Source organism: Stappia stellulata (assembly GCF_020176715.1).
Lineage (GTDB): Bacteria > Pseudomonadota > Alphaproteobacteria > Rhizobiales > Stappiaceae > Stappia.
Window position 1 is genome coordinate 397153 of record NZ_JAIVMF010000001.1, and the last position, 57671, is coordinate 454823.

The following is a 57671-nucleotide window of genomic DNA, read 5'->3' on the forward strand; positions in this document are numbered from 1 at the left end:
TCCATCCGGATGCGGAGACCGTCACGCCGGACGCCACCTACTGGTGGGACAACGTGCGCCAGCCCGTCCGCTTCTCGCAGGCGGTTGAAAACATGGCCGGCGCCGGGGCCGGCGTTGTCGTCGAAATCGGCCCGCGCCCGCTGCTCGCCACCTATCTGCGCGACACGTTCTCAGCCGCCGGCGCCTCCGCCGCGGTGGTGACCTCTTTCGACAAGCCCTCCGAAAAGCTCCCGACGGCCGAGGCGCTCGATCCCGTCGCCGCGCGGATCGTCGTCGCGGGAGCGCTGCCGGATGCCGACCTTTATGTCGGCCCGCAAGGCGCGGGCCTCCCGGCCCTGCCGCATTACCCCTGGCAGAACACGCCTTTCAGCTTTGCCGAGACCGACGAACGCATCCTGGGGTCGTGCAACTGGCCGCTTGCCGGTCAGCGCCTGAAGCCGGACGGATGCGAATGGTTCAATCTCATCGATGCCGAGCTGCACCCGTTCCTTGCGGGTCACAAGGTCGAGGAGGCCGTGGTCTTTCCGGCCGCAGGCTTTGTGGAAATCGGCCTGCGCGCCGCGCTGGAATGGACCGGCCAAGCTGCGGCGGAACTGCATGACATGGACATCCTGCGTCCGCTCGTGCTCGACCCCGGCAAGCCGCAGGAAACCAGGGTTCGTCTGTCAGCAGACGACCGGATGATCGAGATTTGCGCCCGCCCGCGCTTGTCGGGAGCCGAATGGTCGCTGCATGCCCGCGCCGGGTTCCGCACGCCCGCCGCCCCGCCCGAGGCGCCAGATCCCGCCTCCGCCGCCCCCGATGGCTTGCGCATTTCCCATGACACCATCTACGAGATGACGCGCGCCCACGGTCTCGGGTACGGCGAGGCCTTCCGCCTCGCCGATCATGCCGACATCGTGAATGAGCGAACCGCCGTCCTTGCCCTGCGGCCGGCATCGAACGAGGACGCAAGCCGTCCGTTCTCCTTGCATCCGGCCCTTGCCGATGCCGGGTTCCACGGCCTGTTCGCGCTGCTCTCGACCCACGAAAAAAACCAGACCGGCGGCGGCTTTTTGCCAGTGCGTACCGGGACGGCGGAGCTCTTCGCCCCGTCGGCGCACCCTGCTTCGGTGGTGATCACTATCGAGCGTGCCAGCCCCCGCTCCATCCTTGCAAGCTTCCTCTATCTGGACGCGGACGGGGCGCCGGTTGCCCGGCTTTCCGGCGTTCGCTTCAAGGCCGTGCACTTCCATCTCGATCAGGCCGGTCCGGTGTCCGCCTATCGCGTCGAGGCGCGGCTTCTGGCCGGCTCCGACACCCCGCTTGGCCTTGCCTGCGAAACCATTGCGGCGCGCGCCCGCGCGGCGGGGCTTGTCGCCGAGGCGGACGCAGGTTTCTCCCCGTCGGACGACCGGCTTCTGCTCGACGCACTGGCACGGTCGGTGGTTCACGCCTGCCTGTTTGAGGTTCTCGGCCGCGACCCGGTCTCGCCCGCATTGGCGGTCGAGACCGGCAGGATCCATGACGCGGCGCGACCGTTCGTCGCCCATTTCCTGCAGGAACTCGCGCTTCACGACCTCACGCAGGAGGCCGACGGCCAGTGGCAGGTGACGCCTCCGGACCCCGCGCTGTCCGCCACGACGCTCCTCAACATGCTGTTCGAGATGTCCAACCCGCATGGGGTCGAGGCGGCATTGCTGGCCCGGCTTGCGCGCGACCTGCCGGCGCTGCTGCGCGCGGGCCTGCCGGACACCGCGAGCACCTTTGCAACGGCCGCTCTTCTGGAGGCCTATCGCCACGAAAGCCCGGCAAATGCCGCGCTAGAGGCGCCACTGCTCGCGCTTGCCGACGACGTTCTCGCGTCCTTGCCCGACGACCGTCCGGTCGCCGTGCTCTTCGTCGGATCGCGCCGGGCGAGGCTGGCGGCAGCGATCAGCGAACGACTGGACGCGCATACCGCGCAGTTGACGGTGACCGATACCGCAAGCGCACAGCTCGACCGGCTGCAGCGCCAGTGGCGCGGACGGCCGGACACGCGCTTTGTGGCTGCCGACGACGCCGATCTGCCCCAGGCCGGCGGCTATGACATCGTCTTCGCCTGCGATTCCCTGGGTCATGCCGGTTCCGTGAGGCTCACGGACCTCAAGCGGCTGATGGCATCGGGCGGGCAGTTGATTGCGGTTGAACGGGCGCCGAGCCTTGCCTTCGACCTGATCCTCGGCTGTGGCCGGGACTGGTGGAGCGCGGATGCGGATGAGGCGGCCGCGCCGGCCTCGTTGCGGAGCGCGGAGGAATGGGAGCCCGCACTTCGCGCCGCCGGCTATGTCTCCGCGATCGCACGGCCGCTGGAAACCGGCTTGGCCGATGCAATGCTTGTTCTGGCGACCGCGCCGGCTGCGGGTCTTGCGGACATCCCCGAGGAGACCGAGGCGCAGGACCGGCGCCGCATGCTGATCCTGTGCGACGCCGACGGACCGGGGCGCGCCGTCGCCGGCGCCTTGCAGGCTACGCTTGGCGCCAGCGGCATCGATGCCAGCCTTGCCGTTCCCGGCTCTGCAACGCGGCGGGTGTCGGACCGCGACTGGTCGCTCGATCTCGACGACGCGGCCGCCTGGACGGAGAATGCCGATCTTGCCGAGGCCGCCGGACATGGCGTGATCGATCTTTTTGGTGCGTTCGCCCCGGCGGGAAATGCCTATGAAGCCGGCGCGCGGCGGCTGTGGGGGCTCACGCGCCTTCTCCAGGGTCGCGCCCGGATCGGTCAACCGCTGCTGATCGTGGCGCCGGAGGGCGCGCAAGCCGCCGCTCTCGGCCGTGCCCCCGATCCGGTCCAGGCCGGCGTCTGGGCCTATGGGCGGGTTGCCATCAACGAATTCCCGGAGACCGAAATCCGGCTGCTCGACATCCGCAGGGATCTCGATCCGAGCACGGCCGCCCTGCGCATCGCGACGCAGGTCATCCGTCCCGACGCGGAACGCGAAATCGTCCTCGACGGCGACCGGCGGCTTGGCCTGCGGCTCGAGCGCGTCCCCCCTGCGGTCTTGCAAGATCCCGATGCCCCCCGGCTGGACGGGATCTGTCTCGACATTGCGCAGCAAGGGTCGCTTGACCGGCTGGCCTGGAAACCGACGGCGCGCAAGGCGCCGACCGGATCCGAGGTCGAGATCGCCGTCGGCGCCGCGGGCCTCAATTTCCGCGATGTGATGTGGGCCCTCGGTCTCCTGCCGGAAGAAGCGCTCGAGGACGGTTTTGCCGGCCCGACGCTTGGCATGGAGTGCTGTGGCGAGGTCGTGCGCGTCGGTCCGCAGGCGCGCTCCATCAAGCCGGGCGACCGGGTGATCGCCTTCGCCCCGGCCTGTTTTTCCAGTCACGTGCTCGTGTCGGAAACCGGCTGCGTGGCCGCGCCCGAGGGGATCGGGGACGCGGCGGCGGCAACCATTCCCGTCGCCTTCCTGACGAGCTACTACGCGCTCATCCACCTTGCCGGGCTTCGGGCCGGCGAGAGCGTCCTGATCCATGGCGGCGCGGGCGGTGTCGGCCTTGCCGCGATCCAGATTGCAAAACACGCCGGCGCAACGGTCTTCGCCACCGCCGGAAGTCCCGAGAAACGCGCCCTGCTCGAAGGGCTCGGGGTCGATCATGTTCTCGATTCCCGCTCGCTCGCCTTTGCCGGCGAGGTGATGCGGATCACGCAGGGCAAGGGCGTGGATGTGGTGCTGAACTCGCTGTTCGGCGAGGCGATGGAGCGCAGCCTGTCGGTGTTGCGGCCCTTCGGCCGGTTCCTGGAACTCGGCAAGCGCGATTTCTACGGAAACACCCATCTCGGCCTGCGGCCGTTCCGCCAGAACCTCAGCTATTTCGGCATAGATGCGGACCAGTTGCTCGTCCACCAGCCGGATCTGGCGCAGCGTCTTCTGAGCGAGGTCATGGAACTCTTCGACACGGGCGCGCTTCACACGCTTCCCTACCGGACGTTCCGGGCGGATGATGCCGTCGCGGCCTTCCGGCTGATGCAGCAGGCCGGCCATATCGGCAAGATCGTGATCTCGCCGCCGCAGGAGCCGCCCTCCCCCGTCGCGCCGGCGCTCGCCCCCGTTCGCCTGGACCCGGAGCGGGCCCATGTCGTCGTCGGCGGTTTCGGCGGCTTCGGAGCGGAGCTGATCCGGCGGCTCGCCGATATGGGCGCACGCGAGATCGCCGTCCTGTCGCGTCGCGGCGAGCAGGCCGATGGCGCGGCTGAGCTGATCGCCGAGTTGGGCTCCCGCAACGTCCGGGTCACGCCCCACGCCTGCGATGCCTCCGACGAAACCGCCGTGGCCGGCGCGCTTGCCCGCATCCGCGCTGCAAGCGGCGGTCTTGCCGGCGTCTATCACACGGCCATGGTGCTGGAAGATACGCTGATCGCGAACCTGAGCGAAGACGCCCTGCGCAAGGTGCTTGCACCCAAGGTGCGCGGCGCCGAACTGCTCGACCGGCTGACGCGTGAAGACGACCTGCAGCAGTTCGTGCTGTTTTCCTCCGCGACAACGCTGGTCGGCAATCCGGGTCAGGCCAATTACGTTGCCGCCAACGGCTATCTCGAGGGGCTTTCCGCCAAACGTCGGGCGGAGGGTCTGCCCGCCCTTGCCGTGGCCTGGGGGGCAATCTCCGACGCGGGCTATCTGGCGCGCAATGCCGAGGTCGGCGACAAGCTCGCCCGCAAGCTCGGACGGCACGCGCTCACCGCACGCGAGGCGCTGGACGGGCTCGCCGCCCTGATGAGCGACGCCCAGACAGACGTCCGACAGGCGGCCACCGGCTATGCCCGCATCGACTGGGCCGCAGCGCGGCGCGACCTCGCGCTTCTCGCCACGCCCTATGCCGAACGCCTCGGCATCGAGACCACGGAAGGCGCCGGAGGCGAAGCTGCGGCGATCGATCTCGCCAGCCTGCTCGACGGGCTCGACCGCCCGGCGGCGATTGCCCGGATCTGTCAGTTGCTCGCCGTGGAGATCGGCCGCATCCTGCGCATCGGCGAGGAGGAAATCGATCCGGCCCGCCCGCTTGCGGATGTCGGCATGGATTCCCTCATGGCGCTGGAACTCAGGATGGCGGCCGAACGCCAGTTCGGCATCGACATTCCGTTGATGTCGCTGGCAAACGGCGCGACACTGGCCGACATGGCCGCACGGATTGTCGATCAGGTGCAATCGGGATCCCGCGACGGCGACGGCCTGTCCGACGAGGCGCAAAGAAATGCGATGCAGCATCTTGGAGATGACGCGTTCGCCAGCAGCGAGGACATGGCCGATGTCGCCGCCCGGATCGAAGAAAAGACCAAGGACGTGAGGAGCCTTTTGTGAGCCGCGAGGGCGACACACCATCCGGTGCCGGACACCGCCGCGACCTGATGGCAAGCCTTCGGGCCAGCCACGAGGCCGCGCGCGGCCGCAAGCCCGCGCCCCGGGCGGACCGGGCGGCAAAAACCCCGCCGCCGGTCACGGCGTTCGACTTTTCAAAGCTTCCAGCCTTTCGCCAGTTGAGCATGCACCGCGCGGCCGCCGACATGATCGGCCTGGAGAACCCCTTCTTTCAGCCGCATGACGGCATCGCCGGCGCCACCACCTGCATCGACGGCGTGGAGCACGACAATTTCGCCTCCTACAACTACCTTGGCCTGAACGGCCATCCCGAGGTCAATGCCGCGGCGCTCCAGGCTCTAGAGACCTATGGCACGAGCGCGTCCGCCAGCCGTGTGGTTGCCGGCGAACGCCCGATCCATCGCGCCCTCGAGACACGTCTGGCCGCGCTGCACGGCGTGGAGGATGCGGTCGTGATGGTGAGCGGCCATGCCACCAATGTCACCACCATCGGCCATCTGCTCTCGTCGAGCGACCTCATCGTCACCGATGCGCTGGTGCACAATTCGATCAGCGAGGGCGCGCGCCTGTCCGGCGCCGCGCGGATGAACTTCCCGCATGGCGACCTCGACGCCCTGGAACGCCTGCTCACCGACCAGCGTCACAAGTTCGAACGGGTGCTGATCGCGGCGGAGGGCATCTACAGCATGGACGGGGATTTCCCCGACCTGCCGCGGCTGATCCGCATCAAGCAGATGTTCGACGCCTGGCTTCTGGTCGACGAAGCCCATTCCGCCGGCGTGATGGGCACCAGGGGACGCGGCATCGCCGAGCATTTCGGCGTCGACCCTACGGCCGTGGAAATGTGGATGGGCACGCTGTCGAAGACGTTTTCCGCCTGCGGCGGATATATCGCCGGCTCGAAGGCGCTGTGCGACTACCTGCGCGCGACCGCGCCCGGCTTCGTCTTCTCCGTCGGGCTTTCGCCACCGCTTGCCGCCGCAGCCCTTGCCTCGCTCGACATCATGGACCGCGAGCCGGACCGTCTGCGCCGGCTTGCCGCGAACGGACACCGCTTCCTGGCGCGCGCGAAAAACGCCGGTCTCGACACCGGCCCGAGCGCCGGGTTCAGCGTCATTCCCGTCATCGTCGGCGATTCCATCGGCGCGGTCACGCTGTGCAACCGGCTGCTAAAGCGCGGCATCAACGCGCTGCCGATCGTCTTTCCCGCCGTTGCGGAGAAATCCGCGCGCATCCGCTTCTTCATCACCAGCGAGCATTCCGACGCGCAGATCGACCGCGCGGTCGATGCCACGGCCGAAGAACTCGCCGCCATCCGGCAGAAAAACACCCGGTTTTCCGACCTCGTCAGAAACGGATCCGCGCCGGAGTAGGCGACGCGCCTCACAAGCCGATCTTGCGACCGACCCAGGACGCGTGCTGGCGTATCAGGCGGACGAGCCCGTAAAGCGGGTCGGCGCGTTGCGCCACCAGCCGGTCGATCAGCACCTCCGGCGGACAGGGTTGCATCGTCTTCGGGTCGAGGGTGACGGGATAGTCGACCAGCGCGACATGGACGAGGGTGTCGAGATCGAGGCGAATGTCGCGTCGCGGCATCGGTGTCAGGTCCTCGGTGAGGCCCCAGCCGGCATAGAACGGCATGCCATGCACGGTGACCGGCGTATCACGAAGCAGGGCCTCGAAGCCCGTCAGCGATGAAAACGTCTCCACGCGATCGACCGCCTCGATCAAGCCGACAATATCGCCGTCACCGGCGACATGATCGGCAAACTGGCGCAACACGTCGGCCTCCAGCCGGCCGGCGCGCAGACGGGCCGCAACATCGGGATGCGGCTTGTAGACGATCCAGGCGTCAGGATTGCGCGCCCTCACCTGCCGCAGGAGCTCGAGATTGACGTTGTCGCAGCCGGCGCAATCGATCGTGGCGCTCAGCGAGCGCCGCACACCGGCGTCATCGGCCACCTGACCGGGCACAAGGATCGCCTCGCGCGCCGACGGCCGTGGCAGCGCCGGACCCGGCCGGCCGACGTTGTATTTGGTCAGCCTCGCCGCGACGATGCGCCGTCTGAGCTCCGCCGCTCTCGCCCGCTCGTCCGGGTCCAGCCGACGCGTCCGCAACAGATGCTCCATCCGGCTTTCGCGGGTGGCGTCGAAATAAATGCCCAGATCATCGAAGGCGAGTGCTGACCCGCGCGCAAGCCCGGCGCCAAGCCCGACGGAGCGCAGAAAGCCGTCTTCGATCCGCCAGAGCTCCACACCGGCCTCGCTGGCCAATTGCTCCTCGACGGAGGACACGGCGGCCGCCCAGCCAAGCACACGCCCGCCCCGCACGCGGGCCGCGTCTATCGCCGACCTTGCATCGTCACAAAAGCTGAGCGGATGTTCTTCGCTCCCGAAGGCGGCGGCAATCGCCCTGTGATTCCAGGGCTTCGCACCGAAGCAAAAGGCCGGACGGTCCGCTAGGGCATCCCGCCGCCGCAGCGCGTCGCGCGCCACGCGGTCACCTGTCATGTCGGGATCGCCCAACCCATGGGTCACAATCGGCTCATCCTCCACGCCATGCTCACAACCGGATGCCGAGCGCTCTGGCGCGCTCAAGCCGCGGCGGCGGACCCGCCAGTTCGGGCGGAACCGGCTCCGTCGAGAGCAATCGCGCCGTCATGCCCTCAACCGCCTCCTGGAGACCGCCGCGATTATGGATCGTACCGCGCACCTGGGTACAGGCCGCAATCGCCGTCAAGAAAGCCGCGACCCGGGCACGGTCCGGCGGTTGCGGCGCGACCCAGAATGTCTCCAGCTCTCCCTGATGGGTGAGACCGGGACCGTCGTAGATTGCCGGCGCAAGCGGCTTGACCGGGCGACCGGCGCGCAGCGCATCGAGGCCGACGGTCGAATTGACCGTCACCACACCCTCCGCGCGGGCCATCAGCGCCGCCAGATCCCCGCCATCCAGGAACACGGCCCTGTCGCCAAGCCCAAGGTCCCGCGCCCTGTCCGCGATCTCTGTGGCCCAGTCGATCCAGCCGTTGTCGAGCGGATGCGACTTGATCGCCAGCCGCGCGTCCCGCGGCGCATGCCGGGCGAAAGACGCCATGACGACCTGCAGGGCATCGCGCACGGAGCCATAGGGCGACTGCGCGACGATCTGATAATCGCCTTCCATCTGCAACGGAAGCAGGAAGAGCGGGGCATGACTGCCAAGCAGCGCCTGCTGACGGGCCTTTGCCATGTGGGCGCGGGCCGATGCGCCCGCCAGCCGGCGCAGCCAGAGTGTATAGTCGAGCAACGGCGACATCGGCGTGTGCCGGCGGTGATGGGGAAAGAACAACCACCCGAGCGCCACATTGGGCAGGTGGTAGCTCACGTCCTGCCAGGCCTCCAGCGCGAAGGAGGCCGGATGGCGCGGCGCAATATCCACCTCCCCGGCCCGCGCCTGCAAACGGGCGACGGCATCAGGGTCGACGGGAAAGCGGCTCGACACCCCGAGCCCGCCGCGCTCCAGCGTCATGAAGCCTGGCCGGATGAGGCCAAGCTCGCTCACATGCACGGTGATACCGAGACGCTCCGCCGCGATCACGGCCTGACGGTGATAGGGCCGCGTGTCTCCGTGCATCACCAGGTCGCTCACGCCCGCGCGCTCGAGCCGGTCGGCGATCCAGTTCGGCCAGTCCTCGAACCGTCCGCGGTAGGAGAGCGTTTCCGGACCGTGCCAATGCAGCCAGTCGCCAACGCAAAAGTTGATCCGCAAAACCTTGTGGCCAGCCGTCGTCAGCGCGCTACCGATGCGCCGGTAGAGCGGAGAGAGCGGCCCCTGCAGGAACAGGAAGCACCGCCTATCCGCGCCACGCACGCCACCACCTCCCGGTCTTGCCGCGCGCGTCGATCTCGTCCGCGAAGGTCACCGGAAGGCCGAGGGCGCGGGCACGCGCGATCCGCGGCGCCGGACCGGCATCGCAGCCCGGCCGGTTGATCGTCCCCGCCGCGATCCGCTCGGCCAGCTTGTCCGCCGCCGCCGCCTTTCCGCTGCGCGTGTAGAAGTTGCCCTGGATCTGGATGGCATGCGCCATCAGCCGCTGAACGGCCTGATAGGTATCTGCGTCCGGCGCCTGCGGCGTGCGCCAGAAGCGGTCCAGCGGCAGCTGGCAGGTCAACCCGGGCAGATCGTAGACGGCCATGCCGAGCACCTTCACCGGACAGCCGACCTTGACCGCATGCAGTCCGGTTGTGCTGTTGACCATGACGGCCCCGGCTGCATGTTTCAGCAAGGTGACGAGATTGCCCCCGTCGACCAGATGGACCCGGCGCTTGATGCCATGCCTGCGCGCCAGCCGGCGCACGATCTTGCCCCAGGCCTCGATGCCCTGATCCATCGGATGCAGCTTCACGACGAGTTGGGCGGCGGGATGCGCATGCCTGGCGAAAGACGCGAACACCTCGTCGAGCGCGTCGCTCAGATGGTCGTATTGCGCATTGTAGCGAAGCTGGTAGTCGCTCTGCATCTGCAGCGGGAAGATGAAGCAGGGGCAATCCGACTCGATCAGGTCGTCGATCAGGATGGTCGCGATCCGGTCTCTGCGGCGGGCAAGCAGCACGCGCGGCAGCGTCATCACATACTCAAACAGCGGATGATAGATCTTGTCGGCGTCGAAGTGCGGAAACACAAGAAAATCAAAGGCGTTCAACAGGTTGTAGACCACCTCATGTGCCGCTTCCAGCCAGAAGACATTGCGGAAGCGTTCGGTCATGTCGACGGGAGGAAGAGCGCGGGCGGCGGTCTTGATCGTCTCGACGTCGTCGGGAAACAGTGAGCGAACGGACATTCCGTCGAGCTCGGCGGTGATCCAGTCGGGTCTCAGGTAGCCGTTTTCATAGGCCACCGCGCGCACGCCAAGCCGATGCGCGACCTCCAGCGCCGCCGAGTGATAGGGAAACCGGTCCTGGTAGAACACGACATCGGTCACGCCCTGTTCGACCAGATAGCGCTCAAGAAACGCCGGCCAGTCCGCCAGGCTGCCCCGATAGTTCACGCAACGCCGATCGTGCCACAGCAGCCAGTCGGCAAGGCTGAGATTGATCCGCAGGGTCCTGTGGCCGAGCGCCTCGAGCGCATCGGCGACGCGCCGCGGAAAGTCGGACGGCGGCCCTTGCAGAAACAGCACGACACGAGCCGGCACCCGCGACTGCGGCGCGCGGCCTGACGTCTCGCGTTCGTTATCTCGGTCTTCGGTCATCTTTCCCCGGCCGCGAGAGGGACCGTCGCCTGGACGCCCGTGGCGAAGGGTCCGCCGCCCGCGGCGGAACCAACCGTTTTTTAAATGATCCGCGAGGCAGGTATTCAACCGGAAATCAGTTGCCTATCAGACCGTTCGCCGAGTTCACATTGGAGATCAGCGGCCCGATGATCTGCAGGAACTTGCCCAGTTCCGCGGTCGGATGATTGGCGACGTAGATAATATCCTTGTCCCGCATCTCGAACGAACGGGCAAGGAAGAAGGCCTCGGCCTGCCGCAGGTTCAGCTTGTAAACGACCGGAATGCGCGTGGCGCGGATCTTGTCGACCGCATCGCCCTTGAGCTGGCGCACCAGATCCCGGTTCTCGAAGCGGAACAGGAAGATGCCGGCCGCATCGGCGAAGAAGTCCTTCAAACCGCCGACCTGCGCGAGGCCCTCCGCAAGCGTGACCGTTTCCGTCTTGAACGGAACGAGCTTCGTGTCGCGGACGGCCCCGAAGGCCGAGAAGGTCCGGGGCTTGTGCGTGACGAGCACATTGTCGCCGGCGGTAAGCCAGACGTTGTTTTCCGGATAGTTGATCAGATCGACCAGTCGCGCCTCGCCGGAGGCATTGCCGCGCTTGAGGGTGACAACGGTCTCATAGGTCGCCTCGCGCGAGCCGCCCGACTGCGCCACGGCCTCGAGCAGACGCATGCCGCGCGCGGACATGGTGTACTGCCCCGGCTTCGTCACATCGCCGACCACGACGATGCCGGTGCTTTCGCTGCCCTCGACGGCGACGAGAACCTGAGGCTCGATCGCCTTGCCCTTCAGGCGCTCCTGGATGGCGACGCGCAGCCCCTCGACGCTGAGGCCCGCCGCGCGGATCCGCCCGGCATAGGGAATGAAGATACGGCCGCTCTCGTCGATGACGGCGGGAATGGAAACCTGCTTGCCACCGGTGGTGGAAAACAGCCCGTCCGGCGCGGCCTCCCAGATAGTGACCTCCAGACGGTCGCCGATCCCGAGGCGGGCCGACCGGCCGCGATTGGGCACGGATTTAAACTGTCTGGCAAAGGGCGCGGGACGATAGGCGTGAAGCTTGTTCAGCATCTCGCTGTCGAGCGAGAGCAAAACGTAGTTGGAACGAATCGCATCGCCCTCGATGTCCTCCGACGTGATGGTAATGGCCGCTGGCCCCTGGCCGGGCAAACCGCCACAGCCAGTCAGCACCAATGCCAGTGTCGCAAGGAGGATAAACCGCATAAAAGCCTCAACATCAGACGGGCGTGATACCCGCGCCGTTCGCGTTTCAGTTAGCATCGCGTCCCAATGCGTTACAAGGCGGAAGCGCTCCGGTACGCGTGTAACGCTCATGTGTTGTCGAACGGCAACATAGTCGGCCGGATTGGTTAACGAATACGAAACCATTTGACGCGAATTGGCGGAAAATCGCCCTCCCGGCATACACAACGTCCACCTTCCCGGAATCGTCTTTCGGCCGGAAACATGCCATAACCGCTGAAATGACGCCTGGATCCAGTAATCCGGCGGCAAGCGGGCCATTCAGGACCGGTCAACCATTTGCGACACATAGTCGTAAGGACGATCGGCAAGTCGATCACACGAACCCGGATATCCTCGTGCGTATTTGCGAGACCAGCAACTTGAGACCGTGCGTCCTGCGCCGGCGGCCTGACGGGCTGCGGCTGCAATTGACGCGCTGTGTCTCGGTGCTGGCGCTTGCCGCGGCACTTGCCACGGCGCCCGTCCGCGCGGAGGCGCTCGACCTTTTCGGCTGGCTTCCCTTCGGGTCCAAGTCCTCCGATGACGAACAGGGACAGCCGGCCGTCGTCGATCCGCTGCCCTACACCGCAAGCCTGCGTGTCTCGGGCGGACCGCCGGAGCTGGAAACCGCGCTGACCGGCTCCTCGGAGCTGCTCAGCCAGGGCGACCGGCTTCCCTCGGGCGAGGCCGGACTGATCGCCCGGGCCGTGTCCGATTTCGAACGCCTCGTCGGACGCCTCTATGTCGAGGGCTATTATGCCGGGACAGTGAACATCCGCGTTGCGGGGCTTGACCTGCAGCAGGCGCTTGCCGCTCCCTCGCTGCCCGGGCCGCGCCCGGTGCCGGTTACAATCTCCGTCGACCCCGGCCCGCTGTTCACCTTCGGCACGATCGCTATCACCCCTGCCGACGATGCCGCGCAGGGCGCCGGTACAGTCTTTGACGGCGCAAGCTACGGGCTTGTGCGCGGCGAAACGGCGAACTCGGAAAAGATCCTGCGCGCCGAACGCGCGATCGTCGCCGACCTGAAGGCGGCCGGCTATCCCTTCGCGCGCATCTCGCGCCGCGAGATCGTCGCCGACCACGACACCAACCGGCTCGACGTGCGCCTCTCGGTCGCTGCTGGGCGCGCGGCCCGGTTCGGAGAGGTCTCGGTCTCCGGAGCCGAGGCGACCGATCCCGATTTCATCGTCACCCAGGCAATGCTCCCCGTCGGCGGCGCTTACAGCCCGGCGGAGATCGACCGGGCAACGGAACGGCTCAACGAGCTTGGAATTTTCTCCTCCGTGCGGATCGTTCCCGCCGACAGCATCACCCCCGATGGCCTGCTTCCGGTGACCATCGAGGTCTCGGAGCGCAAGCGAAACGTCATCGGCGTCGGCGCCAACTGGTCGAGTTCCGAAGGGTTCGGCGTCGAGAGCTACTGGCGCCGCCGCAACCTGTTTGGCCGGGGAGAGCTGCTGAGCCTCGAGGGCTCCGTCGGCCGGATCGGCGACAATTCGCTGTCGGACCTGGAGTATTCGGCAAGGATCGCCTTCGAGAAGCCCGGCGCCTTCGGACCGCAGACCCGCTTCACCACAAGCCTCGGCGCGCGCCAGGAAGTGCCGGATGCCTATCGCAGCCGCAGCATCACCGCCGATGCCTTCTACGAGCGCGACGTGACCGACGAACTGTCGGTCAAATTCGGCGGCGAGGTGCAGTTCGCCGACGAGCGCGATGTCTTCGGCAACGAGACCTATCTGCTCACCGGCGTGATCGGCCAGGTGACCTACGACACGCGCGACGACCCGCTGAACCCGACCAAGGGCATCAACGCGCTGCTGTTCGCCGAGCCCGCCTATGACATTCAGGGCGCCAACGCCATGCTGTTCACCCGCGGTCAGATCTCGGCCTATCGAGCCCTCGACGATGCCGCCCGCTTCGTGCTGGCCGGGCGCCTGGGCGCCGGCAGCATCATCGCACCGTCCGTGCGCTCCATCCCCGCCGCACGCCGCTTCTTCTCCGGCGGCGGCGGATCGATCCGCGGCTATGCCTATCGCAACGTCGGCCCGCGGCGGAACGGCGAGGTCACCGGCGGACGCAGCTTTGTCGAGGCCTCCGGCGAGATCCGCATGACGGCGACCGAGACGATCGGCCTCGTCGGCTTCGTCGATGCCGGCAACAGTTTCGACGCGATGTACCCGGACTTCTCTCGAGGGTTGAAGGTGGGCTTCGGCGCGGGCCTGCGCTATTTCACTCCCGTCGGGCCGCTGCGTTTTGACATCGCCGTGCCGCTCGACCCGGAAAAGGACGATCCGGACTTTGCAATCTATGTGGGCCTCAGTCAGGCGTTCTGATAACGATTCAAGTCGGGCCGTTTGTCGTTTTGCCTGAATCGCTTGGCCCGGATCGTTCAGGCTTCGATTCAATCCCGGCGCGGCCTTGAAGCCCAGACATGCCGCGGTTTTCTCTGGAGTTTTCCCCGCCTGCGAAAACATGAGTCCTCCCAGGCGTCTGGCCCGCGATCTTCAGGTTTTGATTCGACCGGATCTCCGGCAGTCCACCTTTATGCAGCCCGACTCGCTCACGCCATGATTTGGCTTCAATCTCCTCGGCCAAGCCGCTGTAACGAGATTCCTTTTTGCACTTGAAGGACCGAATGACCGCTTCGCTACCGATCAGACTGGCACTTGGACTGCTGCGCATGGCGCTGCGCGTGGTCGCGGGGCTCGCGATCCTCGTGGCGGTGCTGGCCGTCGGCACGCTCGCCGTGCTGCAGACAGACGCCGGGCGCCGCAACGCCGCCGGCCTGATCGGATGGGCCGCCTCGGACGACAGCGGCGGCATTGCGCTCGACGGCCTCGCCGTCGACTGGGACCTCGACCTTCGCCTTGCCTCGCTCGTCGTGCGCGATGCCGATGGCCCCTATCTCGCCGTATCCGGGCTCGACGTCGCATGGCGCCCGCTGGCGCTCTTCACCGGTCTCGTCGCCATCGACAATGTCAGCGTCGAGCGGGTCGCGCTCTCCCGTCTGCCGGTGCCCGGGCCCGAACCCGACGCCCCGGAACCGCCCTCGCCCCCGGGCCTGCCGGCGCTTCCTGCCATTCACCTTGACGCCGCCAGCGTGGAGCGGATCGAGCTGGGAGCAGCCGTCGCCGGAACGCCGATGCAGCTCACCGCGACCGCGGCGCTTCGCACCGAGGCTGCGCCGCAGTCGCTGTCGGGCGAGATTGCCGTCTCGCGGACCGACGGCACCGACGGCAGCGTCGACGCACGGCTGCGCTACGAGCGGGCCAGCAACGTGCTGAGCGTTCAGGTCGGCGCCAGCGAACCGCGCGGCGGGCTGGCGGCGCGGCTTCTCCAGATCGAGGGGCTGCCCGCCGTCGATTTCTCGCTGACGGGCGACGGAACCCTTGACGACTGGAAAGCCGAGCTCGCGCTGAAGCTCGACGGGGAGACGGATGTCTCCGGCACGGCCCGTCTGACCCAGACGGTCGCCGCCTCCGGCGTTGCGGAACGCACCCTTACCGCGGACCTCTCCGGCCGGCTGACGCCGCTGGCGCCGCCGGTCGCCGAAGCCTTCCTGATGGGCGAGACCCGGGTAACGGCTCAGGCCCGGCTGAGCGACGCCTTCGTTCCGCTTGAGGTGTCGCTGTCTGCGGCCAGCGACACACTTTCCAGCGACATCGCCGCCACCTTCGACGCTGAGACCAGCGCGCTTGATGCGACGGTCGACCTGCGTTTCTCCGCCGGGGGCGATGCCCGCATCGCGCTGGAACTGCCCGACCGGCGGGTCATCCTGGGCGACACCACGCTGTCGGCGGCGGCCCGCGGCGAGCTCTCCGCCCTGGCCTGGCGCATCGACCTAGCCTCAGCCTCCGTGGAGACCGACGAGGCCGCTCTGGAGACCCTGCAGGTCGTGCTGAGCGGCTCGGATCTCGATGCAAGCGACCCGACGGAGGAGATCCCCGCCACCCTCACCGCGACCGTTGCCAGACTGTCTCCGAAGACGGACGTCGCCGCCGGTTTTGCCGGCCCCTTGCGCATGTCCGGCGTAGTCACCCTCGCGCCGGAGACCTTCACCGCCGAGATCGCGTCCTTCGAGACCGAGTTTGCGCCCTTCGCGCTGTCGGCGAACGGCACCGTCGGTCTCGATGAGGTCAATGCCGAACTGACGCTGAACGTCTCCGATCTGGCGCGCTTCGATCCGCAGGTCTCCGGCGCGGTGACCGTCGAAGCCCGTGTGGAAGGCCCGCTGACCGCCCCCGTGATCACGGCCGATGCCTCGGCGGTCGAACTCCTGCTTTCGGGAAAGCCGGTGCGTGACCTTCAGCTCTCCGCAAGAGCCGATACCAATCCGGAGGCGCTCTCCGCAGATCTCGAGCTCACCGCCAATGTCGACGGCAATGATCTGGCCGCGGCACTTCGGGCGGAGCCGGAGGGAGACGGCCTGCGCGTTCCCACCTTGTCGCTCACGGCCGGAGAAAACACCCTGTCGGGCGACCTCGCGATTGCCGACCTCGCCCGCGCGACACAGACACTGACCGGCAGCCTGACCATCGCCGCGCCGGATCTGTCCGAATTCTCCGCGCTTGCCCTCACCGAACTTGCGGGCCGTCTCTCCGGCCAGATCGACCTCACGCAAGAGGTCGGCCGCGCCACCGCGCATGTCCAGCTGACGGGAACGGAGATCTCCGCCGCCGGCACGCAAGTCGCCGGCCTCGACGCCGATCTGACCCTGCGCGACCTCTTCACCGCCCCGGCCCTTGCCGGCACGGCACGTGCGACCGGCATTCTGACCGGCGGCACGCCCGTCGAGCAGGTCGACATCACCGCGAGCGGCACCGGCGACAACACGGAATTTTCGCTGGACGCCCGCCTCGCCAAGGGCGCCGGCGCCGACGGCGTGGCACTTACAGGCACGCTCGCGACCGGCAACGACGGGCTGGACCTTCTCCTGAAGACGCTCGACGGGCGCTATCGCGGCATCAGGACTGAGCTGAGCGAGCCCGCCCGTATCGTCTCCTCCCCCGCCGGCACGCGCATCGAGCCGTTCTCGCTGCGCCTCGGCGACGGGCGCCTCACCCTTGCCGGAACCGTGGGCGACACGCTCGACGTCAAGGCCGACATCACCTCCGTGCCGCTGGCGCTGGCCAATGCGCTTGCGCCGGGCTTTGCCATCGCCGGCACGCTCAATGGTGCGGTCACGGTCGCCGGCGCGACTTCCAATCCGGTCGCCAACTGGACGCTCAATGCCAGCGGGCTCTCCGCCGCACCGCTGCGCGACAACGGTCTGGCCGCCCTGTCGCTTGCCTCCACCGGACGCTATTCCGGAAACGGCCTGACGCAGACAACGCGGGTCACCGGATCCGACGGGCTGTCGCTCGTTGCGGAAGGCCCTGTGACGCTTTCTGGCGCCGGATCGCTCAACATCGGCGTTACCGGCAGCATCCCGCTCGCCGTCGTGCGGCAGCGGCTGATCCTGTCCGGCTTTTCAGCAACAGGCAGCCTTGCCGTCAGCGGTCGCATCGGCGGAACCCTGTCCGCGCCGACCTATGCGCTTGCGCTGCAGCCAGGCGGCGTCAGCGCAACCCAGCTCGCCACCGGCTTCTCCCTGCGCAACCTGACCGGCTCCATCGACGTTGCCAACACCGGCTTCGCGATCAACGCATTGCGCGCCGACATCGCCGGCGGCGGCTCGCTGAGCGCCGGCGGGCGCATCGGCCTGGACAATGGCATGCCGGCGGATCTGCGCGTTCAGGTCCAGAACGGGCGCTACACCGACGGGCAGATCGTTCAGGCGACGGTCACCGCCGACATCACGCTGACGGGTCCGCTTGCCAGCACGACCAACGGCGCGCGCCTGGGCGGCTCGGTCACCATCGAACGGGCCGACATCTCGATCCCGAGCAGCCTGCCCGGCGCGATCGATCCGGTCGCCGTCACCCACAAGAACGCGCCGGCGGCGGTCGCGGCGCAGGACCGCGCCCTCCAGCGCGACGCCGGAGGCGGGAGCGAGGGCGGCGGCGGCGCGCGTCCCATCGCGCTCGACATCACGGTCAATGCGCCCGGCCGGATCTTCGTGCGCGGCCGCGGTCTCGACGCGGAAATGGGCGGATCGCTCCGGCTTGTCGGCACGACCGCCAACCCGCAGGCCATCGGCTCCTTCTCGATGCGACGCGGTCTCCTCAACGTGCTGTCGCGGCGGGTGGTGTTTTCCAAGGGCGACGTCGGCTTCACCGGCTCGCTGACGCCGCGGCTCGATTTCGCGGCGACCTCGCAGACGAGCGACGCCGCCGTCACAATCACGGTCAGGGGGCCGGCCAACGCACCGGTGATCGCCTTCAGCTCCGCCCCAGAACTTCCGCAGGACGAGGTGCTGGCCCGCTTCCTGTTCGACAAGAGCATGAGCGAGTTGAGCCCGACGCAGATCGCGCAGCTTGGCGCCTCGGTGCTGACGCTTACCGGCGGCAGTGGCGAGGGACCGCTCGGCAGCCTGCGCAAGTCGCTCGGCCTCGACGCCATCGACGTGGAAACCGGCGGCGACGGCGGACCGTCGCTCGCGGTGGGCAAATACCTCAGCGACAATATCTATCTGGGCGTAAAACAGGGCAGCGGTGCCGATTCCAGCCGCGTGACGGTGGACATCGACATCACCAAGTCCTTGAAATTGCGCGGCGAGGTCGGCGCCGACGGGGAATCGAAAGCCGGCATCTTCTTTGAACGCGAATTCGGAAAGTAAACCCGGCTAGGCGGCGTCTTCCATGAGCGCCAGGATTTCCCGGTGGAGCGGCGCGGCGATGGCAACCCCCTCGCGCGCGGCCCTCGCCCGGCTTTCCAGCCGGCGGCTTCCCGGCAGCCGTGCGCCCTCCTCCGCCTCGATGGCCGCGATCAGCGCGCCGATGCGCTCGCCGTAGACGCCGCCCGAGGCAAGATGCGGATCGATGACGATGACCGTCTGTCCGAGATCCGGCGGCCCGCCGTCCGCATTGAGCAGGCTCGTCGCCTCGAAGGCAAGGCAGGCGCCGGCAACAGCGGCCGCCATAACCTCCACCATCAGCGCGAGCGCCGCCCCCTTGGCCTCGCCGATCGGGATCATCGTTCCGGCCAGCGCTTCGGTCGGGTCGGTGGTCGGTTGGCCTTGCGCATCCAGCGCCCAGCCTTCCGGGATCGTCGTCCTTGCCTTTTGCGCGGCCATGATCTTTCCGCGCGCCGAGCGCGACAGGGCGAGATCAATCACCAGCGGCGGCGTGCCGGCCGCGATCGGCGCGGCGAAGGCGATCGGGTTGGTGCCATAAAGCGGCGATGTCCCGCCCCAGGGTGCGATGGCCTTCGGCGTATTGCCGAAGACGAAGGCGACCAGCCCCTTTTCCGCCAGCCGCTCGCAATGGGCGCCGGCCTGTCCGAAATGATGCGACCGACGGATCGCCGCCATCGCGATCCCGGCGTTCGCCGCCATCTCCGGCAGGGCGTCGATCGCGGCATCGAAGGCGGGAAAGGCGAAGCCGAACCCCGCATCGACGCGAAGGAGCGCCGGTGTGGGATGGGTCACCACCGGCCGGGCATGGCCATCGACCTTGCCACAGCGCGACTGGGCCGCATAGGACGGCAGCCGGGACAGACCGTGCCCGCCCTGCCCGTCGGCCTCGGCCGCGACCAGTGCGCGGGCGACGCTCGCGGCATTGTCCGGCGAGGTGTCGCAGGCGACCAGCACATTGCGGACAAGCGCATCCGCCTGCTCGAGCGTCAGCCTTACCGGCTCTGTCATTGTCGCTGTCCTCACACTTCACGCCGAATCGCGGCGGCCTTGCCGCACCGAACCTGTCCGCACACCGTCCCCCATCGTCCGGCCGGTTTCAACGTCCGTGTCCGGACATTTCCGCCGGACCGACGGCCCTTCGCCCCGGCGGCCGGATTCGGCCAAGGGTACGGGGTCGGAGCTGGGGGTATTGCCGGAAGCACCATTGCTGGCGATCCATTGACTGGCCTATGATCGGCGCACGAACGGCGGTTGAGTTGCGGCGTTCCTTTCGTGACAGGCAAGAGCGCATCCGAGCGGTATCCTTGCACGGGGGCATGTCCTGGCACAGCGTTTGCTCGCCCGAGCGTTCGCACGCCGGCAGTTCGTACGCCGGCAATGGCGACGACGAAAAACGAAACGCCTCGATCGCACAGGGCCGGGCAATTCTCGGCGCCCCCTACGTGTTTCTCTTGCGCCCACGCCGCGCGGACGAACCGGAGGGTCCCGTGCGGCGGATCGAGAGTGACGACATGACGGTGCGCGGGCTCCCCCGGCGCCCCGCCCCTGGGAGGACTTCATGATCAACGAGCATCCGCTCTTCAAACAGGCCTGTTTCATCGGCGGGCTTTGGTCGCATGCCGACAGTGGAGAGACCATCGAGGTCACCAACCCGGCAACGGGCGCAACGCTTGGAACCGTGCCGCGCTGCGGCCGGGCGGAGACCGCGCGCGCCATCGAGACGGCCTATCTGGCGTTTCAGGACTGGAAAGCGACCACTGCGGAAGAACGCGGAACCCTGATGCACGCGCTCTGCGATGCGATCATGGAGAACCAGGATGCGCTCGCCGAAATCCTGACCACCGAGATGGGCAAGCCGCTTGCCGAGGCCAAGGGCGAAATCGCGCTCGGCGTCAAATACGTGCGCTTCTTCGCCGAACAGGCCAAGCGCATCGACGGCGACATCATCCCCTCGCCCTGGCGCGGCAAGCGGATCCTCGTCACCAAGGAGCCGGTCGGCGTCACCGGCGCGATCACGCCCTGGAATTTTCCGCATTCGATGATCTCGCGCAAGCTCGGCGCGGCGCTTGCCGCCGGCTGCACCATGGTGATCAAGCCGGCGAGCCAGACGCCCTATTCCGCGCTTGCCATCGGCGCGCTTGCCGAAAAGGTCGGTTTTCCGCGCGGGGTGGTCAATGTGCTGACCGGATCGGCCGCCGAAATCGCGGCGGAAATGTGCGAGAACCCGCTCTTGCGCAAGATCACCTTCACCGGGTCCACGGAAGTCGGCAAACAGCTCGCCTCCAAGGCGTCGGCCCACATGAAGAAGATCTCGATGGAGCTTGGCGGCAATGCCCCCTTCATCGTCTTCGACGACGCCGATCTGGATGCAGCGGTCGAGGGCGCCATGGCCTCGAAGTTCCGCAATTCCGGCCAGACCTGCGTCTGCGCCAACCGCATCTACGTGCAGGCCGGCGTCTATGACGCCTTCGCGGAAAAGCTCGCCACGGCGATTGAGGCCCTCAAGGTCGGCGACGGACTGGCCGAAGGCACGACCCAGGGTCCGTTGATCGACCTGAAGGCCGTGGAAAAGGTCGAGGAACACATCCAGGACGCGGTGTCCAAGGGCGGGCGGATCGTCACCGGCGGCAAGCGCCACGCCAATGGCGGCAGTTTCTTCCAGCCGACACTCGTCGCCGATGTCACCTCGGAGATGAAGGTCGCGCGCGAAGAGACCTTCGGGCCGCTCGCGCCGCTGTTTCGCTTCGAGTCCGAAGACGAGGCCGTCGCCCATGCCAATGACACCGAATACGGGCTGGCCTGCTATTTCTACACGCAGGATCTCGGCCGTGCGTTCCGGGTCATGGAAGCTCTGGAGTACGGCCTTGTCGGCGTCAACGAGGGACTGATCACGACGGAAGTGGCCCCCTTCGGCGGCGTGAAGGAGTCCGGCGTTGGCAACGAAGGCTCCAAATACGGTGTGGAGGACTATCTCAACATCAAATACGCCTGCATCGGCGGCCTGGGCCTTTAAGTCACCCCGAATGCCGACAGTGTCCCCGCGCGCCCGACCCCGGTTGGCCCCGCGGGGACGCGAAGCCCCGGTTATTCACACCACTGAGGCGACAGAGCACAGTCACCGCTTGACAGCGCGGGACAACTCCCTGAAAAGACGCAGCAAGGCCTCGTGGCGGAGTGGTTACGCAGCGGATTGCAAATCCGTGCACCCCGGTTCGATTCCGGGCGAGGCCTCCAGCTTTCTTCTTGTGTGTGTCACGCCCGCCGCGCACGGGCCTCGTGATCTTCTCCTGGAGAAGACGGCCGTGCGCTCAGCGACGCGCCTTGCGACGGACCACCGCAAGGGTCCCTGATGCAGCCTCACACCGACACACTCACCCTTCGCTTCGCCATCGTCCTGACACTTGTGCTCGGCATCGCCGCCGCCGGCCAGCTCGCGCTTGAGTATTGGCCCGGGCGCACCTTCGATTCCGCCACCAGCGGCGTGTGGATGACGCTCGCCATCGACTATGCCGACGGCCTGCTGTACCGGCCGATCCTGAGCGACGCGGGCTATGGCGGCACGCGCTACATGCCGCTGTTCTTCATGGTCCACGGCCTGCTGATCCGCCTTTTCGGCGATCCGACGCTGACCGGTCTTGTGCTGATGCAAGCAAGCGTCGTCTTGATGATCGCGGGCATGGCCCGGCTGATGGTCCTCCACGCGGTGCCGCCCGTGCTTTCCTGGGCAATCGCCGGGATCACGCTGGCCACCTCGCTCTACCAGCAGTATCTCACCAGTCTGAATTGCGATTATCTCGCTGCCGGCCTGAGCCTGTGGGGGCTGGTCTTCTATCTCGACAGCCCGGGATCGCCGCGCCGCGGCGCGCTCGCAAGAGGCTTCGCCGTCCTGCTTTTCGTGCTCGCCTTCTACACGAAATTCTCGACCGTCTATGCGCCGGCGGCCGTGTTTCTGTGGCTGGTGTTCACCCGCCAGTGGCGCGCCGCCGCAGGCTTTGGCACTGCCTCGCTTGTCCTGCTCGCGGCCTTCGCGGCGCTCTTCTTGTACCTGTCGGACGGGCGGATGCTGCAGTCGCTGGCCGCAACCGCAACCGGCGGAACCGATCTCGCCTTTGCCGCCGGCATGATCCGGCGGTTCGCGATGGAGCTTGCGGTCTACAATCCGGCGGTCGGGATCTGTTTTTTGCTCGCGCTCGCAAAATGGCTAGCGGACGGCCCGGCGCAGTGGCGCTCGCCGTTGCATCTCACCTTCGTGATGATCACCCTGGTCACCATCGTCACCTTCTCCTCGCGCGGCATTGCCGGCAATCACGCCATTCCGCTTGCCGCCGTCAGCCTCGTTCTCGCCGGGACGGCGGTTGCGGGCAGCCGCATCGAACGGCGGGTCCTCGCCGGCGGATTTGCACTCTTGAGCCTCATTCTGGTCGCCTGCTGGATGCCGGGCGTGCCGTCGCCGCTGAAGACCATCCGCGCCGAGGCCGTGCCGACGGTCGCCGAGATCAGGGCCGAGACGGACCGCTGGCTGCCCGAGAACGGCCGGCTTGCCTCCGAAAATCCGAGCTTTGCGATCGTGGCCGGCGTGCGTCCCGTCGTGCTGGACAATTTCAGCCTCGCGTCCTTCATCCGGAACGGGCATCCGGCCGGAACGGATTTCCTGAAGCGTATCCGCGCCCGGGAGTTCGACGTTCTGATCGGCTTCAATCCCAACAGCCGCTGGGTCACCGCAAACGGCGAGCCGGTTGCGCTCGCCGACCATTATGCCGTTGTCAACACGCTCGGCAGACGCAGGGTCCTCGTGCCGCGCGGGTCCGGATCCTAGCCGCGCCGCCGCGCCGATAGAACCCGCCGTCACGCGGACCAGAAGGCGTGCCGCCTCAGATCGAAGGCTGGTTCACCCGCTTCGACAAGGCCTCGCGGCTCTCGACCCGCTCGGAATAGCGGTCGACGAGATAGTCGGAGCGGCCGCGCACCATCCAGGTGAATTTCACCAGTTCCTCCACCACATCGACGATGCGATTGTAGAAGGGCGACGGCTTCATCCGGTCGTCCTCGCCGAACTCCGTGAAGGCCTTGGGCACGGACGACTGGTTGGGGATCGTCACCATGCGCATCCAGCGGCCCAGGATCCGCATCTGGTTGACCGCATTGAAGCTTTGCGAGCCGCCGCAGACCTGCATCACGGCGAGCGTCTTGCCCTGGGTCGGGCGCACCCCGCCAAGCGACAGCGGCAGCCAGTCGATCTGCGCCTTCATGATGCCGGTCATGGCGCCGTGGCGTTCCGGCGAGACCCAAACCATCCCCTCCGACCACATGGCAAGCTCGCGCAACTCCCGCACCTTGGGGTGATCGGGCTCTTCCGCATCCGGCAAGGGCAGGCCGCGCGGGTCGAACACCCGCGTCTCGCAGCCATGCCATCGCAACAGCCGTTCCGCCTCTTGCGCCACGAGCCGCGAGAAGGAACGCTTCCTGAGCGAGCCATAGAGAAGCAGGATCCGCGCTGCATGGCCGGGATCGCCGGGGGCCGCGAGCGCGGAGACATCGACGGGCGCAAGATGCTGCGGGTCGACCGCGGGCATGTCGTCCAGTGCGGCAGGAGCGTTCATGTCAGCCCTCCGACGCCGCAACCAGCGGCGTGCCGTCTTCCTTGCGAAAGTCGCCCAGCGCGGCGGCATTGATCAGCTCCAGCACGGCCTCGGACGGCCGGCACAGGCGCACGCCCTTCGGGCTTGCGACGATGGGCCGGTTGACGAGCACCGGATGCTCCAGCATCGCCGCCAGGATGGTGTCGTCATCCACCGACGGGTCGGTGAGGCCGAGGTCCTCGGCCGGCGACTTGGAGGTGCGCAGCGCCGCGCGCGGCGTCAGGCCGGCAGCGGCGAACAGCGCCAGCAGCTGCGGGCGGGTCCAGCCCTCCTTGAGGTATTCGATCACCACCGGCTCTTCGCCGCTGGCGCGGATCGCCGCCAGCACGTTGCGCGAGGTTCCGCAGTCGGGGTTGTGGTGGATGACGATTGTCATGCGATGCTTTCCCTGTCGTCCATTGTCCCGATCTCCTTGAGGTTTCTTTGCAGTGCCAAGCCGTCGATGCTTGCGAGCGGAAGACTGGCGAAAACAGATATCCGCGCATTGAGCATGCGATAGGCATCGGCAAAGGCATAACGACGCTCGGCTTCGGAGCCTTCTGCCGCGGCCGGGTCGGGGACGCCCCAATGCGCGGTCATCGGCTGGCCGGGCCAGACCGGACAGGTTTCGCCGGCCGCGTTGTCGCAAACGGTGAACACGAAGTCGAGGTTCGGGGCGCCGTCGGCCGCGAACTCGTCCCATGCCTTGGACCGGGCGAAAGCGGTGTCGATGTCCATCTTGCGAAGCAGGTCGAGGGCGAAGGGGTGCACCTCGCCCTTGGGCTGGGATCCGGCGGAAAACGCACGGAACCGGCCTGCACCTAACGTGTTCAGGATTCCTTCCGCCAGAATGGAACGGGCGGAGTTTCCGGTACAGAGGAACAACACATTGTAGATCGAACCGCTCATGGTCCAACTCCTCGTCGTTGTGTCGGCGTCAGCACTCGCAGGCGAGCGCATCCAGCACCGGCTGGCACAGGGTGGGATTGCCGCCGCAACAGTCTTCCATCAGGAACGCCAGAAGCCCGCGGATGCCGTCCATGTCGGCGAAATAGCGCAGGTTCCGTCCTTCCCGTTCGTTGCGGATCAGCCCGGCGCGCGCCAGCACCGCCAGGTTGGCGGACATGGTGTTCTGGCGCACATTGAGCGCCTCGGCGATCTCGCCGGCGTGCATGCCGTCCGTTCCCGCCTTCACCAGCAGACGGAACACCTCGAGCCGCGTCTTCTGGCCAAGGGCCGCCAGCGCATCCAATGCATGATTCATATCCATAAATCATGAAATATCGATATATCCGGAGAAATGCAATCCCCCGTTTTCCCGCCGCAGAGCAGCGGACGCGCGGTCCTTGCTTGGCATTGCCGCCAAGCCGCTTTACCGTCCGCCGAAACGAATACGGGGCCCGGTTCGACACGATGAAACACGGCGGCGATCTTGGCGCGGCAATCGCGCGGCACGGCGGACTTGCCGAGGACTGGCTGGATCTCTCCACCGGCATCAATCCGCATGCCTATCCGCTCGACCCGCCGCTGTCGCGTGACGCCTGGACACGGCTTCCGGCGCGCGGGGCGCTCGAGCGCCTGCTTGAGGTGGCACGCGCCGCCTACGGCGTGCCGGATCACCTCCGGCTGGTCGCAGGCCCGGGAACGCAGGCGCTCCTTTCCCGTCTTCCCGCCCTCCTGCCGGCTGGCGATGTCGCCATCGTCGGCCCGACCTATTCAAGCCATGCGGATGTCTGGCAACGCGCCGGACGCAAGGTCACGGAGGTGACCTCCCCCTATTTCGAGCCGACGCCGAACACCCGCGTGATCGTGATCGTCAATCCGAACAATCCCGACGGACGCCTGGTCGATCCGAAAAGCCTGCGCCACCATGCCGAGACGATGGCTGCGCGCGGCGGGCTCCTGATCGTCGACGAGGCCTTTGCCGACTGCGTGCCGGGCGCCAGCGTGTTGCCGCACCTCGGCGGCGTTCCGGTGCTGGTGCTGCGCTCCTTCGGCAAGTTCTACGGCCTTGCCGGCGTGCGGCTTGGTTTCACCGCCGGACCGAAGGCGATCACCGATGCGCTTTCCGCCTCGCTGGAGAGCTGGGCGGTGTCCGGCCCGGCCATCGAGATCGGCACCCGCGCGCTTGCCGATACGCGCTGGCAGACCGCCATGCGCGCGCAGCTTGCCGACGAGGCCGCCGACCTGACCCTGATGCTGCAGATGCGCGGCCTGAGCGTCTTCGGCGGCACCCCGCTTTATGTGCTCGCCGGTGCGCGCGACGCGGGCGTCGTGCATGAGGCATTGGCCCGGCAGAAGATCTGGACCCGCATCTTCGACTATGCGCCGTCCTGGCTCCGCATCGGCCTTCCGGGGGGCGCGGCGCCGCTTGCCCGGCTCGATGCGGCGCTGACCTGCGCCCTCGCACCGGTCACGGGCTAGAGGGATGCTGCTTTTTTCCGACACCGCCCTTCTGGTTCTGTTTGCCCTTGTCCTCGACGCGCTCATCGGCGATCCGCCATGGCTGTGGCGCCACGTTCCCCATCCAGTGGTGCTATTTGGAAAAATCATCGAGATCGCCGACCAGGACTTCAACACGCCCGATGCGCCGGAGGGACGCCGCAAGCTCTACGGAACGATCTTCCTGATCGCCCTCGTCGCCTGCGCCCTTCTGACCGGCACGCTGCTCGAGGTGATCTTTCGCGGCCTGCCCTTCGGCGAGATCGGGATCGTTGTCGTCGGCGGGATCTTCATCGCCCAACGCAGCCTCTACGATCATGTCGCCGCCGTGCGCGACGGTCTCTCGCAGGGCGGGCTTGCGGGCGGACGAAAAGCGGTCGCGATGATCGTCGGCCGCGACCCGGAACAGCTTGACGAGGCGGGTGTCGCCCGCGCCGCGATCGAATCCTGCGCGGAAAACCATGCCGACGGGGTCGTCGCCCCGACGCTCTGGTTCCTGCTGCTCGGCCTGCCCGGACTGCTCGCCTATAAGGCGGTGAACACCGCCGATTCCATGATCGGGCACAAGACCGACCGTCACCGCGCCTTCGGCTGGGCCTCCGCCCGCTTCGACGATCTGGTCAACCTGCCGGCGGCCCGCCTTTCCGGTCTGCTGCTTGCCTTCTCCGGCCCGCTTTTTGGCAAGGGCATTGGCGAAAGCCTCCAGATCATGCGCCGCGACGCGCCGAACCACCGCTCGCCGAACGCCGGCTGGCCGGAAGCGGCCATGGCCGCCGTTCTCGGCCTCGCGCTCGCCGGCCCGCGCGTCTATCCAGGTTACACCGTCGACGATCCTTTCATGAACGCGGACGGACGGCGCGAGGCGACCGCCGGAGACATCGCGCGCGCGCTCAAGGCCATGGTCTTCGCCTGCGCGCTCCAAACGGGTATCGTCGCGCTGATCGCGATTGTCTCCATCCCGTTTTGAAAGGCCTCTCCATGCTCCCTTTCGCCCCCGCCGCAGAGCGCAACAAGGACGCCATCCGCGACGTCCTCGGGCCTCATCTTGCGGAGCGGCGGCGATTGCTCGAGATCGGCAGCGGCACGGGCCAGCATGCGGTCCACATGACCGGCGCGCTCCCGCATCTCCTCTGGCAGTGCAGCGATCTTGCCGACGCGGTTCCCGGCATTGCCGCGCGGCTTGACGCGGAAGGCAACGACCGCACGCCGCCACCGCTCGCACTCGATGTCGCCGCCCCGCCCTGGCCAGTGCCCGAAGCAGGCGCCCCGGACGCCTTCGACGCGATCTTCACCGCAAACACGCTGCACATCATGTCGTTCGCGCATGTGGAGCAGTTCTTCGAGCGCATCGGCGAGGCGCTCGCGCGCCCCGGCATCCTGGCGGTTTACGGTCCGATGAAATACGGCGGCGATTTCACCACGCAGAGCAACGCGGAGTTCGACGCCCAACTGCGGGCCCGCGATCCGCAAAGCGGTATTCGCGACTTCGAGATCCTCGACGACCTCGCCTACGGACAGGGGCTCACGCTGGCCGGCGACAACGCCATGCCGGCCAACAACCGCCTGCTCGTCTGGCACCGCGGTGCAAGCTGAGGCTACGGCAGCTTAGGCCTTCTCCTGCCCCGGCCGCCAATTGCGCAGCGCACGCAGCATGCCGGCAATCTTGCCGGGGCCGAGGATCAACATGACGCCCACAAGCGCAACCAGAATGCTTCCGACCAGCCCCGGCCATTGCTGTGCCACCCAATCGGTCGCAGCGTTTCGATAGGTTGCCTGCGTTTGAAGCGAAAGATAGCTCACCGCCCAGACAACGACGTCCCGCATGCTGATGACGAGCAGGTAGAGACCCAGCAGCGCAACGCAGACAACTTCGAAACCGTCCGCGAGACCCGGCTTTCCATCCGCGTCAAACCCGCCAAAGCCGAGCCCGAGCAGAAAGTTGCGCGGGTAGAGCATCAGGACGATCGAGAACAGCAGAACAGCCAGAATCAGGGTGGAGGACACGAGTCCGGCCAATCCGGCCCCGCCACCGTATCCAAGTCCAAGCCCCTGAGGGACAACTCCGATAAGAGATACAAAAACGTATGCTGCGAAAAAACGCACCAGCAACAAGGCGAATGGCATGAAAGCTCCTGAAAATTGCAATCTTCCTCGACTGCAATTCTAAAAGGCTGCGCCCCCGACGCAATTCCTATTTCCCTGCAATCGCCAGGATCGCCTCGATATCCATGCAGGCTTCCAGATGCGCGGCAAGCGCATCCAGCGTCGCGTCGATGTCGCTGTCGTAGCCGAGCGACGATCCGGCGCCGAGGGTCTTCAGGAATCCGGCGCGGAAATCGTCCGAGGTGAAAAGCCCGTGCAGATAGGTGCCGGAAATCCGGCCATTTGCGGAGATTGCACCGTCCGGGTGGTCTGGACCGTCACCAGACGTCACATGCGCGAAGGGACGCGCGCAATCCGCCCCTTGCGTCCGCCCGATATGGATCTCGTAGCCGGAAAGCGCCGCGCCGCTCGGCGCATGCCGGCCGGACACCTCGACAAGCCGCTTGTCGGGGGTCAGCACGGTCTCGACATCGAGCAGGCCCAGTCCTTCCACGGTTCCGGCCCGCCCCTCGATGCCATCGGGATCGGAAATGGTCCGGCCCAGCATCTGGTAGCCGCCGCAGATGCCGACGACCCGCCCGCCCCGCCGGACATGGGCTGAGAGATCGATGTCCCATCCTTGCGCGCGAAAGAAGGCGAGATCCCCGACCGTCGACTTCGACCCCGGCAGCAGCACGACATCGGCATCGCCCGGCAAGGGATCGCCCGGCTGCACCAGCGTGAGCGACACGCCCGGCTCCAGCCGCAAGGGGTCGAGATCGTCGAAATTGGCGATCCGGCTGATCACCGGCACGACGATCTTCACCTCGCCCTTGCCCGTTCCGTCTTCCAGCCCCAGCGCGTCCTCGGCCGGCAGCTTGCGGGCGTCTGCAAACCACGGCACCACGCCGAGTGACGCCCAGCCGGTGCGCCGGGCGATCTCGGCAACCCCGCCGTCAAACAGGGACACATCGCCCCGGAAGCGATTGACGAAAAACGCCTTGATGCGTCTGCGCTCGTCGTCGGGAAGGATCGTATGCGTGCCGACGAGCGAGGCAATCACCCCGCCCCGGTCGATATCGCCGCAGAGCGCGACGGGAATGTCGGCGGCTTCCGCAAATCCCATGTTGGCGATATCGCCGGCCCTGAGATTGATCTCGGCGGGAGAGCCCGCCCCCTCGACCAGCACGAGGTCCGCCCCCTCGCCGATCCGGTTGAAACTCTCCAGCACCTTCGGCAGAAGCTCCGCCTTGCGGCTTCCGTATTCGCGCGCGCGCATGGTGCCGGCGCGTTTGCCCTGAACGATCACCTGCGCGCCGACATCGGTTTCCGGCTTCAGCAGGACCGGGTTCATATGCACCGTGAGCGGCACGCGCGCCCCAAGCGCCTGCAGCGCCTGCGCCCGGCCGATCTCGCCGCCGTCGGCGGTCACGGCGGCGTTGTTCGACATGTTCTGCGGCTTGAACGGGCGCACCTTCAGCCCCCGATTGGCGAACAGCCGACAAAGACCGGCCACGATCAGGCTCTTGCCGACATTGGAGCCGGTGCCCTGGATCATCAGGGCGGGCGCGCGTTTCCTGCTCACGTGCGATCCTGTTTTTCCGCCAGCGCGCCATAGGGGCGGAACTCGTCCGGCACGGGCAGCCGCGTCAGATGCAGTTCGAGCGCCAGGCGGATCGTCGGGCGCACCGCGAAGAGGATCGAGCCGATCAAAAACAGCCATGTGCCCGCGAACAACAGGCTATCGTAGAAGAAAAAAACGCTGCCGACGATGAAGAAGACGGCTGCCAGGAAATCCACCAGCGTGCGCGCCAGCTCGTAGCGGCGCACCAGCTCGGCGTGATCGGGCGACGCGCGGCGAAGGTCGGAACTGAAGAACTTCATGGCGTGGCGGTGTTCCTTCTTGCGTGGACTGCCGGCCGGCACCCCTTTTAAAACTCGATCCCCTCCTGCGGCTTCACGCCGGAGCGGAAGGGGTGCTTGATCTGGGTCATCTCGGTCACCAGGTCGGCGGCCTCGATCAGTTCGTCCTTGGCGTTGCGGCCGGTGATGACGACATGGACGTCCTCGGGCTTTTCGTCGCGCAGGAAGGTCACCACCTCGTCGATCGGCAGGTAGTCGTAGCGCAGCACGATGTTCAATTCGTCACACAGCACCAGGCGATACTCGCGCGAGCGGATCATGTCCTTGGCGGCTTCCCAGGCCTGACGCGCGGCCTCGATGTCGCGCTGGCGATCCTGGGTTTCCCAGGTGAAGCCCTCGCCCATCCGCTTGATGGTGACGAGATCGGAGAAGCGCTCCAGCGCCATGCGCTCGCCGGTCTCGATCCGTCCCTTGACGAATTGCACGACCGCGACCTTGTGGCCATGGCCGAGCGAGCGGAACACCATGCCGAAGCCCGCCGTCGACTTGCCCTTGCCCTTGCCGGTGTGGACGATCAGCAGACCCTTCTCGATGGTCTTGGTCGCCATGATCTTGTCGCGCGCCGCCTTCTTCTTGCGCATCTTCTCCGCGTGGCGGGCGTTCAGTTCCTCTTCGGTCATTTCGGCTTTCTTGTCGCTCACCCGATCGTCTCCCCTTGTTGTGTCGTCAGCGCCGCGCGCGTGGAATTGCGCCGGGGCGTCCACAGTCCGCGCTCCACCGCCTCGCGGAAGCGCGCCTCAATTTCCTCAAGCGCCTTCGGATTGGCCTCGGCGAGAAAGTCCCGCACGGCCTCGTCATCCAGATAGGCCTCATAGAGCTGGTCGAAGTGATGGTCGCCGACCGCATGGGTCGTCGCCGCGAAGGCAAAGAGATAATCGACCGTCGCGGCGATCTCGAAGGCACCCTTGTAGCCGTGGCGCATGACGCCGGCGATCCACTTCGGATTGGCGGCGCGCCCGCGCACCACCCGGCCGATCTCTTCCGACAGCGTGCGGATAACCGGGCGTTCGGGACGCGAATGGTCGTTGTGGTAGATTTTCGGCGCGGCACCTTTCAGCGTTTCCACCGTCGCCGCCAGTCCGCCCTCGAACTGGTAGTAGTCGTCGCTGTCGAGGAGGTCGTGCTCGCGGTTGTCCTGATTGTGCAAGACCGCGTCGACCTGCGAGAGCCGTTCCTCCAGCGCGCCGCGCGCCGCATCGCCCTGCACCCCGCCGCCATAGGCGTAACCGCCCCAGGCAAGGAACGCGTCGGCGAAATCGGAGCGCTCGGACCACACGCCCTCGTCGATAAGCGCCTGAAGGCCCGCGCCATAGGCTCCGGGCTTCGAGCCGAACACACGGTATGCGGCCGTGCGCGCGGCCCGGTCTTCGGGTTCACCTGCCGCGATCAGTCTCTGTGTCTCCGCCCGCACCCGGTCGGCCAGCGGATTGGCATCCGCCGGTTCCTCAAGTGCGGCAACGGCCGCGACGGCCGACTGGAACAGATCGATCTGATGCGGGAAGGCATCGCGGAAAAAGCCGGAGATCCGAAGCGTCACATCGATGCGCGGCCGTCCGAGCTCCGACAGCGACAGGATATCGAAGCCGGTCACGCGGCCCGACCCGGGCTCCCATTTGGGGCGCGTGCCGATCAGCGCCAGCGCCTGCGCCACGTCATCGCCGCCGGTGCGCATGTTGGCCGTGCCCCAGCAGGTCAGCACCACGGCTTGCGGATACTCGCCCTCGTCCTGGAAATGCCGCTCCACAAGGCGCTCCGCGCTCGCCGCGCCGATCTTCCAGGAGGTCTGGGTGGGGACGGCGCGCACGTCGACGGAATAGAAGTTGCGGCCCGTCGGCAGCACGTCCGGCCGCCCGCGTGTCGGCGCGCCCGAGGGGCCGGGCGGCACGAAGCGTCCGCCGAGCGCATCGAGCACACCGCGCATCTCGCCCTCACCGGAGGCAATGACCGCCGGGGCGATACGGCCCTCGATCTCGGCGAGAACCGCGCACGTCGCGGTCCAGCCTTCGGGCGCCTCGCCGCGTGCAATTACACCGGCCGCCAACAGTTCCAGCCGCTCCACCGTATCGCCGGCACTGCGCCAGGGCGCGTCGGAGACACGGGCCAGCTCATCAGGTCGCGGCCCCTGCCACGTCGCCTCGAAGGCGCAATCGAGCGGGTCGAAGCCGTCGCTGTCTTTCGTCATCCCGGACGGAGCGTCAGCGGAGATCCGGGATCGGGGTGCCATCGGACCCTCGTTGTCTTCCGGCTCTCCGATCCCGGCTCGCGCGTCGCTTGGCCGGGATGACGCGGAAGCAAGCCCGAGATCCCGCGCCAGGGCGCGGGTGATCCCGGCGTTTGCCTCCCCCTCGCCGCGCGGCACGCGCACCATCGCCGACAGGAGATCGGTCAGAAGCCGCCCCTCGGGTGCCGCACCGAGCACATGAAGCCCGTCGCGGATCTGAAGTTCCTTGAGGTCGCAGAGATGGGCGTCGAGCCGCGCCAGACGGGTTTCCTCGTCCATCTCGTCGGTAAGGCCGATGTCGCGATCCAGTCCATGCCGTGTCGCGGTTTCCAGGATGTCGCGCGTCAGCGCCTTGAGGCGGCGCGGATCGACGCCCTGCGCCAGATAATATTCGTCGAGAAGCACCTCGAGCTCCTGCGACACGCCGTGGCTCTCGGCCCGCGTCAGCGGCGGCGTCAGGTGATCGACAATGACGGCTGAATTGCGTCGTTTGGCCTGCGCACCCTCGCCCGGATCGTTGACGATGAAGGGATAGATATTCGGCACGGGACCGAGAACGGCTTCGGGGAAACAGTCTTGCGACAGCGCCAGCGCCTTTCCCGGCAGCCATTCGAGATTGCCGTGCTTGCCCAGATGCACGACCGCATGAACGCCAAGGATCTCGCGCAGCCAGATGTAGAAGGCGAAATAGTGATGCGGCGGCACCAGATCCGGATCGTGGTAGGTTTCCTTGGGATCGATGTTGTAGCCGCGCGCGGGCTGGATGCCGACGACGGCATTGCCGAACTGCGTGATCGCCAGACGAAACGCCCCGTCCTCGACATGCGGATCGGCTTCGGGCGCGCCCCAGCGCCCGGTCACCGCATCGCGCACCGCCTCCGGCAGGCGCTCGTAGTGTTTCGCATAGTCTTCAAGCGCAAGCGCCGCGCCGCCGTGGCGTGCGCGGCGATCCTCCAGCGCATTGGTCGGACCGGAGCTGATCGCAGCCATCAGCGCGGCGGAATCCTGCGGCAGGCCGGACACGGCGTAGCCCGCGTCTTCCAATGCCTTCAGCACCGCGACGCAGGAGGCGGGCGTATCGAGCCCGACGCCATTGGCGAGCCGCCCGTCCTCGTTCGGATAGTTCGCGAGGATCAGCGCCAGCTTCTTTTCCGCCGGCGGCACGGTGCGAAGTAAGGCCATGCGCGCGGCAAGCTCGGCGACGAAGTCGATCCGGTCCGCCTTCGGCACGAAACGCACCGGCGCCGACTGCGTGAGCGGATCCCGCTCGCCCTGTTCCTTGAAGGAGACGGCGCGGGTGGTGAGGCGCCCGTCGATTTCGGGCAAGACCACATGCATCGCCAGATCGCGGATCGAAAGCCCCTGATCGGCGGATTGCCAGCCCTCTTGCGAGGACGAGGAAAAAATCACCTGAAGCACCGGCGCGCCCGGCGTGTCGAGCGGCGTCGGCTGATGGGCAACACCTGCCTTGGAGACGGCAAAGGCGGTCGCGTTGAGCACCACAGCAGGTGCGGCCTCCTCGAACAATGAGGCGAGCACGGCGGCCGACTCGGCATCCTTCAGCGAGGCGACGAAGACCGGCAGCGGGTTCAGCCCGCGCGCGGCAAGGGCGTTCGCGAGCGCTTCAACCGGTTCGGTCGCGGCACTTTGCATCAGCGCCCGGTAGAAGACGATGGCCGCCACCGGCGCATCCGGGTCGCGCCATTGCGCTTTCAGATCGGCGAGCGAGGCCGCCGCCTGTCCGGGTTGGAACAGGCCAGCGCGCGGCAAGGCGCGCGGCGGGTCCGGCTCGGGCGTTCCGTCGAGCAGGTGCCGGGCAAAGCCGAGCAGATTGGCGAGATTGTCGGCCCCGCCATCGGCGCAATAGCGCCAGAGCCGCTGGACCGTCTCGATATCGAGCGTGGAGCGGGCGGCAAGCTCCGCGTCCCAACGGTCGTCGCCCGGCATCACGGCGAGCTTCACGCCATAGCCGTTCGCCAGTCCGCCGAGCCGCTCAAGCCCGTAGGGCCAGTATTCCGCCCCGCCCAGAAGCCGCAGGATCACCAGTCGCGATCCCTGCAGCGTCCGCTCTGCATAAAGATCGACCGAATAGGGGTGCGACAGCGCCAAAAGGCTTGCGAGCCGCACCGAGGGCGCGGCTTCGCCCAGACGACGCACGGCGCCGGCAAGCGAGGCAAGCTCCGTGTCGGCGGCCGACAGAAAGACGACATCGGCGGGCGTCTGTTCAAGGTCGACCGCCTCGTCGCCCTCATCGATGCGGCCGCTGCGTCCCGCCAGGATATGCATGTCGTCTCCCCTTGCTGCGAGCAATCGCCTACGTGTCGATCAGGCCGCCAGCGCGTCGGTGAGGATCGCGCGGGCCCGGCCGAGGTCGAAGCCGGCAAGACCGATCACGACGAGTTGGCCCGTGCCGCGCGCATCGCGGGCAAACCAGGTTTCGACACGCGGGCCGACCGCCTGCACCATTGCAGGTGCCGGCTTGCAGTCGACCGCGACCGCGCCCTTGATCCTGAGCACGCCGGGGATCGCCATCGCCGCCTCGACGCGGGCCTTCAAATCGGCCAGCGAGGCAATCCCCGCAAGCGCCACGACATGGCTTTCGAAGGCGTCGTGATCATGATCGTGGTGGTGATGGTCGTGGTCGTGGTCATCATCATGGTCATGGTCATGGTCATGATGGTCGTGCTGCGCCTCGTGGTGGCTCTTGCGGCCGTCCATGTCGTCTTCCGCGGCACTGCCGCGTCCAAGCAGAACGTCGGCGGAAAGCACGCCCTTTTCCGCCGTGACGATCTCCACCGCCGGGCGCAGGCGCGCCGCAACGCGGGCGCGCACCGTCTCAAGGGCGGCGGCGTCGACGAGATCGGCCTTGTTCAGCACCACAAGATCGGCACAGGCGAGCTGGTCCTCGAAGAGTTCCTCGACCGGGCTGTCGTGATCGAGAGAGTCGTCCGCCGCGCGTTGGGCCGCGACCGCCGCCTCGTCGCTCGCAACCCGTCCTTCCGCAACGGCGGCGGTGTCGACGACCGTGACGACGGCATCGACCGTCACCCGGGTCTTGACCGACGGCCAGGAAAACGCGCGCACCAGCGGCTGCGGCAGCGCCAGGCCCGACGTCTCGATGACGATGTGGTCGGGCGCCTCGTCGCGGGCGATCAGCATTTCCATGGTGGGCAGGAAATCGTCGGCGACCGTGCAGCAGATACAGCCGTTGGTCAGCTCCACCACATCCTCCGCCGCGCAATCGGGATCGGCGCAGCCGTCGACCAGCGAGCCGTCGAAGCCCATGTCGCCGAACTCGTTGACGATCAGCGCGATGCGCTTGCCCTTGGCCTCGCGCAGGAGGTTGGACAGAAGCGTGGTCTTTCCGGCGCCCAGAAAGCCGGTGATGATCGTGGCGGGAATTTTCGGCTTCGGCGCGTGAGGGGACGCGGTCATAGGCGGATCTCCGGTTGAACGGGGGCAGGCTTCAGGACGAGCGGCTGACCGGCGGCGACAAGCACCACCGTATCGGCCGCATCGGCGATGGTTCGATTGAGGCGGCCCTGCGCGTCGCGGAACCGGCGCGCCAGGGCATTTTCCGGCACGATGCCGGAGCCGACTTCATTGGTGACGCAGACGACGGGGCCACTTGCCGCGGCAAGCGCCGCGACGAGCGCAGTCGTTTCCGCCTCGATATCGGCGTCGGCGAACATCAGGTTGGAAAGCCACAGCGTCAGGCAATCGACGAGAATCGCGCGGTCGGCCGCGCTTTCGCGGGCGATCACATCGGCGATGGCCCGCTGTTCCTCGATTGTCGCCCAGCCGTCGCCGCGCTGGAGGCGGTGGCGCGCCACACGCTCTTCCATTTCCGCGTCATAGGGGGTGCAGGTCGCGACATAGACAGGCGCAAGCCGGCTCTCGCGGATCAATGCTTCCGCGTAGAGGCTCTTGCCGGAACGCGCTCCGCCCGTCACCAGCACGCATTGCGCAGCGGAAACGGTCATGGGCGCGACGCACCCGACGGCAGACGGATTGCGGGACAGCAGCCGACGGAGAAAGCCCGTCCGGCGAAATGCAAATTCATATGGCAGGCCTCCTGCCGTCCACCCGACGGCGCGCGACGTTTCTTGCGTTCCGGCTCGTCTCCTGGCTTACGGGTCGTAGCCGGTCCTTTGCCCTTCCCGGACACGATGCGTGTCCAGTGGTCTGCGCAAGGGGGCTCGCCGCTCACAGTTGCGGGGGCAGCTGCGGATTCGGGAGCCCGGATTGGGTCCTCCCCCACCGCATTCCGACTTTCCCCTTCCCTTGAGGCTTGAGCCTGCGCGGGAAGGACCGGAAACCAAGTCATACCCCGGCACGGTCCGCGCAACAAGCACGGGCGCAACCCCAGGCACGCTCCGGCACGATCAGGCCCGCCATTGTCGCCAGCCGTTGAAAACCGCGCTTGTGGAAAAGTTTTTGGGACAAAGGCCTTGGCAAGGGCGCCCCGCGTTTGCTATATGCTCGCCACCGACGCGATGCAGCGCATCGCTCGAGAGTGTTCCCCGGTAGCTCAGTTGGTAGAGCAAGCGGCTGTTAACCGCTGGGTCGCTGGTTCGAGTCCGGCCCGGGGAGCCATTCTCCTTTTACTCTCTCCTTAAAACACATTGAAAACCGCCGATTTGGCGTGTTTTTTGCGGCGCGTGCGGCCGTCGCCACCCGTTTGCATCGCGCACCGCTGCGCGGCGTTGGTACGATTGTTGGTACCGCCCCTTCTCCCCTGCCAGTGTCGACACGACTGGACTGCACCGGTCATCGCATGCCTGCAAGGCAAGCGCCACGCATGCCCCTCCCCCAACGCGAAACGGCGCGGGAGGTGCCCCCCGCGCCGCTCTTTTTCCATGTCCGTGCCCAAGTCCGCGCCTGTGGCCCGCCCGGCCTCAAACGGCCTCTCAGGCCGCCTGCGACAAGGTCGCGGGCGTCGGCGCATCGGATTCGGTGGCGCCCGGTCTCAATGCGTTGGTGTCACCTTCGCAAAAAGCCTGGTGCAGCACCTTGACCGCGTTGTCCTTGTCCTTGCCGCCGACGACGAACTGGACGTCGACCTTGCGGCCGGTGTCCTGGGCGGAGATCACCTCGATGCCGGCGGCATCAAGCGCCTTGAGACCTTCCAGCATAACGCTGAGACCGGTCAGGTCGCGTCCGATCACCGACACGATGGCCGAGCGTCGAGTGGCGATCCGCGCGGACGGATAGCGCTTCATCAGGTCCTGCTCGACCCGCTTCAAGAGCTTCAGCGGCGCCTCGACGTGGTGGACGATCGAATTGGCGTTCGACACCTTGGAGACGATTCGCACATTGTGGCGCGTCAGCACCTCGAGGATTGCCGCGTCGTAGCCCTTCACGCCGACCATGTCCTGCTCGAACACCTCGAAGGAGGTGACCGGAATGCCGGTGACCATTTCCACGCCCGGCGTCTCCGCCGGCTCCGCGTCGATCAGCGTGCCCGGATCTTCCGGCTCGAAGGCATTGGTAACGCGCAGCGGCACGCCGGCCTGGCGCAGCGTCTTGGCGGCGTTAGGGTGGATCGCCTCCATGCCCATGTTGGAAAGCTGGTCGGCCACGTCGTAATTGGTCCGGCCGATCTTGCGCACCGCATCCGTTCCGACCAGGCGCGGGTCGGCGCTGGAGAGATGGAACTCCTTGTGAATGATCGCCTCGCGCGCGCCGGAAAGCGCCGCGATCTGCGCGAAAGTCACCTCGGAATAGCCGCGGTCGTATTCGCGCATCAGGCCTTCGCGGCACTGCGCATAGCCGGTGACGATGGCCAGCTCGCGCTCGACGTCGATCTTGGAAAAGGCCATCTCGATGCGCTCGTTGAGGCTCGGCTGGCTTTCGTCGCGCCAGCCCGACAGGTCGACGAACCGCGCGTTGACATTGTGGCGGCGCAGCAGCAGCGCGAGGCTGTTTGCCGAATGCGCCTCGCCGAGGCCCGACAGCAGCTCGCGCGTCGTCATCATGTGTTCGGCCAGGTTGAAGTGGCCGTAGGAGCACAGGCGCTGCAGGTCGAGCAGGCAACCGCGCGCGCCCTCGATGCGCTCGCGCACGAACTCGTCGGCGGAATCGCGATCGGCGGATTCGTCGAAGATCTCGCCGTTGATGCGATACATCTCGCGCGCCACATCGTTCAGCGCTTCCATCCAGCCGTGGTCCTCGTCGGCATCCGCGAACAGCGCATAGACGCCCGGCTTGCCGGTCTTCTTGTCTTCCAGCAGCTTGTTGGTGATGCCGCCGAAGGCGGAGACCACGAAGACCCGATTGTACAGTTGGTCCTCGCCGCGGCTGCCGACAAGAATCGTGTCGACAAGCTCGCGGGCGCGGCTCATCGACGTGCCGCCGATCTTCTCAACGGTGTGCGCGCCGGCCGGAGTAGGCGTCGCTGCATCCACCCGGGGAAGGCTTTCGGGGGCGGTCATCTGTTCGTTCTCATTGGTCATTGTCGGATCAAACCCTTTTGTTGATCATCGTGCCGGACCGCTGGCAATCGCGACGCCCGGACAAGCGACCGGAAGCCGGCGTTCACGCCGGCCCCAAGGCATGCGGCGCGAACGCCGTCATGCAGTCTCATGGTGCACGGGCGGCGACCCTCGGCCGCACGCCCCGTCAAGTTCGGGAACAGGCCTCAGACGGCCTCGCTCTCCGGCGCGTAGGACCCATCCTCGCGGTGCACCTCGTTGCCGGTGACCGGCGGGTTGAACACGCAGGCGAGGATCATGTCCTCCTTGCCGCCGCGCAGGATGTGCTTGTCGTGCTTGTCGAGCGCATACATGACGCCGGGGCGGATCTCGTGGGTCTCGCCGGTGGCCAGATCGGTGATCGAGCCGTCGCCGGAGACGCAATAGACGCTTTCGAAGTGATGCTTGTAGTGAAACTGGCTCTCACTTCCCGCCTTGATCGTCGTGATGTGAAAGCTGAAGCCCATGTTGTCGTCCTTGAGCAACAGGCGCACGCTTTCCCAATTGCCGGCCGCGACCCTGCGGTCGGTCTTCTTGGCTTCGTGAAAATCCCTGACAATCATACTCTTTACTCCGCAGCAATGCTTGTGGACTGGACGCAGTTGGCAACCGCTTCCTCGAGGATATCGAGGCCGCGCTCGAACAGCGCCTTGTCGATATTCAGCGGCGCCAGGACCTTGACCACTTCGTCATAGGCGCCCGACGTTTCGATGATCAAACCGTTTTCGAAGCAGCGCGCGCAGATGTCGCTGGCAAGCTCCCCGGAGCCGACGTCGACGCCGCGCATCATGCCACGGCCCTTCAGCCGGGCACCCGGCAGCATGCTGCGCACCTTTTCCAGGCGCTTCTCGAGAATGTCGGCCCGTTCGTTAATGCCCTTCTGGAAGGCACCGTCCGACCAGTATTTCTCCAGCGCGACGCGCGCCGTCACGAAGGCGTGGTTGTTGCCGCGGAACGTGCCGTTGTGCTCGGCCGGACCGAAGATGTCGTACTCCGGCTTGATCAGCATCGCGGCGAACGGAAGACCGTAGCCTGACAACGACTTCGCCATGGTGACGAGGTCCGGCGACACACCCATTTCCTCGAAGCTGAAGAAGGTGCCCGTGCGGCCAACGCCGGCCTGAATGTCATCGATGATGAACAGCGCGCCGTTGTCGCGGGCGATCTGCTCGACGCGACGCACCCATTCGGCGCTCGCGGCGTTCAGGCCACCCTCGCCCTGGACGGTTTCCAACAGGATCGCGGCCGGCGCGTCGATGCCGCCCGACGGATCGCTGAGCATGGCTTCCAGCAGGTCGGCCGCATCGCCGCCCGACTTCAGGTAGTTGTCGAAGGGCATGCGCGTCACATCCGGCAGCGACACGCCGCCACCGCCACGGTGGTAGCCGTTGCCGGTCGCAGACAAGGCGCCCAGCGTCACGCCGTGGAAGCCGTTGGTGAAGGTGATCACATTGGTACGCTTGGTCACCTTGCGGGCCAGCTTCAGCGCCGCCTCGACGGCATTGGCGCCGGTCGGGCCCATGAACATGACCTTGTGGTCCATGCCGCGCGGCTTGAGGATGATCTCCTCAAAGGCGCCCAGGAACTCGGCCTTGGCCTTGGTATGCATGTCCAGGCCATGGGTCACGCCATCGGCACTGATGTAGTCGATCAGCGCCTGCTTCATGTCCGGGTCGTTGTGCCCGTAGTTGAGCGACGAGCAGCCGGCGAGGAAGTCGATGTAGTCATTGCCGGCACCGTCGCTGAGAAGAGCGCCAGTGGCCTTGGTGAACACCGTGGGGAAGCTGCGGCAATAGCTGCGGGCTTCCGACTCGCGGCGTGCGAAGATCGTACGGTCGTCAGTGTTGACGGTCGTCATGTTGCATCCTTTCGAGATGTCTCATGCTGAGATATGGCTTGGGAGAATGAAGTGGCGGCGGCGCGCGTCACGCAGCGCTGCGCGCCCTCTCCTCGAAGCGCAGTGTCACCATGTGCTCGGTGGCGTGCTCGCCATCGAAATGCGCATCGCGACGGAAATACGGCTCACGCAGCAGCTTCGCATCACGGCGGCGCGCGAGAGACGTGAACAACGCCCAGCTGGCGTCATTGTCGGAAGTGATGGTGGTCTTCAGGTGCTGCACGTTCTCACATGCATCCCGGTTCAGCAGCTCGGCGAGCAGACGCTTGCCAAGACCCTGGCCCTGCGCCGCCTCCGCGACCGCAACCTGCCAGACGAAGACCGTATCGGGCTGATCGGGGATAATATAGGCAGACACCCAGCCGACGATCTCGCCATCGCTTTCGCGTTCGGCGACGACACAGGTGTCGGCAAAGTGGTCGCATTGCAGCAGATTGCAATACATCGAATTTTCATCAAGGGGGCCGCATTCGCCGATCAGGCGCCAGATACTGGCACCGTCTTCGGCGGTCGGCTTTCGGAAAACGATGGCATCGTTTGTCCGGCGAGCGGATTTGATCGGGGTAAGGGACATGGAATCCTCTTCTCTGTTCGTGCTGGATATTACGTCTATCGAACTAGTTTTCAAGCTCAAGCGCCAAAAAAAATGGCAAAATGGCTGAAAACCAAGCGTTTCCCATACCCTACGGCGATCAAAAAATTCGCTTATCGAATAATATTTAGTCTGCTACCTAACCCGGAAACCGTGTCAAAGAGCCAATCCATGGAAAATCGGGTCCAAACCAGCCTCATCGCCCTGCGCCGCATCCTGCGGGCCACCGAATTGAACGCGCGCACGCTCGCGCGCGCGACTGGGCTGACCACCCCGCAGTTCATCGTGCTGTCGATCGTGGCCGAATCGGACGAGATTTCACCCAAGGGGATCGCGGCGCGTGCCGGCGTCGGACAGGCCACCGCCACGTCGCTGCTCGACAAGCTCGAGGCGCGCGGACTGGTGAAGCGCACCCGCGGCGAGATCGACCGGCGCGTGGTCTGGGTCACCGCCACCGACGCCGGGCGCGAGACGCTGAAGACCGCGCCGGACGCGTTGCAGGAGGTTTTCGCCTCCCAGTTCAACAAGCTGCAGGACTGGGAACAGGCGATGATCGTGGCGGTTCTGGAGAAGGTCGGCTCCATGTTGAACGCCGGCGCCATCGATGCCTCGCCGATGCTCGACGTCGGCGCGGTCGACCGCAAGCAGTAGCCTCCAGCCTAGAAGGCGACGGCAAGCCGCTTGAGAAACGCGACGAACCGGGGATCGCCGGCGCGCGCGATGTTGATGCGCAGGCCCGGACGATGCCGCGCGGGACCGGCCGCAAAAAATGTTCCCGGCGCCAGGAAGATGCTCTCGCGCGCCGCGCGCTGCGCGATCTCGAGGTCGCTGGCCCCCTCCGGCAGCTCCAGATAAGTGTAATAGCCGTGCCCGGGCGGGGAATGCGTCGCGAGGCCGAGCCGGGCGAACACGGCGGTGAGATCTGCGCTGGCCGCCTCGATCCGCTGTCCCAGCCGCTTCAGATGCTTGTCGTAGCGGCGCGAGGTCATCATGTCGGCGATCATCAGCTCGGAAAACCGCGAGCTGTTCACGGCGGTGATCATCTTCAGTTCCGCCAGTTCGTCGACGATGTCGGAGGCAGCGGCGATATAGCCGCTGCGAAAGCTCGCCGAGACCGTCTTGGAGAAGGAGCCGACGAATATCACGTTGCGCAACTGGTCGAGCGCGGCAAGCGGAACGCCGCGCGCACCGGGAAGATCGACGAAGGGATCGTCGTCGACCACGCGGAAGCCATGGGTCTCGGCGATCTGCAGGACGCCATGGGCGTGGGCGAGGTCGATCGAGCCGCCGGTCGGGTTCTGGGCATGGGACTGGGTAAAGAAAAACGCCGGGCGTTCGCGCTCGGCACAGGCCCGCAAGTCGTCCAGATCCGGCCCCTGCGGACCGCGTCGCACGCCCACCTGGCGCACCTGGGCGAATTTCAGCTTGGCGAAGAGCGGATAATAGCCGGGATCATCGACCAGCACGGTGTCTCCGGGCGAGAGATACCGACGGATGATCATATCGAGCGCATGATTGGCGCCGAAGGTGGTGACCACGCGTTCGGCGTTGAGCGCGATGTCGCGGGCGCGAAAGCGCGCGGCGATCAGCTCACGCAAGCCCCGATAGCCCTTCGGCGAGCCGTAGCCGGAGCTGTCGGCCGTCGCCTCCCCCGAGGCACCGAGCGCGCGCTTGGGCAGGATGCCGTCCATCCAGGCGGCCGGCGGGCGACCGTCGCCGACACGAAGCTGATAGTTCTGGTCGAGCTGCGCGCGCAGCAGCGACACGCTGTCGACAGCCTCCACCAGATGCGGCGGCGCCTCGTCGCCCCGCACCGGCCGTGCCGATGACACGACCGAAAAGCCGGCGCCCGGACGCGCGGCGATCAGACCGAGCGAGACAAGCCGGTCGTAGGCCTCCACCGCCGTGTTCTTGGAGACGCCGAATTCCTCAGCCGCCCGGCGGATCGAGGCAAGCTTCGCGCCGGGCGGAAGCAGGCCCTCCTCGACCCTGCGGCGGATCTCCGCGACGATGGATTCGGTCTTGGTCACACGCTCGCCTCCAAACTGTACCAGTTTTCGTATCGGTATGGTTTTGGCATATTTTCCCGGACTGTACCTTCTCGCAGTCGCTCCGGCCACCTAATCCGATCCCTGACAAAAAACACGATGAGCGGAGTGCATCCGCGCGCCGTCGGCTCCGTCTTTCGCGCCATACGCGTCGGACGCCGGGCGTGTCCTGCCAATCCGCTCCAACTCGGTCAGCGCCGCGAGCCCGCGGCGCACAGGGAGACAGTCATGAGTGACCCCACATCGCCGCGCCGCACCTACAGCTCCCGCATCGAGGGCCTGCGCGCGCTGGAGCCGGCCGACCGTCTGGCGCGGCTTGCCGAGACCGCTGGCCTCTCCGCCGAGGACAGCGCGGCACTTGCCGGAAACGCGCTTCCGATCACCACCGCCAACGGCATGATCGAGAACGTCATCGGCACCTTCGAACTGCCGCTCGGCATCGCCTCCAACTTCACCGTGAACGGGCGCGACTATCTGGTGCCGATGGCGGTGGAAGAGCCCTCCGTCGTCGCGGCGGCCTCCTATATGGCCCGCATCGCGCGCGGCTGCGGCGGCTTCGTCACCTCCAGCGACGCGCCGATCATGCGTGCGCAGATCCAGGTCTTGGGCGTGGGCGACGTGCATGGCGCGCGCCAGCGCCTGCTTGGCGCGCAGGCCGAACTGATCGAGAGGGCCAACGCCCGCGACACCGTGCTGATCGGTCTCGGCGGCGGCTGCAAGGCGATCGAGGTCCAGACCTTCGAAACCTCGCCGGTCGGGGCGATGGTCGTCCTGCATCTCTTGGTCGACGTGCGCGACGCGATGGGCGCCAACACGGTCAACACCATGGCCGAGACCATCGCGCCGCGGGTCGCGGAGATCGCAGGCGGCTCCGTGCGGCTGCGCATTCTCTCCAATCTCGCCGACCGCCGCCTGGCCCGTGCCCGCGTCGAGCTGACGCCGGAGGCGCTGACGACCAAGACGCTCGATGGCGCCGATGTCGCGCGCGGCATGGTGGAGGCCTGCGCGCTGGCGCTGATCGACCCCTACCGGGCCGCCACCCACAACAAGGGCATCATGAACGGCATCGACCCGGTTGTCGTCGCCACCGGTAATGACTGGCGCGCCATCGAGGCCGGCGCCCATGCCTTTGCCGCGCGCAGCGGTAAGTACACCTCCCTCACCCATTGGGAGCTGACGCCCGAGGGCAATCTCACCGGCACCATCGAGCTGCCGCTGGCGCTCGGCCTCGTCGGCGGCGCGACCAAGACCCATCCGGCGGCGCAGGCCGCTCTCAAGGTGCTTGGCGTCACCAGCGCCCAGGAGCTGGCGGAGGTCACCGCCGCCGTCGGTCTGGCGCAGAACATGGCGGCGCTGCGCGCGCTTGCCACCGAAGGCATCCAGAAGGGCCACATGGCCCTTCATGCCCGCAACATCGCGATCGTCGCCGGCGCCAAGGGGCCGGAGGTCGACGCCATCGCCAAGGCGCTCGCCGCCTCAGGCGATGTCAGCGTCGGCAAGGCGAAGGAACTGCTGGCCGCCAGATAACGGCCGGCGAGACGGAGACCGCCGACCGGAAAACTTCCGAAACGGCGGTTCCACCATAAAACGGGAAGGAAACACTCATGACGAATTCAAGCAGGCGTTCATTCCTGCGCGGTGCCGGCGTTGCGGCCCTCGCAGCTCCGGCCGTGGTCGCGGCCTCCTCGGTCCGGGCGCAAGGCGCGACCAAGTGGCGGATGCAGGCGCTTTGGGGCGGCGGCACCACGCCGATGCTCTATGAAGAGCGGTTCTGCGAGCGCGTCAAGCAGCTCACCGGCGGCAGCCTCGAGATCACGCCGTTTGCCGGCGGCCAGATCGTGCCGAGCGCACAGGCCTTCGACGCGGTGCGCGGCGGTGCCTTCCAGCTGATGAAGACCTTCGACGGCTACACCGCCGGCAAGATCCCGGCGCATGGCTTCACCTCCACGGTGCCCTTCGGCTTCCCCGAGGCGGACCAGTATGAGGCATGGTTCTACGAGCGCGGCGGTCTTGAGCTTGCGCGCAAGTCCTATGCGCCTGCCGGCCTGACCTACATCGCGCCGACCGTCTACGGCGAGGAGCCGATCCACTCCAAGGTCGAGATCCGCAAGATCGCCGACATGAACGGCCTGAAGGGCCGCTTCGTCGGTCTCGCCTCCGCCGTGATGGCCGACTTCGGCGTCACCGTCTCGCCGCTGCCGACCTCGGAAGTCTATTCCGCGCTCGACAAGGGCCTGATCGACTTCGCCGACCGCGGCGACATCAAGGCGAACTATGAGGAAGGCCTGCATGAGGTCTCCAAGTATCTGATCCTGCCGGGCGTGCACCAGCCGAGCACCGCGACCTCCTATGTCGCCAACACCGCCGCCTACGGCCAGTTGGACGACCAGCAGCGCGGCGCGCTGGAAGTGGCCGCGCGCGAGGTTTCCGGCGCCCTGCGCCAGGACATTCTTGTGGCCAACGCGGAATACACCGCGAAGTTCGAGGAAGCCGGCGTCGAGGTCATCATGCTGGATCCCGCCGATGTGGCCGAGGCGCGCGGCAAGGCCGTCGCCGCCTGGGAAAAGGCAACCAATGGCGACGCGCTCGCCATGGAAATGATGGACACGCAGCGCGTCCTGATGAAGGATTTGCGCCTGCTCTGATCCCGCCACCGATCCATCCGGATCGACCCGCCCGGCCCCACTGGCCGGGCGGTCTCCATCTTTCTGCGAGGCCATCGACATGCATGCCGCGGCACGGGCGCTCACCGCGCTCAACAAGGCGCTGTTTTCGCTCACCAAGTGGCTGGTCTATGCGATTGCCGGCCTGATGCTCTTCGAGGTGTTTTCCCGCTACAGCCTGGAAAACCCGACCTCCTGGGCGCCGGAACTCGCGACCCTGCTGTTCGGCCCGTTCTTCCTGCTCGGCGGCCCCTATCTGCTGCACAGCGGCGGACATGTCGCCGTCGATATCCTTTCGGCACGCGCCAGCGGCCGTCTGGCGGTCGTGCTGAAGATCTGCGCCGCGCTGCTGGCGCTGCTCTTCGGCGCGATCCTCTTGTGGTTCAGCGCCCCGCTCGCCCATCAGTCCTACACCTACGCCGAGACCAGCTATTCCGCCTGGAACCCGGTGATCTGGCCGGTCAAGGCGGTGCTGCCGCTCGCCGCCCTGCTCCTCATGCTGCAGGCGCTCGCCGAGCTTGTCTTTCTGACGCCCGAGCGGGGAGCGACGTGATGGAATCCTCGTTCATTCTCGTCGGCATGTTCGCCTCGCTCGTGCTGCTGATGCTCACCGGCGCGGGACTGGCCTTCGTGCTGGGTGCCATCGCCTTTCTCGCCACCGTCACCATCTGGGGGCCGAGCGCGCTGATCGTCACCGTGCTCAACACCTTCGAGACGATGACGTCGGAAGCGTTGATGGCGATCCCGCTCTATGTGCTGATGGCCTCGATCCTGCAGAAATCCTCGATCATCGACGACCTCTACACGGCGATGGAAACCTGGTTCCAGGGCCTGTCCGGCGGGCTTGCCATTGGCACCATCGTGATCTGCACGATCATGGCGGCCATGACCGGCGTCGTCGGCGCGGCGGTGGCAGCCATGGGCATTCTCGCCCTGCCCTCGATGCTGGCGCGGCGCTACCACCCGCCGCTGGCGCTCGGCGCGATCTGCGCCGGCGGCACGCTCGGCATTCTCATTCCGCCCTCGGTCGTCACCATCGTCTATGCGATCACCGCCCAGATCTCGATCGGCAAGATGTTCATCGCCGGTGTCGTGCCGGGCATCATCCTGGCAACCGGCTATTGCCTCTATATCTACATCCGCGTGCGGCTGAACCCGTCGCTGGCGCCGGTCGCCGAACCCGTCGCCCGCGTCAGCCTTGCCGCCCGGCTTGCCACGCTGAAGACGCTGGTGCTGCCGGCCTTCGTCATCACCAGCGTGCTCGGCACGATCTACATGGGTCTTGCCACGCCGACGGAAGCCGCCGCCGTCGGCGTGCTCGGCGCGCTGGTGTCCGCGGCTATTTCCGGGCGCCTGAAGCTCTCCAGCCTGTCGTCCGCGGCAACCGACACGCTGCGCGTCACCGCCATGATCCTGTGGATCACCATCGGCGCGCGCGCCTTCATCTCGGTCTTCGTCGCCACCGGCGGCGCGGACTCCGTGCTCGGCTTCGTGGAGACGCTCGAGGCTTCGCGCTGGGTGGTGCTGGGCGCCATGCTGCTGGTGCTGATCCTGCTCGGGCTGTTCCTGGACGAGATCGGCATCATCCTCTTGTGCGTACCGGTCTTCCTGCCCATCGTGAAGACGCTCGGCTTCGATCCGCTGTGGTTCGGCGTGCTCTTCATGATCACCGCGCAGATGGCCTATATCACCCCGCCCTTCGGCTACACGCTGTTCTACCTGAAGGGCGTGCTGCCCGAGGGGATCGGCATCGGCCAAGTCTATCGCGGCGTGCTGCCGTTCTTCGCGATCCAGCTCGTGGTTCTCGTACTCTTCATCCTGTTCCCGGATATCGTCACCTGGCTGCCGGAAGCGGCGTCCGCGAGGCTGAAGTAAAGCCATGACCACGGACCGCGTCACCCTCTTCGAGGTCGGCCCCCGCGACGGGCTGCAGAACATCAAGGTCTTCGTGCCGACCAAGGACAAGATCGCGCTGGTCAACGCCCTGTCACGGACGGGGCTGACCAAGATCGAGGCGGCGAGTTTCGTCAGTCCGCGCTGGGTGCCGCAAATGGCCGATGGCGCCGAGGTGGTGGCGGGGATCGAACGCGTTCCCGGCGTTGCAATCGCCGCGCTGACGCCGAATCTCAAGGGCTATCAGGCGGCAAAAGCGGCGCGTGTCGACGAGGTCGCGGTCTTCGCCTCGGCCTCCGAAGGCTTCAGCCGGGCCAATCTCAATTGCTCGATCGCCGAGAGCCTGGAGCGGTTCCGGCCGCTGATGGAGGAGGCGCACGCCGACGGCATGCCGGTGCGCGGCTATCTCTCCTGCGTGATCGCCTGCCCCTATGATGGCGCGACCGCACCGAAGGCGGTGGCAGGGGTGGCCGAAAAACTTCTGGAAATGGGCTGCTACGAGATTTCGCTGGGCGACACCATCGGCGCGGGCAATTCCGCGTCGCTGTCCGCCCTGCTCGACGCCGTGCTGGACCGGATCCCGGCCAAAAAGCTCGTCGGGCATTTCCACGACACCGGCGGCACGGCGCTTGAGATGATCGAGGTGGCTCTCGAGCGGGGCTTGCGGGTGTTCGATGCCTCCGCCGGCGGGCTTGGCGGCTGTCCCTATGCGCCGGGCGCACGCGGCAATGTCGACACGCTGGCGGCGCTGCGCCGGATCGAGGCGCTCGGCTTTTCCTGCGGCATCGACTCCGCCGCACTGGAAGAGGCCACGCGGATCGCGGCGCGGATCGGCTCCGCAGTCGACTAAACTGAAAAAATCCGGCCGCACGGGGCAAGAGGCAAGCGATGTCGCCCCGCGCGGCCGGCCGCTCCGCCGTCATCGCTGAAGGCGGAGCGAAGCGAAACCGCTTACGACTTCGGCAGAAGCACGCCGTCGATCACATGGATGACGCCGTTCGACTGGTCGACATCGGCAATCGTGACGGTGGCCATGTTGCCCTGACCGTCCTCGATCACGATCTTTCCGTCCTTGGTGCGGGCGGTGAACTCGCAACCGCCCACGGTCTTGACCGGATGCGCGCCGCCGTCGTCGGCGATCATCTTGTTGATCGCGTCCGACATCGCATCGGCGGCGACCACATGACAGGTCAGGATCTTGGTGAGCTGGTCCTTGTTCTCCGGCTTCAGCAGGCCTGCCACCGTGCCCTCGGGAAGCTTGTCGAAGGCGTCATTGGTCGGCGCGAAGACGGTGAACGGCCCCTCGCCCATCAGCGTTTCGGCCAGGCCCGCCGCCTGCACCGCGGCCACCAGCGTGGTGTGGTCCTTGGAGTTGACGGCGTTTTCGACGATCGTCTTGTCGGCATACATCGGCGCGCCGCCGACCATCGGGTTGGACGCCTTCGCCACACCGGTCGCGACCGCGGCGGTGACGACTGCGGTGACGGCGGCCGTCGCCAGAAGGGTCTTTGCTTCCTTGATCATACGTCTCTCCTGTCAGTTCCAAATCTGGGTGACCGCGCCGGGCGAGCGGTTTCGATCGTTGCGGTCAGGGGAGTTACCGGCGGGCGGAGAGAAAAGTTTCAGGACAGGCGATCACACGCCCGTGAGCGGGTGCCGGGCAGACACGAAAATGGGCCGCGCCCGATGGCGCAGCCCCTGACGCAGGCAGGACGGGTCGGAGGATCTAGTCCGGAATGAGCTGGCCGGAATAGACCACCGGGCCGGTGGGAGCGCCGGTCGGCGAGCCGCCGCGCGGTTCCACGCTGACCGCGAGCACGCCATCGGCGGCGATGCCGTTGCGGTCCAGATCGGCCGTTATGGGAGTGGACACGTCGATGACGCCGAGCGACCGCGGTGCTAAATCCGGGCCGACGTACCAAAGCTCAAGATCGTTGTCCTCCGGCTTTTCCGCCGAGACGGGCCGCACGCTGACCTGACGGCCGGCGAGATCCACCTTGACGATCAGGGCGGGCAGGCCCGCGTCGCGGTTGACGACGGCGATATAGGACTGCCCCTGCGGCGGCGGCAGGACGTCGCGGATATAGTAGCCTGACCCCAGGCCGATCATCAGCGCGACAAAGCCGGCCGCATAGGCCAGCCGTGCCCGTCCGTGTCCGCGCGCCGGCGCATCCTCGATCGACACGGTCACTGCCTCGCGGTCCAGCTCGGCCTCGATAAGCGGCAGCAGGCCGTCCGGTGCGGGCAACTCCTCAAGGGTCTGCGACAAGGGCGCCAGACGGGTCTCCCAGGCCTCTATTTCGCGGGCGAGACGGGCGTCGTCGACGCGCAACCGCTCCACCCGGCGCCGGTCCGCGGCGGAAAGCGTGCCGAGGACATATTCCCCGGCCAGTGCTGTGCATTCGTCGTCCGTCATGAGGTGCCCAAACACGTCTTCAGGGCGGCAAGCCCTCGAAACAGCCACGTCTTGATCGTCCCGACCGGACGGTCGAAACGCTCGCTCAGATCCTCGCGGGAGTATCCTTCATAATAGGCAAGCAGCACGCAGCGCCTGTGATCGCTCTCCAGGCTTGCCAGACACGCCTTCAGCGCCTCCAGATCCCAGGGAGCGGGATGTTCGGTCGGATCCGCAACCCGCATCATCGGATCCTCGTCGTCCTCGCCGCGCGCGCCGTCGAACAGGGCGCTTGCCCGTCCGCGCGCGCGAACCGCATCGATGGCGGCGTTGCGCGCGATGGTCACGAGCCATGTCACCGGCGCGGCGCGCGTCGGATCGAACCCGTCCGCGTAACGCCAGACCCGGAGATAGGCCTCCTGCATCACGTCCTCGGCGAGGGACCTGTCCTTGCAGATACCGAGCACCGCGCCGAAAAGTTTCGCGCTGGTTCGCCCGTAGAGATCGCGGAACGCCATCCGGTCGCCGACAGCGACCGCGTCAAGCAGCCCGGCCAGATCGGATGCGGAGGATGTCGCATCCGCGGATGCGCCAGAAGCAATTGTCATTCAGCAGAGACTCCCGTCTGCACAACCTATGACAAGAAACACCGGACCTGTCGAATGCCTGTGATTCAAGAACGGCCCCATCGTCGCGGCGCGGCGGCACACAATCAAGCCCGCATCGCCCGAACCCGGCCCGGCAGAAAAATTTCCGGTTTTTCCCGGGTCCCTTGAAACCTTTTGCCCGGTCGCACGGTAGCTCCTTCATGCACGGCCGGAAAGCCGACGCTTTTTTCGCAACGACGCAGCAAGAAACAGCAGGAGCCATCATGAAGCGCATTCTCCTTTCCATCGCCCTGATCGCCGCCGCCGGCACCGCTTCCGCCGACGACCACGCGATGGGCGTCGAAGCCATGGACCAGTCGGTCGCAAACGGCATCGTGTCGGCCGCCAAGGTGACGGCCGAGAACAACGGCTGGCTGGTGGTGCACCGCACCGACGGCAGCAAGCCCGGCCCCGTTGTCGGCTACGCCCCGATCCGCGCCGGCGAGACCACCGACGTCGCCGCGATCCTCAGCGAGCCGGTCGCATCCGGCGACAAGCTGATGCTGATGGTCCACGGCGAGGACGGCGGCATGAAGACCGGCGGCTTCGAATATTCGCTGGGCGCCAAGGAAGACGGGCCGGTCAAGGTCGACGGCAAGCTGGTGATGACCGTCATCACCGCGCAATAACGCCGGCGGAAGACCGGCGACGCGGGACGAGCGGCCCCATCGGCTCCCCTCCCCGTCCCGCGCGACAGGACGAAAAAGGCGCCCGGACAGGCCGTCTTTTTCGTCCTTTTCATTGAATCGGCTTTCGTGGCGGCCAGCGAAGGCTACTCCCATTCAAGTTCGCTGAACGCCTGCTGGGCATTGCGCTTCGCCAGCGCCTCGAACTGGAGAAGGTGGGCGAAGGCCTGCTGGTCGACCTCGACCGATCCGATCATGTCGCCGCCCGCCTCGATATGCGCGCGCATGCGATCGCGAAGGTTCACCAGATAGGCCAGTGTGTCGGCCTGCGCCCGCGCCAGATCGATGGGCTCCCCGTGGCCTGGAACGACATGCGCCGGCTTGAGCGCCGCGATTGCCTCAAAGGCCTCGATCCAGCCGCGCAGGCTGGAGACGTCGAGCAGGCCGAGCAGGCGGTCGGCGAAGACGATATCGCCCGAAAACACCACCCGTTCGTCGGCAAGCCAGACGAAGCTGTCGCCCGGCGTATGGGCCGGAGCGGGATGCACGATCTCGATGCGCCGCCCGCCGACCTCGATTTCCATGCGATCCTCGAAGGTCTCCGGCGCATGGATCGCCTCTGTGCCGTCGAGCGCGGGGCCGAGCAACTGGCCCAGCATGGTGAACTGAAGCGAGGCCCGCGATTTCTGGTCCGCGACGGCCGCGGCGGAGGCGATCACCCGCGCGCCACGCTCCATCCAATAGGCATTGCCGAGCCATCGATGGTCCTGCCCGCCGGTATCGATGACAAGCACCACCGGCTTGTCGCTCACGGTCGCAATCGCCGCGTCGAGCGCAGCGGCGCCTTTCCGGCTGCCGCCCGGATCGACCAGCACCAGCCCGGCGTCGGTGTCGATCACCCCGAAGGTCGCGTTGTTGGCAAGATTGTCGGGCGAGCGCTGCGCAAGCTCTCCGACGATGGCAAACGTCGTGGCGGTCACGGGCAGAACGCGCAGCTCAGACGCCGCGCGCGCAAGATCGGCCCTCCCCAAGACCGCAAGGGCAACCGCGACAACCAGAACTCCTGCCACACGGCGCAAGGGTCGATGGCGCGGCTCAGGCGTCCCCGTTTGATGTTGGATCGTCATGTCCACCCTCTCCCTTCTGCCTTTCACCGGCCCGACGAACGACAGACCCGCGCGCGGCGGGAACCGGATGTCCCTGCCATTTCGATTTTCGTCCTCTCCGATTTGTCTGAAGGGCGACAATGACCTGCGTCAAAACATGACAATAATTTCGAATATATGATTTAATGAAATATATGGGGAGTCGACTGGTGAATGCCGTTTTCGCCAATCTGGGCACGCTAATTATATACAAAGGATATGGGTTTTATTGATTAATAACATCGTTAAATTTTACAATTAAAGCACTTGTCGTGCGAGCCGGCAGAAAAGCCGGACCCGACAGCCCCTTCCGACCAACAGCCGAGATCACCTGCATGGCATTTGTCCCCGACGACCAGAAATCCCTGACGTCCCTCGTCAACGCGATCGGGGCGAGTGCCGCGATTTTCAGTGCCGACGCACGGGACAATTTCGACATCCTGGCCGCCAACCGCCCCTTTGCGACCATGCTCGATCGCGACACCGACACCATGGCCGGAGCGCGCCTGTCCGACATTTTTCCCCGCTATCTGACCCAGCCCCTGTCGGAACGCATTGTCGAATGCCTGTCCACGCAAAACACGACGGAAACCGAACTGGTGATCGACCGTGGCGGACGGGTCTCCTGGTGGCGGTTCGTCTATTCCCCGATCCTGTCCGGAGAAGGCGCCACCCGTCAGGTCCTGAACACCTGCATCGACATTACCGAAAAGAAACTGCTGGAGACCTCGTTGAGCCAGTCGCGCAGCCGGTTTGAGGCCGTTGTCGAAGCCGCCTATGACGGCATTATCTCCGTCGACCGCGAACATCGCATCGTGCTGTTCAACAGCGCCGCCTGCGAGATCTTCAAGATCGAGCGGGACGCGGCCATCGGTCGCCCACTGGAAACACTGATCCCCTCCCGGTTTCGCGACAAGCACACCGGCTATCTGGAGGGGTTCAAACGCTCGCCGATCAACTCGCGGCCGATGGAATCGCGCGTCGCGGTCATGGGGCTGCGCTCCGACGGAACGGAGTTTCCCGCGGAGGTGACAATCGCGAAGATCAAGGTGGGCGACGAGGTCGAATTCACCGCCGTCGTGCGCGACATCTCCGAACGCGCGAAACTGATCGACGAGTTGCAGCGCGCCGCGATCAAGGATCCGCTGACAGGGGTCTACAACCGCCGCCAATTGTCCAAGATCCTCGTCGACGAAGTCGAACGCTGCCGCCGCTTCGATCACCTGATGACGCTGGCGATGATCGACCTCAACGGGTTCAAGAGCATCAACGATACCCATGGACATCACATCGGCGACGAGGTTTTGACCGCCTTCACACGCTGCCTGCGCGCGAACCTGCGCGATGTCGACACCGTCGGCCGCTGGGGCGGCGACGAATTCATGATCATCTGGCCGGAAACCGGCGAACAGGACGCCGTCCAGGCGGTGAATCGCATCCGCAAGGCCCTTGCCGACGTCGCGCAGTCTCTCTCCGTGGCGGGCGTGTCCATCCACTTCAGCATCGGCTTTCAGGAAACCGACGGATCGCTGGAGGCCGAGGAGATGATCCTTCGCGCCGACAAATTGCTCTACCGGGAAAAACGCGCAATCAGCCTGAAGCCGGCCTGAAGCCGGTCTGACCCGCACCCTCCGCGGATCTGAGGATCATCGACCGGGGGCGGCCGGCACGGGCTTTCCGCCCAAAGACCCGACCTGTGCAAATCGCCCTGTAGATTATCCCGCATTTTTGTGCATTATTTCCGACAGGACGGAGAGAATGCATAGATGCAAGATTTTGCGACAACGCTGTGGAATGCGGTCGGGCTGATCCTTCTGGGCGATGCCGATCTGATCGAGATCATCGCGCTGTCCCTGCGGGTGACCCTGAGCGCGGTCGTCATTGCCTGCCTGATCGGCCTGCCGCTCGGCGCGCTAGTCGGTGCGTTCCGCTTTCCCGGGCGCGGGGTCGTGACCGTATTGCTGAACGCGCTGATGGGGCTTCCGCCCGTCGTCGTCGGCCTGGTCGTCTATCTGATGTTGTCCGCCGCCGGGCCGCTCGGGCCGTTGCGGCTGCTCTACACGCCGACGGCAATGATCATCGCCCAGACGATTCTGGTCACGCCCATCGTGGCAGCACTCACGCGCCAGGTGATCGAGGATCTGCACAGCGAATATGCCGAACAGTTCGCCTCGCTCGGCGTCGGCCCGCTCGACCGGGTGGCCGCGCTCTTATGGGATGCGCGCTACAGCCTGCTGACGGTCGCGCTTGCCGGCTTCGGCCGCGCCGTAGCGGAGGTCGGCGCCGTGATCATCGTCGGCGGCAACATCAATCACGTCACGCGGGTGATGACGACGACCATCGCGCTGGAGACCTCCAAGGGGAACCTCGAACTCGCGCTGGCGCTCGGCGTCGTGCTTCTCGCGATCGCGGTGATCGTCAACGCCGCCGTGATGGCCCTGCGCGCCTCCGCCGTGAGGTCCGCCTATGCCTGATGCCTGCCTGAAGACAATCGACGGCGGCTACGTGACGCCGGCAAGCGCACCGGCACCGCTCCTGATGCAGGCGCGCGGGGTCTCCTTTCGCCCGCAGGGCAAGCCGCTGGTGGACGACATCGACCTCGACATCCGCGAGGGCCGGCGCCTCATCGTCATGGGCTCGAACGGGGCCGGAAAAAGCCTGCTGATGCGCCTGTTGCACGGCCTGATCGCCCCAACCTCCGGCGAGGTCGTCTGGCGCGGCAAGCCGCTCGACCGCACGGCCATGCGCGAGCAGGCCATGGTGTTCCAGCGCCCGGTGATGCTGCGCCGCTCGGTGATCGCCAATCTGCAGTTCGCCCTCGCCGTGCGCGGCATCGGCGGGGCGGAACGACGCCGGCGCGTGGAGGAAGCGCTGGAGCAGGCGCGTCTCGGCGATCTGGCCAAACGGCCGGCGCGGGTCCTGTCGGGCGGTGAGCAACAGCGTCTTGCCCTCGCCCGTGCGCTCGCCTGCACGCCGCGCCTGCTGTTTCTGGACGAACCCACCGCCAGCCTTGACCCCGCGTCGACGCTTGCGATCGAGAACCTGATCGCCACCGCCCATGCCCGCGGCATCACCATCGTCATGATCACCCACGACAAGGGCCAGGCCCGTCGCCTGGGCGACGACATCGCCTTCCTGCACGCCGGACGTCTGGTCGAAACCGGTCCCGCTGCCCGCGTGCTTGAAACCCCGAGTTCGGGCGCCGCGCGCGCCTGGCTGGAGGGGCGTCTTTATCTCGACGACCTCTCCTCCCCCCACACGTCCCCGACACCCTGAACACCTGGGAGCCTTATATGTTCAGACGTCAGTTCCTCTCCCTCGCACTCGCCGGCACGCTTGCCGCGACACTGGCCGCCGGCGGATCCGCGCCGGTTTCTGCGGCCGACGAGAAGTTCATCATCGTGCAGTCGACCACCTCGACCCAGAACTCCGGCCTGTTCGACCACCTGCTGCCGATCTTCAAGGACAAGACCGGCATCGAGGTGCGCGTGGTTGCCGTCGGCACCGGCCAGGCGATCCGCAACGCGGCCAATGGCGACGGCGACGTGCTCTTTGTGCATGCCCGCCCGGCGGAGGAAAAATTCGTCGCCGCCGGCGACGGCGTGAAGCGTCATGACGTCATGTACAACGACTTCGTGATCGTCGGCCCGCCGTCCGACCCGGCCGGTATCGCCGGCTCCTCCGATGTGGTCGACGCCCTCACCAGGATCGCCGCCGCCAAGGCGCCCTTCGCCTCGCGCGGCGACGACAGCGGCACCAACAAGGCCGAATTGCGCCTGTGGAAGGAAGCCGGCATCGACATCGGCGCGGCGTCCGGCGACTGGTACCGCGAGACCGGCTCCGGCATGGGCGCGACGCTCAACACCGGCACCGGCATGGGCGCCTACATCATGACCGACCGCGCCACCTGGATCGCCTTCGGCAACAAGGGCGACTACACAATCGCGGTCGAGGGCGACAACCGCATGTTCAACCAGTACGGCATCATCCTGGTGAACGCGGAAAAGCACTCCAACGTAAAGAGCGAGCTCGGCCAGACCTTCGTCGACTGGGTGATTTCCGAAGAGGGCCAGGCGGCCATCGCCAACTACAAGGTCGACGGCCAGCAGCTGTTCTTCCCGAACGCTCCCGCCGGAAGCTGATCTTTCCGCCTGCGCCGGCACACCCCGGCGCAGGCCCCTTCCCCGGCCCGACCCGGCCGGGCCCCGCGCGTCACCCCCTTGGTGCAGCGGCAGGCCGAGCCCCGGGGTTCGCCGTACCCCCTTCCTTCACGCCTTTTCCGGAGACCAGCGATGCGCCTTGCGCTTGCGACCGCCGTTGTCCTGTCCCTCTTCACAAGCCCCACCATGGCCGAACCGACCGTCAAACTGCATGCTGCCGGCAGCCTCAAGGCCGCGATGAGCGACATCGCCGACCTGTATGAAAAA

46 protein-coding genes, 2 tRNA genes and 1 riboswitch (2 of these 49 only partly in view) are annotated in these 57671 nt (G+C 66.6%); of the genes, 23 read left to right on the forward strand and 25 right to left on the reverse strand.

The features are described 5' to 3' along the window. On the forward strand, positions 1-5324 hold the 3' portion of the coding sequence (locus tag LC092_RS01875; protein WP_224804468.1) for a type I polyketide synthase. The gene continues 2248 nt to the left of window position 1, outside the view; only the last 5324 of its 7572 coding nucleotides appear in the window; its start codon lies off the left edge, out of view; the stop codon is at positions 5322-5324. Positions 5325-5371: 47 nt separating this feature from the next. Then, positions 5372-6715, forward strand: a complete 1344-nt coding sequence (locus LC092_RS01880; RefSeq protein ID WP_263626968.1) for an aminotransferase class I/II-fold pyridoxal phosphate-dependent enzyme — start codon at positions 5372-5374, stop codon at positions 6713-6715. 10 nt (positions 6716-6725) lie between these two features. Here the strand turns inward: LC092_RS01880 and LC092_RS01885 are convergent, their stop codons facing one another. The 4 genes from LC092_RS01885 to LC092_RS01900 form a co-directional block, all read right to left on the reverse strand. Next, positions 6726-7853 carry a beta-3-deoxy-D-manno-oct-2-ulosonic acid transferase gene (locus tag LC092_RS01885; protein ID WP_224804472.1) on the reverse strand — a complete coding sequence of 376 codons (1128 nt, stop codon included), beginning with the start codon at positions 7851-7853 and terminating at the stop codon, positions 6726-6728. 52 nt (positions 7854-7905) lie between these two features. After that, positions 7906-9192 carry a capsule biosynthesis protein gene (locus tag LC092_RS01890; RefSeq protein ID WP_224804474.1) on the reverse strand — a complete coding sequence of 429 codons (1287 nt, stop codon included), beginning with the start codon at positions 9190-9192 and terminating at the stop codon, positions 7906-7908. Then, complete coding sequence (locus LC092_RS01895; RefSeq protein WP_224804476.1) at positions 9176-10573, reverse strand: capsule biosynthesis protein; 1398 nt, start codon at positions 10571-10573, stop codon at positions 9176-9178. The genes LC092_RS01890 and LC092_RS01895 overlap by 17 nt, the downstream gene beginning before the upstream one ends. A gap of 115 nt (positions 10574-10688) precedes the next feature. Further along, on the reverse strand, positions 10689-12119 hold the full coding sequence (locus LC092_RS01900; RefSeq protein WP_224804478.1) for a polysaccharide biosynthesis/export family protein: 1431 nt from the start codon (positions 12117-12119) through the stop codon (positions 10689-10691). A gap of 149 nt (positions 12120-12268) precedes the next feature. Between LC092_RS01900 and LC092_RS01905 the strand changes: the two genes are divergently transcribed. After that, on the forward strand, positions 12269-14176 hold the full coding sequence (locus LC092_RS01905) for an autotransporter assembly complex protein TamA (RefSeq protein ID WP_224804480.1): 1908 nt from the start codon (positions 12269-12271) through the stop codon (positions 14174-14176). 302 nt (positions 14177-14478) lie between these two features. Next, on the forward strand, positions 14479-18561 hold the full coding sequence (locus tag LC092_RS01910) for a translocation/assembly module TamB domain-containing protein (RefSeq protein ID WP_224804482.1): 4083 nt from the start codon (positions 14479-14481) through the stop codon (positions 18559-18561). A 6-nt stretch (positions 18562-18567) separates the two neighbouring features. Here LC092_RS01910 and LC092_RS01915 read toward each other — a convergent pair whose 3' ends face one another. Next, a complete protein-coding gene (locus LC092_RS01915) occupies positions 18568-19587 on the reverse strand; it encodes an Ldh family oxidoreductase (RefSeq protein WP_224804484.1) in 1020 nt (339 codons plus the stop codon). Between the two features lie 550 nt (positions 19588-20137). Here LC092_RS01915 and LC092_RS01920 point away from each other — a divergent pair. The 3 genes from LC092_RS01920 to LC092_RS01930 all read left to right on the forward strand — a co-directional run bounded on the left by LC092_RS01920 (position 20138) and on the right by LC092_RS01930 (position 23395). Beyond that, entirely contained in the window at positions 20138-21592 is a 1455-nt protein-coding gene (locus tag LC092_RS01920) for an NAD-dependent succinate-semialdehyde dehydrogenase (protein ID WP_224804486.1), read from the forward strand. Positions 21593-21739: 147 nt separating this feature from the next. Then, positions 21740-21813, forward strand: a tRNA-Cys gene (locus tag LC092_RS01925). A 115-nt stretch (positions 21814-21928) separates the two neighbouring features. Next, on the forward strand, positions 21929-23395 hold the full coding sequence (locus LC092_RS01930; RefSeq protein ID WP_224804488.1) for a hypothetical protein: 1467 nt from the start codon (positions 21929-21931) through the stop codon (positions 23393-23395). Positions 23396-23450: 55 nt separating this feature from the next. Here LC092_RS01930 and arsH read toward each other — a convergent pair whose 3' ends face one another. From arsH to LC092_RS01950, 4 genes are read right to left on the reverse strand one after another with little or no spacing between them, the layout of a single operon-like run. Then, positions 23451-24179: an arsenical resistance protein ArsH gene (arsH, locus tag LC092_RS01935; RefSeq protein ID WP_224804490.1), complete on the reverse strand. Its 729-nt coding sequence runs from the start codon at positions 24177-24179 to the stop codon at positions 23451-23453. A 1-nt stretch (position 24180) separates the two neighbouring features. Further along, on the reverse strand, positions 24181-24594 hold the full coding sequence (arsC, locus tag LC092_RS01940) for an arsenate reductase (glutaredoxin) (protein ID WP_224804492.1): 414 nt from the start codon (positions 24592-24594) through the stop codon (positions 24181-24183). Continuing rightward, the gene (locus LC092_RS01945) at positions 24591-25106 is read right to left on the reverse strand and encodes an arsenate reductase ArsC (protein ID WP_224804494.1); all 516 of its coding nucleotides are present in this window, start codon (positions 25104-25106) and stop codon (positions 24591-24593) included. The genes arsC and LC092_RS01945 overlap by 4 nt, the downstream gene beginning before the upstream one ends. A 28-nt stretch (positions 25107-25134) precedes the next feature. Then, the gene (locus tag LC092_RS01950; RefSeq protein ID WP_224804496.1) at positions 25135-25467 is read right to left on the reverse strand and encodes an ArsR/SmtB family transcription factor; all 333 of its coding nucleotides are present in this window, start codon (positions 25465-25467) and stop codon (positions 25135-25137) included. An 80-nt stretch (positions 25468-25547) separates the two neighbouring features. Here LC092_RS01950 and cobD point away from each other — a divergent pair, with 80 nt between their 5' ends. Genes cobD through LC092_RS01965 form a run of 3 tightly spaced genes read left to right on the forward strand, consistent with a single transcriptional unit; the run spans position 25548 to position 28232 of the window. Further along, positions 25548-26621, forward strand: coding sequence for a threonine-phosphate decarboxylase CobD (cobD, locus tag LC092_RS01955; protein WP_318245893.1), 1074 nt, complete (start codon positions 25548-25550; stop codon positions 26619-26621). A gap of 4 nt (positions 26622-26625) precedes the next feature. Then, positions 26626-27606 (forward strand): adenosylcobinamide-phosphate synthase CbiB, encoded by a 981-nt coding sequence (gene cbiB / locus LC092_RS01960; protein ID WP_224804498.1) that lies wholly within the window; start codon positions 26626-26628, stop codon positions 27604-27606. A gap of 11 nt (positions 27607-27617) precedes the next feature. Then, the gene (locus LC092_RS01965) at positions 27618-28232 is read left to right on the forward strand and encodes a DUF938 domain-containing protein (RefSeq protein ID WP_224804500.1); all 615 of its coding nucleotides are present in this window, start codon (positions 27618-27620) and stop codon (positions 28230-28232) included. Between the two features lie 12 nt (positions 28233-28244). Here the strand turns inward: LC092_RS01965 and LC092_RS01970 are convergent, their stop codons facing one another. The 7 genes from LC092_RS01970 to cobU all read right to left on the reverse strand — a co-directional run bounded on the left by LC092_RS01970 (position 28245) and on the right by cobU (position 36848). Continuing rightward, a complete protein-coding gene (locus LC092_RS01970) occupies positions 28245-28763 on the reverse strand; it encodes a hypothetical protein (RefSeq protein WP_224804503.1) in 519 nt (172 codons plus the stop codon). Positions 28764-28830: 67 nt separating this feature from the next. Next, positions 28831-30279 carry a cobyric acid synthase gene (locus LC092_RS01975; protein WP_224804905.1) on the reverse strand — a complete coding sequence of 483 codons (1449 nt, stop codon included), beginning with the start codon at positions 30277-30279 and terminating at the stop codon, positions 28831-28833. Positions 30280-30302: 23 nt separating this feature from the next. Beyond that, entirely contained in the window at positions 30303-30605 is a 303-nt protein-coding gene (locus LC092_RS01980; RefSeq protein WP_224804504.1) for a YrhK family protein, read from the reverse strand. Positions 30606-30652: 47 nt separating this feature from the next. Then, positions 30653-31264, reverse strand: coding sequence for a cob(I)yrinic acid a,c-diamide adenosyltransferase (gene cobO, locus LC092_RS01985; RefSeq protein ID WP_224804907.1), 612 nt, complete (start codon positions 31262-31264; stop codon positions 30653-30655). Between the two features lie 17 nt (positions 31265-31281). After that, the gene (gene cobN / locus LC092_RS01990) at positions 31282-35151 is read right to left on the reverse strand and encodes a cobaltochelatase subunit CobN (protein WP_224804506.1); all 3870 of its coding nucleotides are present in this window, start codon (positions 35149-35151) and stop codon (positions 31282-31284) included. A 39-nt stretch (positions 35152-35190) separates the two neighbouring features. Next, positions 35191-36300 (reverse strand): cobalamin biosynthesis protein CobW, encoded by a 1110-nt coding sequence (cobW, locus tag LC092_RS01995; protein WP_224804508.1) that lies wholly within the window; start codon positions 36298-36300, stop codon positions 35191-35193. Continuing rightward, the gene (cobU, locus tag LC092_RS02000; protein ID WP_224804510.1) at positions 36297-36848 is read right to left on the reverse strand and encodes a bifunctional adenosylcobinamide kinase/adenosylcobinamide-phosphate guanylyltransferase; all 552 of its coding nucleotides are present in this window, start codon (positions 36846-36848) and stop codon (positions 36297-36299) included. The genes cobW and cobU overlap by 4 nt, the downstream gene beginning before the upstream one ends. Positions 36849-36962: 114 nt before the next feature. Next, positions 36963-37196, reverse strand: a riboswitch (cobalamin riboswitch). A gap of 189 nt (positions 37197-37385) precedes the next feature. On the opposite strand from cobU, the gene LC092_RS02005 reads away from it, so the two are divergent. Next, positions 37386-37461, forward strand: a tRNA-Asn gene (locus LC092_RS02005). A 314-nt stretch (positions 37462-37775) separates the two neighbouring features. Here the strand turns inward: LC092_RS02005 and LC092_RS02010 are convergent. The 4 genes from LC092_RS02010 to ectA all read right to left on the reverse strand — a co-directional run bounded on the left by LC092_RS02010 (position 37776) and on the right by ectA (position 41809). Further along, positions 37776-39320, reverse strand: coding sequence for an aspartate kinase (locus LC092_RS02010; RefSeq protein ID WP_224804512.1), 1545 nt, complete (start codon positions 39318-39320; stop codon positions 37776-37778). 185 nt (positions 39321-39505) lie between these two features. Then, positions 39506-39901 carry an ectoine synthase gene (locus LC092_RS02015; RefSeq protein ID WP_224804514.1) on the reverse strand — a complete coding sequence of 132 codons (396 nt, stop codon included), beginning with the start codon at positions 39899-39901 and terminating at the stop codon, positions 39506-39508. 5 nt (positions 39902-39906) lie between these two features. Then, positions 39907-41196, reverse strand: coding sequence for a diaminobutyrate--2-oxoglutarate transaminase (gene ectB, locus LC092_RS02020; RefSeq protein ID WP_224804516.1), 1290 nt, complete (start codon positions 41194-41196; stop codon positions 39907-39909). A gap of 67 nt (positions 41197-41263) precedes the next feature. Further along, on the reverse strand, positions 41264-41809 hold the full coding sequence (gene ectA, locus LC092_RS02025) for a diaminobutyrate acetyltransferase (RefSeq protein WP_224804518.1): 546 nt from the start codon (positions 41807-41809) through the stop codon (positions 41264-41266). A 189-nt stretch (positions 41810-41998) separates the two neighbouring features. Between ectA and LC092_RS02030 the strand changes: the two genes are divergently transcribed. Further along, positions 41999-42478 (forward strand): MarR family winged helix-turn-helix transcriptional regulator, encoded by a 480-nt coding sequence (locus LC092_RS02030; RefSeq protein ID WP_224804520.1) that lies wholly within the window; start codon positions 41999-42001, stop codon positions 42476-42478. 8 nt (positions 42479-42486) lie between these two features. Here LC092_RS02030 and LC092_RS02035 read toward each other — a convergent pair whose 3' ends face one another. After that, on the reverse strand, positions 42487-43857 hold the full coding sequence (locus LC092_RS02035; RefSeq protein WP_224804522.1) for a PLP-dependent aminotransferase family protein: 1371 nt from the start codon (positions 43855-43857) through the stop codon (positions 42487-42489). A 246-nt stretch (positions 43858-44103) separates the two neighbouring features. On the opposite strand from LC092_RS02035, the gene LC092_RS02040 reads away from it, so the two are divergent. From LC092_RS02040 to LC092_RS02060, 5 genes are all read left to right on the forward strand, one after another. Beyond that, positions 44104-45402: a hydroxymethylglutaryl-CoA reductase, degradative gene (locus LC092_RS02040; protein WP_224804524.1), complete on the forward strand. Its 1299-nt coding sequence runs from the start codon at positions 44104-44106 to the stop codon at positions 45400-45402. Between the two features lie 77 nt (positions 45403-45479). Then, positions 45480-46520 carry a TRAP transporter substrate-binding protein DctP gene (gene dctP / locus LC092_RS02045; RefSeq protein WP_224804526.1) on the forward strand — a complete coding sequence of 347 codons (1041 nt, stop codon included), beginning with the start codon at positions 45480-45482 and terminating at the stop codon, positions 46518-46520. Positions 46521-46599: 79 nt separating this feature from the next. Further along, positions 46600-47091, forward strand: coding sequence for a TRAP transporter small permease subunit (locus LC092_RS02050; protein ID WP_224804528.1), 492 nt, complete (start codon positions 46600-46602; stop codon positions 47089-47091). Next, positions 47091-48413 carry a TRAP transporter large permease gene (locus LC092_RS02055; protein ID WP_224804530.1) on the forward strand — a complete coding sequence of 441 codons (1323 nt, stop codon included), beginning with the start codon at positions 47091-47093 and terminating at the stop codon, positions 48411-48413. Before LC092_RS02050 ends, LC092_RS02055 begins: the two co-directional genes overlap by 1 nt. 4 nt (positions 48414-48417) lie before the next feature. Beyond that, positions 48418-49281, forward strand: coding sequence for a hydroxymethylglutaryl-CoA lyase (locus LC092_RS02060; protein ID WP_224804532.1), 864 nt, complete (start codon positions 48418-48420; stop codon positions 49279-49281). Between the two features lie 101 nt (positions 49282-49382). Here LC092_RS02060 and LC092_RS02065 read toward each other — a convergent pair whose 3' ends face one another. The 3 genes from LC092_RS02065 to LC092_RS02075 all read right to left on the reverse strand — a co-directional run bounded on the left by LC092_RS02065 (position 49383) and on the right by LC092_RS02075 (position 51434). Further along, the gene (locus tag LC092_RS02065) at positions 49383-49955 is read right to left on the reverse strand and encodes a fasciclin domain-containing protein (RefSeq protein ID WP_224804534.1); all 573 of its coding nucleotides are present in this window, start codon (positions 49953-49955) and stop codon (positions 49383-49385) included. 202 nt (positions 49956-50157) lie between these two features. Then, complete coding sequence (locus LC092_RS02070) at positions 50158-50847, reverse strand: anti-sigma factor domain-containing protein (protein WP_224804536.1); 690 nt, start codon at positions 50845-50847, stop codon at positions 50158-50160. Further along, positions 50844-51434 (reverse strand): sigma-70 family RNA polymerase sigma factor, encoded by a 591-nt coding sequence (locus LC092_RS02075; protein WP_224804538.1) that lies wholly within the window; start codon positions 51432-51434, stop codon positions 50844-50846. Before LC092_RS02075 ends, LC092_RS02070 begins: the two co-directional genes overlap by 4 nt. Positions 51435-51697: 263 nt before the next feature. On the opposite strand from LC092_RS02075, the gene LC092_RS02080 reads away from it, so the two are divergent. Then, a complete protein-coding gene (locus LC092_RS02080) occupies positions 51698-52102 on the forward strand; it encodes a hypothetical protein (protein ID WP_224804540.1) in 405 nt (134 codons plus the stop codon). Positions 52103-52245: 143 nt separating this feature from the next. Here the strand turns inward: LC092_RS02080 and LC092_RS02085 are convergent, their stop codons facing one another. Next, on the reverse strand, positions 52246-53226 hold the full coding sequence (locus LC092_RS02085; RefSeq protein WP_224804542.1) for an MBL fold metallo-hydrolase: 981 nt from the start codon (positions 53224-53226) through the stop codon (positions 52246-52248). 353 nt (positions 53227-53579) lie between these two features. Between LC092_RS02085 and LC092_RS02090 the strand changes: the two genes are divergently transcribed. The 5 genes from LC092_RS02090 to LC092_RS02110 form a co-directional block, all read left to right on the forward strand. Continuing rightward, the gene (locus LC092_RS02090) at positions 53580-54854 is read left to right on the forward strand and encodes a diguanylate cyclase (protein WP_224804544.1); all 1275 of its coding nucleotides are present in this window, start codon (positions 53580-53582) and stop codon (positions 54852-54854) included. A gap of 156 nt (positions 54855-55010) precedes the next feature. Continuing rightward, the gene (locus LC092_RS02095) at positions 55011-55718 is read left to right on the forward strand and encodes an ABC transporter permease (protein WP_224804546.1); all 708 of its coding nucleotides are present in this window, start codon (positions 55011-55013) and stop codon (positions 55716-55718) included. Next, the gene (locus tag LC092_RS02100) at positions 55711-56520 is read left to right on the forward strand and encodes a phosphate ABC transporter ATP-binding protein (protein WP_224804548.1); all 810 of its coding nucleotides are present in this window, start codon (positions 55711-55713) and stop codon (positions 56518-56520) included. Before LC092_RS02095 ends, LC092_RS02100 begins: the two co-directional genes overlap by 8 nt. Positions 56521-56537: 17 nt before the next feature. Further along, a complete protein-coding gene (locus LC092_RS02105) occupies positions 56538-57386 on the forward strand; it encodes an extracellular solute-binding protein (protein ID WP_224804550.1) in 849 nt (282 codons plus the stop codon). Positions 57387-57536: 150 nt separating this feature from the next. Then, positions 57537-57671 carry the start of a molybdate ABC transporter substrate-binding protein gene (locus LC092_RS02110; protein WP_224804552.1) on the forward strand. 666 nt of this gene lie beyond the right edge of the window, so 135 of the gene's 801 nt are visible here — the first part of the coding sequence; the start codon lies at positions 57537-57539; the stop codon falls past the right edge of the window.

Excerpts from the sequence above, each read along its gene's own strand:
- LC092_RS01880 (WP_263626968.1), top strand. The coding sequence starts at position 5,372 with ATGGCAAGCCTTCGGGCCAGCCACGAGGCCGCGCGCGGCCGCAAGCCC.
- LC092_RS01885 (WP_224804472.1), bottom strand. The coding sequence starts at position 7,853 with ATGACAGGTGACCGCGTGGCGCGCGACGCGCTGCGGCGGCGGGATGCC.
- LC092_RS01895 (WP_224804476.1), bottom strand. The coding sequence starts at position 10,573 with ATGACCGAAGACCGAGATAACGAACGCGAGACGTCAGGCCGCGCGCCG.
- LC092_RS01900 (WP_224804478.1), bottom strand. The coding sequence starts at position 12,119 with ATGGCCCGCTTGCCGCCGGATTACTGGATCCAGGCGTCATTTCAGCGG.
- LC092_RS01910 (WP_224804482.1), top strand. The coding sequence starts at position 14,479 with ATGACCGCTTCGCTACCGATCAGACTGGCACTTGGACTGCTGCGCATG.
- LC092_RS01915 (WP_224804484.1), bottom strand. The coding sequence starts at position 19,587 with ATGACAGAGCCGGTAAGGCTGACGCTCGAGCAGGCGGATGCGCTTGTC.
- LC092_RS01920 (WP_224804486.1), top strand. The coding sequence starts at position 20,138 with ATGATCAACGAGCATCCGCTCTTCAAACAGGCCTGTTTCATCGGCGGG.
- LC092_RS01930 (WP_224804488.1), top strand. The coding sequence starts at position 21,929 with ATGCAGCCTCACACCGACACACTCACCCTTCGCTTCGCCATCGTCCTG.
- arsH (WP_224804490.1), bottom strand. The coding sequence starts at position 24,179 with ATGAACGCTCCTGCCGCACTGGACGACATGCCCGCGGTCGACCCGCAG.
- arsC (WP_224804492.1), bottom strand. The coding sequence starts at position 24,594 with ATGACAATCGTCATCCACCACAACCCCGACTGCGGAACCTCGCGCAAC.
- LC092_RS01945 (WP_224804494.1), bottom strand. The coding sequence starts at position 25,106 with ATGAGCGGTTCGATCTACAATGTGTTGTTCCTCTGTACCGGAAACTCC.
- LC092_RS01950 (WP_224804496.1), bottom strand. The coding sequence starts at position 25,467 with ATGGATATGAATCATGCATTGGATGCGCTGGCGGCCCTTGGCCAGAAG.
- cbiB (WP_224804498.1), top strand. The coding sequence starts at position 26,626 with ATGCTGCTTTTTTCCGACACCGCCCTTCTGGTTCTGTTTGCCCTTGTC.
- LC092_RS01965 (WP_224804500.1), top strand. The coding sequence starts at position 27,618 with ATGCTCCCTTTCGCCCCCGCCGCAGAGCGCAACAAGGACGCCATCCGC.
- LC092_RS01970 (WP_224804503.1), bottom strand. The coding sequence starts at position 28,763 with ATGCCATTCGCCTTGTTGCTGGTGCGTTTTTTCGCAGCATACGTTTTT.
- LC092_RS01975 (WP_224804905.1), bottom strand. The coding sequence starts at position 30,279 with ATGATCCAGGGCACCGGCTCCAATGTCGGCAAGAGCCTGATCGTGGCC.
- LC092_RS01980 (WP_224804504.1), bottom strand. The coding sequence starts at position 30,605 with ATGAAGTTCTTCAGTTCCGACCTTCGCCGCGCGTCGCCCGATCACGCC.
- cobO (WP_224804907.1), bottom strand. The coding sequence starts at position 31,264 with ATGACCGAAGAGGAACTGAACGCCCGCCACGCGGAGAAGATGCGCAAG.
- cobN (WP_224804506.1), bottom strand. The coding sequence starts at position 35,151 with ATGCATATCCTGGCGGGACGCAGCGGCCGCATCGATGAGGGCGACGAG.
- cobW (WP_224804508.1), bottom strand. The coding sequence starts at position 36,300 with ATGACCGCGTCCCCTCACGCGCCGAAGCCGAAAATTCCCGCCACGATC.
- cobU (WP_224804510.1), bottom strand. The coding sequence starts at position 36,848 with ATGACCGTTTCCGCTGCGCAATGCGTGCTGGTGACGGGCGGAGCGCGT.
- LC092_RS02010 (WP_224804512.1), bottom strand. The coding sequence starts at position 39,320 with ATGACCAATGAGAACGAACAGATGACCGCCCCCGAAAGCCTTCCCCGG.
- LC092_RS02015 (WP_224804514.1), bottom strand. The coding sequence starts at position 39,901 with ATGATTGTCAGGGATTTTCACGAAGCCAAGAAGACCGACCGCAGGGTC.
- ectB (WP_224804516.1), bottom strand. The coding sequence starts at position 41,196 with ATGACGACCGTCAACACTGACGACCGTACGATCTTCGCACGCCGCGAG.
- ectA (WP_224804518.1), bottom strand. The coding sequence starts at position 41,809 with ATGTCCCTTACCCCGATCAAATCCGCTCGCCGGACAAACGATGCCATC.
- LC092_RS02030 (WP_224804520.1), top strand. The coding sequence starts at position 41,999 with ATGGAAAATCGGGTCCAAACCAGCCTCATCGCCCTGCGCCGCATCCTG.
- LC092_RS02040 (WP_224804524.1), top strand. The coding sequence starts at position 44,104 with ATGAGTGACCCCACATCGCCGCGCCGCACCTACAGCTCCCGCATCGAG.
- dctP (WP_224804526.1), top strand. The coding sequence starts at position 45,480 with ATGACGAATTCAAGCAGGCGTTCATTCCTGCGCGGTGCCGGCGTTGCG.
- LC092_RS02050 (WP_224804528.1), top strand. The coding sequence starts at position 46,600 with ATGCATGCCGCGGCACGGGCGCTCACCGCGCTCAACAAGGCGCTGTTT.
- LC092_RS02055 (WP_224804530.1), top strand. The coding sequence starts at position 47,091 with ATGGAATCCTCGTTCATTCTCGTCGGCATGTTCGCCTCGCTCGTGCTG.
- LC092_RS02060 (WP_224804532.1), top strand. The coding sequence starts at position 48,418 with ATGACCACGGACCGCGTCACCCTCTTCGAGGTCGGCCCCCGCGACGGG.
- LC092_RS02065 (WP_224804534.1), bottom strand. The coding sequence starts at position 49,955 with ATGATCAAGGAAGCAAAGACCCTTCTGGCGACGGCCGCCGTCACCGCA.
- LC092_RS02070 (WP_224804536.1), bottom strand. The coding sequence starts at position 50,847 with ATGACGGACGACGAATGCACAGCACTGGCCGGGGAATATGTCCTCGGC.
- LC092_RS02075 (WP_224804538.1), bottom strand. The coding sequence starts at position 51,434 with ATGACAATTGCTTCTGGCGCATCCGCGGATGCGACATCCTCCGCATCC.
- LC092_RS02080 (WP_224804540.1), top strand. The coding sequence starts at position 51,698 with ATGAAGCGCATTCTCCTTTCCATCGCCCTGATCGCCGCCGCCGGCACC.
- LC092_RS02085 (WP_224804542.1), bottom strand. The coding sequence starts at position 53,226 with ATGACGATCCAACATCAAACGGGGACGCCTGAGCCGCGCCATCGACCC.
- LC092_RS02090 (WP_224804544.1), top strand. The coding sequence starts at position 53,580 with ATGGCATTTGTCCCCGACGACCAGAAATCCCTGACGTCCCTCGTCAAC.
- LC092_RS02095 (WP_224804546.1), top strand. The coding sequence starts at position 55,011 with ATGCAAGATTTTGCGACAACGCTGTGGAATGCGGTCGGGCTGATCCTT.
- LC092_RS02100 (WP_224804548.1), top strand. The coding sequence starts at position 55,711 with ATGCCTGATGCCTGCCTGAAGACAATCGACGGCGGCTACGTGACGCCG.
- LC092_RS02105 (WP_224804550.1), top strand. The coding sequence starts at position 56,538 with ATGTTCAGACGTCAGTTCCTCTCCCTCGCACTCGCCGGCACGCTTGCC.